We start from the raw sequence: 55,824 nt of genomic DNA on the forward strand, positions 1-55,824 counted from the left end.
TCTTGCCAAAACCAACCCATTACCTGAAATGACTGGTCGTGTTTGTCCAGCTCCTTGTGAAAAAGGCTGTACCGAAGCATTGAATGGCTCAGGTGTCACGATCCACGACAATGAACGCTTTATTATCGATACTGCTTTTGAAAATGATTGGGTCAAAGCCTCGGGATTGCCTCAAGAAGCGACTGGGTTCAAAGTTGCCATCGTCGGCAGCGGACCAGCTGGTTTATCCGCTGCATGGCGCTTGAATCAACTAGGGCATCAAGTGACGGTCTATGAACGCAGTGATCGCTTTGGCGGTTTACTGATGTACGGTATTCCAAATATGAAATTAGATAAAGACGTCGTTCAGCGACGGATTGACTTGATGGCAGAGCTAGGCGTGACCTTTGTCGCTAATACGGAGATCGGTCGTGACTTGTCAGCAGAAGAATTGGCCGCTCAGTATGATCGGGTCATCTTGGCAACAGGAGCTAGTGTTCCTCGTGACTTGAAGATTCCAGGTCGTGAATTGACTGGGGTGCAATTTGCAGTCGATTATCTGACGGAAGCAACCAAAGATGTGTTAAAGCATGGCAAAGCGGCAACAAGTAAAAAACTTGCTGGCAAACATGTTATCGTGATTGGTGGCGGCGACACTGGAAATGACTGTATTGGTTCAGCGATTCGGCAAGGAGCCGCTTCTGTGCGTCAATTGGAGATCACGCCCCAACTGCCATTGACACGGAACAACAGCAATCCTTGGCCAGAATACCCAATGACAGCTCGCACAGGATATGGGCAAGAAGAAGCGGCTGAAGTGCTACAAACACAAGTGACGTATCATGGAGTGTCCACAACGGCCTTTATCGGCGCCGAACGCGGCCAGTTGATCGCCATCGAAACGGTCTCAGTAGATCAACAGTTTCAGCCGATCCCTGGCACAGAGCAAGTGATCAAGGCGGATTTGGTCTTGCTGGCAATGGGCTTTGTTGGTGCAGAGACCCAACTCTTCGATGCCTTTGGTGTGCGAGAAGTGTACGATGATTACACGACGAACAATGAACGAGTGTTAGTCGCAGGAGATGCCAAACGAGGACCGAGTTTAGTCATCTGGGCGATTCGTGAAGGACGCTTAGCGGCAGAAAAAGTCGATCAAGCGTTACGATCGTTGGTGTATCAATAAGCAATCAATAAAAAACAACCTGAGCAGCTATTCCTCCTTCTGAATTAGAAGGGGAGCAGCGAAATGCTCAGGTTGTTTGCCTGTTAAGCGGTTGGTTCAGATGGATGGGGCTTTGACAGCTGTTCATTTTTTTCCATTGCTGCCTTCGGTAGGCGAATCGAAAAGACGATGGTTTCATCACGGCTTTCCGCCCAAATCTTTCCACCTAATGCTTCAACGATTTCTTTGGCGATCGGCAAACCAAGACCCGTCCCACCCGTCGCTGTTGCTCGGGAAGCATCCATGCGGTAGAAAGGCTCAAAAATCAAGCCGATCTTTTCAGCTGGGATCGTTTTTCCTTGATTGGTCAAACGAATCAGGATATCATCAGACTCGCTGATGGCTAATCGCAAAGGGGAGTTAGGATAGCTATAATTGATGGCATTGCGGATCAAGTTATCAAAAACGCGTTCCATTTTCTCCGTATCAACGGTCGCAAAGACTTTTTTCTGTAGCTGAAGTTGCCAATGGAGGTTTTTTTCTTCTAACAGCGGCAAAAATTCAAACGTCAATTGTTCCAGCATCAAGCTCAGATCCGTGGTTTCAGTTTGCAGGGCGATCGTTGTAAGATTAAAGCGGGTGATTTCGAAAAATTCGCTGATCAATAGTTCCAGCCGTTGGGCTTTTTGCAAGGCGATCTTCGTATAGCGTGCGCGTAGTTCGGTAGAAAGCTGCGGTTCCTCTTCTAAAAGCGTCAAATAGCCGATCACACTGGTCAAAGGCGTTCGTAAATCATGTGCGAGATAGACGATCAAATCATTTTTTCGTTGTTCCGCTTCTTTGGCGGCTCGTTGATCCTGTAAGTTTTTCTCCCGCAACTGGTTCATTTCTTCTTGCACATCAATCATATTGCTGGAAAGAACGATTCGCTTCGTGGGTTCGGCAATCAGTTGGTTTGTGGCTTGGATCGTTTCATTCAAACAACTGATAGCTTTACTCATATAATAAATCGTTGTGCTCACCCAAATCAGTAAGGCCCCGATGGCTAAGCAAAGAAGCCAATAGTCAGCAAAAAGACGTAAAATTTGATAAATGGGTTCATAGCCATACCAGACCCTCATTCCAGCAACGAAGCGTACTGCGAAAGGAATGATGATCAAGATCGCCATCAAGATGCCCGTGGTGATAAAGTATTGGGTCAAGAGCTTGCGGATCAATGGACTTCTATTTTTCAATGATATAGCCGACCCCCCATACGGTTTTGATTAATTTCGGTTTGCGGGGTTGTTCGTTCAGTTTTTCCCGCAAACGGGCGATATGTGCCATCACTGTGTTATTGTTGTCTAAATACTTTTCTTTCCAAACTGCTTCAAAAAGGGTTTCCGAGGCAACGACCGATCCTTGGTGTTCAAATAAGTAAAGCAAGATTTTAAATTCGATGGGGGTCAAGAAAACCTCTTTGCCATAAAGAAAACATTGGTGGCTGTTGATTTTCAACAGTAAGCCTTCCTTTTCGTATTCTTCAATCTTCTGGGGATTCGCTGACTGGTTGTAACGCTGGTATCGCCGCAGCTGCGTTTTGACCCGAGCAACGACTTCTAAAGGATTGAAGGGCTTGGTCACATAATCATCTGCCCCAAGGCTTAGACCGGTGATTTTATCCAAGTCTTCCCCTTTTGCCGTGAGCATCAGTACTGGGAAAAAGTGGGTCTTACGAATTTGCTGCAACAGCTGGAAGCCGTCGATATCCGGCAGCATCACATCTAAAACCGCCACGTCGACCGTTTCTTTTTCAAGATAGGCCAAAGCGCTCGTTCCATCATAAAAAGGTTCTACTTGGAAGCCTTCATTCCTTAGAAACGTCGTGACTAACTCCGCGATTTCTTTTTCATCATCAACAACAATTATTTTTTCTGCCATCCTTGATTCACTCCAACTATCTACGATCATTTTTCATTTACACTACCATTTACTCTACACCCATCATACCGTAATCGGTAAGCGAATGCATTCGTTTTCTACTTTGAACTAGAGGTGATGCGGGAACCTAGGCGGCTGATCAATTCATTGGTAATGGTTTGTGCTTGATCAGCGGTAGTCGTCCAATCGCTGATTACTTCGAGCGAACTTTCGACCGCCAGTTCTGGATAGTCCGTTAAATCGATCAAGAGCATATCCATACAAACCAACCCAATCTGCGGGAGTAAAGCACCTTGATAAGAAAGTTGGAACCCTTGGTTTGATAGGGCACGTGGAACCCCGTCGCAGTAGCCGATGCTAACGATCCCGATCGTGGCTGGTCGATCAAAAACAGTGCCTAATCCATAGCCGATCGCTTCACCAGCGGCAACTGTTTTTTTGTCTACCAGTAAGGCTTTGAGTGTCAAAATTGGCTGTACGTTTATCTTCTGCTTCGTTGGTTCGTTCGGGACGCTCAATGAACCAGTTAGAAGAATACCTGGACGTACATAATCATAGTGTTTCTCTGGGTAATTTAATATTCCGTAGCTGCTTTGCAGATGTGTCAGTCCATAGGCGATATTTCTAGCGGATAAGCCAGCCAACAGATCATCAAAACAAGTGATTTGGGCTTGTGTCCGCAAGATACTTGCCGTATCCAGCTGATCTGAAGAGCCTAGATGGGAAAAAATGCCCGTGATCTCGAGAGATGGCAAGGCGTAAAGTCCAGTAACTGTCTCAAGATCAGGTGCAACGCCTAAGCGGTGCATACCAGTATCTACCGCTAAATGGCATTCGATCGGAATGCTTGTTTGGGCTAAAGCATGCCCATGGGCCTCACTAACGATGGTTTGAATCAAGGAATAATGTTTCAGCTCTTTGGCACGTTGGGCAGAAGTGTACCCTAAAATCAGTAAGCGACTTTTGATGCCAGCTCGCCGTAATTCAATGGCTTCTTCAAGGGTAGCAACGGCAAAGAAATCAACGCCGGCTCTTTCTAGGGTACCGGCGACCGTCTTCGCATCACAACCATAAGCATCCGCTTTAACCACCGCCATCACTTTTGTTGTTGCTGGGATCAATCGCTTGATTTCCTGCAGGTTGTGCAACAAAGCGGGGGCGGAAAATTCTTTGGCTGCTCGCTGCAATTTGGGCGGCGTTTTTTTCGAAAACGGGAACAGCTTCTGCAAAACAAAGAGACCTTGCACCACCCCAATGGTCAGTCCTAAGACCACGAAGAAATTGATCAGATTGTTTTGCAGCAAGGGCAGCTTTTGACTAAGAAAATGGGTCACTGCAATGGTATAAGGATGGAGCAAATAGAGCCAAAGGGACAGTCGACCCGCTTGTTTCCAGATTATGGGTGCTTGCCATTGCTGGATGATCGGAAATAAAAACAACAGGACGAAGGGCAAAAAAACATACATGCTGTCATGTTTCGGCGTGGTAAAGTGATGCAAAAGGTAACTTTCCAAAAGCAAGCAAATCAGAGTGATCAGCAGATAACTATAGCGATGGGAAGAAGCTGGTTTCTTGGAAAATCTTCTGGCTAGTACCCCTAAGATCAAAAACAAAGGAGCAAAGAAAATGCCGTTGCGAGTTCCATCCAATAGTTGAAAAATCAGTGAATAGAGTGGCGTAATGGGTGTTTGTGCAGCCAGGCCAGACCAACTGTCCCCACCTAAACCAACCACATACAAACCGACAGCAATGAAAAACACCTGCTTGAAAGAAAGCCGTGTCAAGAGGCCCATCACTAGTAGACTGCCGGTAATGATCGCAGGAAAATACCAAAGATGGTAAAGAATGCCAGTGACCAACAATGTTTGGATAAGGGTGCCCAGCGGCATGTTCAACCCAAGCATGCCGCTGTACCAAGCAAGCGGTAAAAAGAGCAGTGTGGCTATGAGGTAGACTTGCAGCTGCTTTTTAATAAACTGCCAGACACGCTGTCTGGCAGGATAGCTGTTTTGGGTGGCAAAGTCGCTGAACACGTAATATCCGCTGATCATAAAAAAGAAGGGAACGGCAATTCTGAAGAGCGTCAACGTGATCAGGATATCACCGTCAGGCCATAAGTGATGAAGAGGCAGACAGTGGATCGCCACCACCATCATCGCCAAAATCACCCGGAATTGCTCGATTCCTTGATTCTTCTTCATGCGAACTGCCTCGCAGTTTGTTCAAGGTATTGATGGTATTCTTCCAAGGTCCACTGTTGACTGGCGATGATTTGACTATGAGGCAGACCGACATAACGAAAATGCCATGGTTCATAGCCAATCCCTGTAATCTCCTGTTTGTCTGCGGGATAGCGTAAAATAAACCCATAGTTCATCATTTCCTGGGTAAATAAATCGGCGGCTGCGCTGTCACGAAATCGTGGGCAGATCAAATCATCCTGGCTGCCCTTTAAACCAACATCGATCGCTAAGCCTAACTGATGTTCACTGCAACCGGGCAACGCCACAAATTGTTTCGTATAGGCTAGCCCATTTTCTTTCAAGGAATATTCCCATAAATACCGTTGCTGCTTTTCGGTTCGGTAGCCATCTAATAAGCAGATCTCGTCTTCAAGCTTTAAAGCTTTGACGAGCCGTTCCCATTGTTTGGCTGCTTCTGGCTGCAAGTAAACCTCGTCTTCGCTGAAGGCAGCAAGGACTAAATGAGGGGGTTCTTGGTTTTTTTCTAACGGAAATTCTTTGCTAACTAACTGTAGATAGGGATTCATTTGACTTCCTCCTTTGCTAAGACAAGCAGTTTTTGTAGTAGTTCTTGATAGGATAAGCCGACCGCTGCCATCATGGCAGGATAGCGGGAGTGACTCGTAAAGCCCGGCATAGTATTGATTTCATTCAAGTATAGTTCTCCTTGATCCGTGACAAAAAAGTCGATGCGAGCAAGACCTTTAAGACCAAGACTACGATAGAGCAGCTGAGCTTGTTCTTTGACCTTGGTTTCAATCGTTTCAGGCAATGGCGCAGGGACGGTGATTTTGGCGCTGATCAGCTGGTACTTTTCTTCAAAATCGAAAAAGCCGTCTACTAATGAAATGGCGTCACAAGCACCGACAGTCAAAGAGTCGTTGCCCAAAATACCGCAACCGATCTCAACACCGGCAATATTTTTTTGTAGGAGCACTGCGGAACAATAAGTAAAGGCTTCTTTTAAGGCAGAAGCGATTTCTTCAACGCAGGTGACTTTAGTGATCCCTTTTGAGGAGCCCGCTTCATTAGGCTTAAAGAAAACTGGAAAGCCATGGGTCTGGATAAAAGCTTCGATTTGTTCTTGCTGGTTGGCTTGATTTGTCAAGAGAATCGTAGGAGCACTTTGTACGCCAATGGCTGCTGCAGCTTGATGCAGCAGCCATTTGTTCATACATAAGGCAGAGGCTGCCACCCCGCAACCTACATAAGGCAGCTTCATCAATTCAAACAATCCTTGGATACTGCCATCTTCCCCATATTTGCCATGCATAATGGGAAATAAAACATCAGGTACCAACGTTTGCTGCTCTTCACTTAGCCAAAAGCCGTTTCCTTCAAATAGCGGCTGTATTTTCTGTTTCTGTTTCGTATCCAACAACCACGTGTCTTGTCGGATGTTTTCCAGTTCTCCTGTATACAAGTACCAATCCATAGCATCTGGGGCGATCCCGATCAAAGAGAGGTCGTAGTCATAGGGAGATGATTGGAGTGCTTCGATTGCGCTAGTTGCTGAAGCTAAAGAAACGGTGTATTCCGGTGAATTGCCTCCAAAAATAATGGCGATTTTTTTCATGTTTTTCTTCCTTCCGCTTTTCGATTCTTACTACATTCAGTCTATCAAGGAAAGAAAAAAGAAATTTGCGGGCTTACTGGTATCTTTCTTTTCTTTTTGTGATGAAATTCTGACGAATTTATGACAAAAGGAAAGCGACAGCTGCCGCTCCTTTTACACCAGAAAGAAACTTGCCTTTGAAGTAGAAAAAGCTGCCATAAGATGGAGTGGAAAAAATAGTGAAAAAAGAGCACTCTGAAGGAAAGGGGGAGGCAATAGCAGGAACGTTGACACAAAAAAAGCACGCCAAAGCATGCTTTTTCTTTTTGATGAGGGCTTTTCGATTATTATACGATTCGCTTATTGTGCGTAATGCGCACGAGGACCACCAATATATTTGGGCCGTGATCCCAGAGCTGTGACATGGGCAGCGCCGAGGGACTTGATAGAGGGACGGATCGGGATTTGAACATGTTTGACATGCATGCCGATTGCTGTGTCGCCAATATCGATGCCAGCTTTTGCTACTATGTGCTCCACTTCAATAGGCTCATCGAACAGCTGGAAAGCGGCAACTGAGCAAGCACCGCCTGCATGCAACTGGGGCACTACTGCGACTTCTTCTAATTGATATAGTCGAGCCGTTTCACGCTCAACAGCTAAAGCCCGATTGAGATGTTCACAGCCTTGAACGGCTAAATGAATATTTTTGGGACGCAAGATCGCTCGTAGTGTTTCAACGATAACCATGCCTACTTCTTGACTGGAATTTTTGCCAATCAAGCCGCCCACGACTTCACTTGTTGAACAACCAAGGACAAAAAGATCATTTTCACCAACATTCGCTGTCGTAATGACTTCTTCAACGATCGTAGTTAAATCCGTTTTTAATTGATTGATATCTGTCATAAGAATCACCTTTCATTTAAAGAAAACTTTTTCGTGCGGCGCAAGGCATGCGTCAGGGGTAAAGCAACGATGCTGCCAAAGACCGTTTGGATCAAATTACTTGGGATCGAGGCGATCCCAGCGCCTAAACCGAATAGCAAAACCGTTGCTGCTGCATAGCCGGCGATCATGATTAAACTGCCGACAATGACGGCTGCTAGTGGCCGATGGCTCATTCTACCTACGATCCAGCCTTGCACACCATGGATCACGATGGAAAAGAAGGCCCATTCAGGGTAACCTGATAGAAAATCAATGATGCCGCCGCTCATTCCACCGACGAAGGCACCGGCGCTAGGTCCGAACAAAAGGGCCGAGATATAGATCCCTGCTTCACATAAGGTCACAAAGCCCTTCGTTTGCGGAACAGGAATGATAAAGGTCAAAGAAAGTGCGCACGTGAGTGCCGTCAGCATAGCGATCGTCGTTAGGTTTCTTACTTTCATAGGTGTTCCTCCTTTTTAAAATAGACGAGCTGATTGACGTTGCCAGAGGTACCTAAAGGCAGACCGTCTTCAATCCCTGCCCAAACAAATGCTTTTGCGGTTTGGATAGCTGCTTCCAACGAAGTGCCTTTAGCAAGCATTGCGGCAGTCGCTGATGAGAGGGTACAGCCAGCACCGTTGGTTGTGGTTCGCGTACTTTTTTCTGCCTCAAAAACGGTAAATTGTCCTTCTTGATACAAAACATCATAGGCTGTTTCCCCAGTTAGTCGACTGCCACCTTTGATCAGAACATTTGGGGCACCAAGCGCATGGATTTTTTTTGCCGCCGTTTTCATCTCTGTTAAAGAGGTAATGCTTTGTCCAGATAAGTGTTGTGCTTCGAGCAGATTAGGTGTCACTAATGCTGTGTAAGGAAACAATGAGATCAATCCTGCTTGATAGGAGTGGTTAAAGGCAGTATCTCCTTCTTTGAAGGCGAGAACGGGATCGAGCACGATCGGTCCGGTAAATGTTTGTAAAAAATCTCGCAGCAATTCAATGATGGCCGTTTGATGAAGCAGCCCGATTTTGATTGCATCTAATACGACCGAACGCAGTGAATCCAGCTGTGCTTGGATCACGGGCTCAGGGAGATCATGGAACATAAGATCATCCTTGATGGCGACCACACATGTTAATAGGGCATGGCCAAACACCCCGAATTCCTCAAATGTTTTCAAATCAGCCGTCATGCCGCCACCTGCCAAACTGTCGAGACCGGCGATCGATAAGACTTGTTTCATGTCTGCTGCTCCTTTCATTTCTCATTTCTTTCTATTATAAACAGTCGGTAAAAAAGAAAAACGGCCAATTGGATGTTTTTTCCTCATCCAATTGACCATTTGCTTATTTCTCATTTAGTAAATCTCGCTCACGATACCATTCATCGGGACGCCAGATCCATTCAAAGCCATCGGCAGCTAAGAGATCATAGGCTGCTTGGGGGCCCATCGTTCCTGCGGCATAGTTTGGAAAATCAGGTGTTTCTTGGTCCCAAGCGTGACGGATCACATCAACGATGCGCCAAGATTGGGCAACTTCATCCCAGTGGGTAAAATTAGTGCCATCACCGTTCAAGGCATCTAGAATCAGTTTTTCGTAAGCTTCAGGGGTGTTTTCGACGATTTCAGTACTATTTCGGTAATCGAGCTTCACTGGCAATGTCTCAAACCCTTGACCAATTTCTTTTCCGTTCAAGGAAAGAGAGAAGCCTTCCGTCGGTTGAATGTAAATCGTCAGCACATTCGGTGCCAAACTCTCGATTTGCTTTTGTTCATTCAGGTCTTGCTTAAAGACATTGACTGGGACTTGTTTAAAGACAATGTTGATGCGAGTGCCTTTTTCCGTCAACCGTTTCCCAGTGCGCACATAAAATGGTACGCCGGACCAGCGGAAGTTATCGATCAAAAATTTCCCAGCAACGAAGGTTTCCGTTGCCGATTCTTCATCCACATTGGCTTCTTCACGGTAGCCAACAAATTTCTTGTCTTCTAATTGTCCTTTATCGTATTGCCCACGAACGAAGTGTTGTTTCACTTCTTCTTCGGAGTAGATACGGATCGCATTTAAGGCTTTGATTTTTTCTGTCCGTAATTCTTTTTCAGAAAAAGCCACTGGCGGTTCCATGGCTAATAAGGAAAGAATCTGCAGAATATGATTTTGGACCATATCCTTCAAGGCACCGCTCTTATCATAATAGCCGCCGCGTTCTTCTACGCCTAAGTTTTCTGCGATATTGATCTGAACATTGTCAATGTAACGATTGTTCCACATTGACTCAAAAATGTTATTGGCAAAACGAATCGCAGAAATATTTTGGATCATTTCTTTTCCTAAATAGTGATCGATTCGGTAGATTTCTTGTTCCGTAAAGACTTGATTGATCTCTTCATTCAATTCTTTTGCTGAATTATAGTCGCTTCCAAACGGTTTCTCGATGATCACCCGATGGTAGCCGTCAGTATCCAGCATTCCTTGGGATTTCAAGTGAGAAACGATCGTCCCAAAGAAATTAGGGGACATTGCTAAGTAAAAAATCTGATTGCCTTCTAAATGGTATTTCTGATCTAAGGTTTCCGCCAAATCCTTTAATGAATCATAATGGCTCGTATCTGTTACATCATGTGATTGGTAGTAGAAATGAGAAGCGAATGTCTCTGCTTGTTCTTGTGAGTCACTCAACTCTTTGATTGTACCTATCACCACTTCACGATAGTGTTCATCCGACCAAGGACGGCGTGCAGTACCAATGACTGCAAAATCTTCTTTCAAATCGCCTTTTTTGTACAACCGAAACAAAGAAGGATATAGTTTGCGTTGGGCAAGGTCGCCCGTACCGCCAAAAATCGTAAAAAGGACCTTTTTTTCCATCATCTTCACTCCTTACAGTTTATCGACAAAAATCGTGCTGGCGGCTTTGTAGCTGACAGCAATTTCTTTTGTGTCATTTTTGATCGTAATCGGACCCTCGTATGCTGCCGCATCGATGATCTCGTATTCTTCATGAATATTCAATTTGATCGAAACGAGATAATCCAGCAGTTCTCGTTCGTCAAGGACACGGGCGATACGAATCTTGGTTCCTACCGGATAAGAACTCATGGTGTTTTTTTCGCCTTCGTGAATGAGTTCTCCTTGTTCAGGAATCATTCCCCCATGTGGGCAATACCGAGGATGATCAAGGTAGGCTTCTAAGCGGCTCGCCAACGTTTCTGAGGTGACATGTTCTAAAACTTCTGCGTCATCATGAACTTCATTCCATGAATAATGCAGGTGCTCCACAAGAAAGACTTCCCATAAACGATGCTTACGAATGAGGGCACTTGCAGAAGCTAAACCAGTTTCAGTCAACTGTACCCCTTGATAAGGTGAATGTTCCACTAAGCCTTCTTTTAATAATTTTGAAATCATTTCACTTACTGAAGCTGCTGAGACGTCCAGACCTGACACGATTTGTTTGTTATTGATCTTCTTTTGGTCACCACCAAGCTCTAAGATGAGCTTTAAATAATCTTCACGATTTGGTGTCATCGGATCCATCCTCTCTTATCAAAGACTATCAAAGTAGATTTTATCAAAAAAGCCAGCTGATTACTATGAAAAAAGCCGCCGGTTCTCAATATTCTATGTAAAAAGAAGACCGAGGGGAGCTACTCCACCTCAGCCTTTTTTTATTAAGCCCAATCACCATTGCGGAAGACAGGAACTGTGGTGCCATCTTCTTTGATGCCATCGATGGACATTTGGTCAGAGCCGACCATGAAGTCTACGTGGGTTTGGCTGCGGTTTAAACCAGCCGCTGCCAGTTCTTCTTCACTCATCTCAGTGCCGCCTTGTAAGCTGAAGGCATAAGCAGAGCCTAAAGCCAAGTGGTTTGAGGCATTTTCATCAAACAACGTATTGAAGAAGATGATGCCAGATTGTGAGATAGGGGAAGGGTCAGGGACTAAAGCGACTTCACCTAAAGATTTCGCTCCTTCATCGATCGCTAGCAATTTGCCTAACACTTCTTCGCCTTGTTCTGCAGAAAAGTCCACGACTTTACCGTCTTTGAAGGTGAATTTCATGCCAGAAATAATCGTTCCTGCGTAGCTCAATGGTTTCGTACTTGAAATATAGCCATCGATGCGACGATTATCTGGGGCAGTAAAGACTTCTTCTGTCGGCATGTTCGCCATGAATTTTTCATTGCGGGTGTTGTAGCTGCCAGCACCTTCCCACAAGTGATTTTTTGGTAAGCCGATGATCAAATCGGTACCCGGTGCTGTATAGTGTAATGCGCTGAATTGTTCTTTGTTCAATTCTTCTGCCTTGACTTGCAGTGTTTCATCATGTTTTTTCCAAGCAGCAACAGGATCTTCTTCGTAGATACGCGTCGTTTTGAAAATTTGATCCCATAGCTTGTCTTGTGCTTCTTCTGGGGAAGCATCAGGGAACACTTTTTGTGCCCAATCTTGACCTGCAGCAGCAACAACGGTCCAGCTGACTTTGTTGGCTTGTGTTGCTTGACGCAGTTTCATCATCGCCTTACCAGAAGCTGCTTGGAAAGCGGCGACCCGATCTGAGTCAACGCCCGCTAACGCATCGGGATTGGCAGAAACGACACTGATGCGGCTCGCACCTTTTTCGACCCAATCTTCTGTTTGATCAATTTTGTGTTGAGGGATCGTAGACAAACGATCCTCAGCTGCATGCGCAAGAAATTCTTTTTGAACCACATCGTCGGTCCATTGAACGATTACTTCATCAGCGCCTAGCTCATACGCTTTTTTTGTCAATAGTCGAGCTAACGGTGCTTGGTCCACGGCGATTTGGATGACGATGGTGTGCCCTTTTTGGACATTCACACCAACTTCTGTGATCAGTTGGGCATATTTTTCAAGGTTCTGATTAAAGTTTGGTAAAACCATTAAAATTCCTCCATTTATTCTAAAATTATAACTGTCTTCATGATAGCACTAAGTATTTTTGAAAACAAACGAAAAAGAGAGCAAAAAAACAGAGGTCTTCAAATTGAAAAACTGGAAACACTAGGGGCAATAATTTTAAAAGTTTTTTTGCAAACTTAAAAAAACATGATACAATAAGTAAAAGGTATTTCTGAAAGCGATGTATAGCAGAATTAAGGAGATTAAAAAATTATGGCAAGAAAGAAAACTATTACTAGAGACCAGATTTTAAAAGCTGCCTATGAAGTTGTCGCAACCGAAGGATTTACACGTTTTACCGCACGCAATATCGCAGCGAAGATGAAATGTTCAACGCAACCGATCTACTTAGAATTTAAAAATATGGATGACTTAAAAAATGCATTGATCAATCAGATTTACGACTACTTAGCGACAGAAGTTTTTCCAGTTGAAAGACGGGGAGATGTCATCGTTGACTTAACGTTAAATTATATTGGCTTTGCAAATAAAGAAAAACGATTATACCGAGCGCTATACTTAGAAGAGCATGGTGGTGGGGATTCCATGCAGCAGTTTTCATTTGACCTTTTTGTGAAATCAGTAAAAAAAGAACCAAAGTATCAAGATCTATCGGACGTGAAATTACAGTCCTTGCATACTGGTGTCTGGATCGTCGCTACTGGCTTAGCGGCATTGATGTCTTCGGGGATCATTCATCCCACAGAAGATCAGATTGCTAAGCTGATGACGGAAACCACCGATAATATTTTAGCAAGAGAAACACCCATCGATATCAGTTATCATTAAGCAAACAAGAAAACCTCCGACAGAATCAAGTGATTTTGTCAGAGGTTTTCTTGTTTTATTCTGCAAATGCTTCCGCTAGCTTTTTGGCAAAGGCTTCTAAGTTTTGAATATCGTCTTCTTCCGCAGCCAAGTCGACCTTGACGCTATCTGCCCCTTTTGTTGCACCAGTCTTACTAAAGACGGCTTCAAAGTCATCGACGGACTTACAAAAGTCATCATAAAACGTATCGCCAGAGCCGCAGACCCCAAAGATTTTGCCACTTAAATCAAGTTCTTGCAAATCTTCGTAAAAATCGACGATCTCATCAGGCAATTCACCGTCACCGTATGTATAGGTTGCGACGATACAGATATCGGCGTCTTCAAACTCATCGGCATCCACTTGGGTACACTCATTCATTTCAACTTCCATGTCAAGATTTTCAAGGGCTTCAGAAACGATATCTGCAATTTCTTCCGTATTCCCCGTCATACTCGCATAGACGATTTTTGCTAAAGCCATGGGCTTTTTCCTCCAATCTCATTCCTATTCTCAAGGAAAACTCTCTTACAGATTATAGCAAATGCACGAAAGATTGAAAACAAAACTTGAAAAACTCTTTACAATGTCTGTGAATTTTGTAAAATAAGGGATTTCTATGGTAAAATAAGAGGAATTTAATTAAGGGAGACGAGAACATGATTACATTAAAATCTGCCAGAGAAATAGACCGCATGGCCGAATCCGGCGCGCTGTTAGCAGATGTCCACAAACAATTACGCAGCTTCATCAAACCTGGTATCACCAGTTGGGATATCGAAGTGTTTGTCAGAGATTATATTGAAAGCCATGGCGGAATTGCCGCCCAAATTGGTTTTGAAGATTACAAATATGCCACTTGCTGCAGTATCAACGATGAGATTTGTCACGGGTTCCCCCGAAAAAAACCATTGAAAGATGGCGATCTGATCAAAGTTGATATGTGTATTGATTTAAAAGGCGCCATTTCTGATTCTTGCTGGAGTTATGTGGTAGGAAACTCGACGCCTGAGATCGATCGTTTAATGGAAGTAACCAAAAAAGCGTTGTATCTAGGAATCGAACAAGCCCAAGTTGGCAACCGAATCGGTGACATCGGTCATGCCATTCAAACCTATGCGGAAAAAGAAGGCTACGGTGTCGTGCGCGATTTCGTAGGACACGGCATTGGCCCAACGATCCATGAAAGTCCGATGATTCCTCACTACGGAGAAGCCGGCAAAGGGTTGCGTTTAAAAGAAGGAATGGTTATTACCATCGAACCTATGATCAATACAGGGACGTGGAAAATGAAAATGGATCCTAACGGCTGGACCGCCTATACTCTAGATGGTGGCTTAAGTTGCCAATACGAACATAGTTTGGCGATCACCAAAGAAGGGCCACGCATTTTGACTTCTCAAGGAGAAGAAGGAACCTACTAAATTTTGGCGGTAGGAGACTTCTGATTGTTACGTATGACAAAGAAAAAAAGGCAGATGATTCGCTGGCGGAGGAAGAAACATGAAAATCGTTGATAAAGTAAAAAGCAATCAAAAGCTGATGCGTTTCATTGAAACAACGCAAAATAGAATAACCGATTCAGAGATGGGGACCACATCGGTCGTCGTCGCCTACTATTTATTGCTTTCACTTTTCCCGTTAATGATTGCGCTGGGAAATCTGTTGCCTTATTTATCGATTGATCCGAACACGGTTTTATCTTATGTACAAGAATTGATCCCTAGTCAAATCTATGACTTTATCGGACCAGCGATCGAAAACCTCCTCACCACAAGCTCTGGCGGGTTGTTATCGATCTCCGCCTTGGCTGCGTTGTGGTCTGCGAGTCAAAGTATCAATGCCTTGCAAATTGCGATGAACAAAGCCTTCGGTGTGGACCAACGTTCCAATTTTATCGTGGTGCGCGCAGTATCATTTGTGATCATCCTGCTCTTTATGATTGCGATCGTTGGTGTTACGATGGTATTTGGGCTTGGAAAAATCATTCTTGATTTTTTGCAGCCGATTTTTAAGTTTCAAGACAATCTGATCGATACGTTCCAAACAGTCAAATGGCCAGTCACGATCGTTGCTTTGCTGTTTATCATGATGCTGATCTATTGGTTAGTGCCGAATGCAAAGGTCAAGTTGCGTTCGACTTTGCCAGGGGCGATCTTTGCAACGATTGGCTGGATGTTGCTGTCACAAGTGTTTGGCTTATACGCCCGTTACTTTGCTGCGAAAATCATTGGCTATCAAATTATTGGAAGTTTTATTGTTTTAATGATCTGGTTGAATCTTGCTGCGACGATTATTATCTTGGGTGGAATCATCAACGCAGTGGTAGAAGAGTATGTGTCGGGACAAGAGATCAAAGAACGAACAGATCCTGTTCAGCGGATTTCTTCGAAAATAGAAGATACATTTACCAATAAAGAGAAATAACGGAAAGCGAGAATAAACGATGGATTTTGCATTCAAATTTGTAATGCGCTTATTTATAACAATGATCGTGTCTTTAATCCTAACACCGATCATTAAATTGATCTCTTTTAAGATCGGCGCAGTCGATCGACCAGGAGATCGCCGAATCAACACCAAGACAATGCCGACCGCAGGGGGACTGAGTATTTTTCTTTCGTTCTCTTTTGCATTGCTTTGGGAATTCCGTGCAATGATTCCTTTTGACTATGTCTGGCCGATGCTTTTAGGTGCAGCCATCGTCGTAGTTACTGGATTATTGGATGATATCTTTGAGTTGACGCCCCTGCAAAAAACACTGGGTTTGACGTTAGCGGCTTTGGAGATCTATTTTGTTGCTGGTATCAAAATCAGCACGGTTTCGATCCCTTATCTCGGGGTTTTTGACTTGGGCTGGTTAGGCTTACCTATGACGATCCTATGGATTTTGGCGATCACGAATGCGGTCAACTTGATTGACGGTTTAGATGGTCTAGCGAGTGGGGTCTCCATTATCAGTCTGACAACGATTGGGATCATTAGTTACTTCTTTTTACCAAACTCCGTTGAAGTACCGATGGTGATTTTTACATTGATTGCCGCGATCGTAGGCTTCTTTCCTTACAATTTTTATCCAGCCACGATTTTTTTAGGCGATACTGGGGCACTTTTTCTAGGTTTCATGATTTCCGTCCTATCGTTGCAAGGCTTAAAAAATGCGACCTTCATTACAGTGATCACCCCAATGTTGATTTTAGGGGTACCCATTACCGATACCGTCTATGCGATGATTCGTAGAAAATTCAATAAACAAAAGATCTCTTCAGCAGATAAGATGCACTTGCATCATCGCTTACTTTCATTAGGGTTTACCCACCGTGGCACGGTCTTGACGATCTATGCCTTGGCGATGGTTTTTTCATTTATTGCATTATTGATGAATTATGCCAGTAACACCGCAATCATCTTGCTGATCATTAGTACAGGTTTTGGCATCGAATTGTTTATCGAGTTGATTGGTTTGGTGGGAGAAAATCGTCAACCACTCATGTGCGCGCTGAAGTTTCTTGGAAACCGTCGATTCAGGCAAAAAGTCTTGAAGGCGCGAGCGGAAAAGAGAAAAGACAAGCAAGAAGAGGAAAGCGAAGATTTAGCTGCTAGCGCTTCTCAAATCAAGGAAAAGCGACGAAAGAGAAAACATTACCAAGCAAAACACAAAAAATAAACGATACAGTTGCGGCAAAGGTGTCCAACAGGTGAGATGAATACGAGTGATCGTTGAAGGTCAGGAGGAGTCAGTGCTTCTTCTAGCGCGTTCTCTTACGATCAGCTGTCGATGATTCGATCAATCCGTTGGCGATGCTTGCCGCTTTTTGTTTGTTTGAAAATGGTCAGACAAACAGTATTTCCTGTCGAATTCTTCCGTCTTGAATTGACGGATCTAGCCCTAAACGTCTATACTTAAAAAGAGCAGCAGACTAATCAAAGAAAGAAGGATATGAACGAATGCCAAATGTGAAACAACTGACGTCAGAAAGAATGGGAACAATTTATGAGCTTTCCAATGATAGCGGTACCATCGTAAGGCTAAGTCCTGAAGGCGCACGCTTATTGGATTGGGTCGTTCCAGTAGAAGAAGGTCGCGACATTGTGGTCGGTTATGACACGATCGAAGGACATCGCCAAGCACGTTATTATGGCGCAACGATCGGCCCTGTGGCGGGAAGGATCGCAGGTACTCGCTTTGAGATCGACGGACAAGAATACCAAACGGAAGACAATGATGGCGGCAATACGCTTCATGGCGGTTCAAAGGGGCTGGATACTGATACATGGATCACTGAAACCTTTGAAGAAGCAGACAAAGCTGGGGTGATTTTTACTACCACACGGCAAGATGGCGATGGCGGGTTTCCTGGGAATGTTCGTTATCAAGTCACCTATACGTTGACGAATGACAATGAACTATTGCTTGCTTATGATGCCAACACTGACAAAGCGACTTTATTTAACCCAACGAACCACGGTTATTTCAATTTGATAGGTGATACCCAACAGCCGATCGATGACCACTTGGTTCAAATCAATGCCGAACATGTGGCTGAAACGAATGACGATGTGACGACGACCGGTGAAAAAACGCCTGTCTCAGGCACAAAATTTGATTTTAGACAAGAACGCCCGATGGGAACGACGATGTTGGATGATCCGTTCTTATTAGACCATACGCAAGAGTGGGATCTAAAAGTAACCAGTCCCGATCAAAAAGTGCAGCTGACTGTAACTACTGACCGTCCTGCCGTTGTTATTTACACAACGGGTGAGGGAGAAGCTGGTGCATCAATGAAGACTGGTCCTTTTGCCAATCATGGCGGGATGGCGATCGAAACACAAGGTGTTCCTGGCTCTGAGAAATTTACCCACTTTGGTGAGATCGTGTTGCGTCCAGAAGAACCCTTCCACTCTGTGACGACGTATCAGGTCCACTTTTAAGCATAGGAACCAAATCATTTTTAATGAAATAGAAAAAAGCATTGTCAAAACGCAGAAAGTTTGGCGATGCTTTTTTTTTGACAAAATCCGATTACAGATGTAAACTTAAAAATGTGAATCACTTATGAAAGGAAGTGAACAAATGCAATCTGTGGTCGAACCAATCAAAATCAGCGATTCTGAATGGGAAGTCATGCGTGTGATCTGGACATTAGGACAATCCGACGCGAAAGAGATCACCGCTTTATTGAGCGAAAATAAAAATTGGAAAGCAGCAACTGTCAAGACGCTTTTAGGACGACTCGTCAAAAAAGGCGTATTGAAAACAGAAAGCCAAGGGAAAAAATTTGTTTATTCGCCGCTTGTTTCCGAAGAAGCAACCGTTCGCAGCGCAGCTGAGAATCTTTTTTCTCATATTTGTGCCAAAAAAGTTGGGCAGACATTAGCAGAAATGATCCAAGAAGCAGCATTGACGGCAGAAGATTTGGCGATGCTCCAAGCAGCAGTCGACCAAAAAGTGCCAGTAGCAGCGATCTCATGTAATTGTATTCCTGGTCAGTGCCAATGCAAAACCCATGCAACAAAATAAGTAGCCAACGAACTGTTAAAAGAAATGAGGAATCGTAATGAAAAAAAACATGCAAATCAGCGGAATGAATTGTGCCCATTGTGCCGCAAAAGTTGAAAAAGCGCTTAGTGAAGTATCGGGTGTGAAAAAAGCCAAAGTGGACTTGAAAAAAGCTCGCGGAACAGTCAAGTTTGACGAGTCGCAAGTGACAGAAACAGCCTTAGTCAATGCGGTCACCGAAGCGGGTTATCAAGGGGTATTTGAGTAAGCAATGGAATTGCTAAAGTGAAAATGAAAAATCAAAACAAATGAAAAGTGTCCAGCCGCTTGAAGCTTTTGTATGAAGGAGCAAGACTGTACGCACATTCAGTGAAATAGGAAGGGGAATACTAGGATGAATCAGAAAAAAACGTCTTCCGCAAGTAGTAGTCAGACGTCAAGCCATCATAGGCATGAACCTGCTTTGAATGAGCGGGATAATGGTACACAGGGAAAAGAGCAACATGCGCAATCACAAGTGACAGAAGTCCCTGAGCCTAGCCATGAGATGAATGGGATGGATCATCACAAGGCGACATCAAAACAGCAGGAGCATGAAAGCTCCGATAGTAACCATGGTCCTATGGATCATGAAGTGTCCAGCATGGACTATAGCCATAAGGGCCATGAGATATCTGGCATGGATCACGGCCACAAGGACCACGAGATGTCTGGCATGAACCATAGTCACATGAATCATGAGATGTCTGGCATGGAACATAGTCACACGGATCATGAGATGTCTGGCATGGATCACGGCCATAAGGACCATGAGATGTCTGGTATGAATCATAGTCACATGAATCATGAGATGTCTGGTATGGATCATAGTCATATGGATCATGGAATGGGTGGCATGGATCATAGTATGCATATGGGAAATTTTAAGCAAAAGTTTTGGCTATCCTTGGTTTTGGCGATTCCAATCGTCATTTTATCACCAATGATGGGCATCGAATTGCCCTTTCAGTTCACGTTTCCTGGCTCAGATTGGGTCGTATTGCTTTTAGGAACGATCCTGTTTTTCTATGGAGGGCAGCCGTTTTTAAGTGGTGCGAAAATGGAATTGAAACAAAAAAGCCCAGCCATGATGACGTTGATTGCTATGGGGATCACGGTTTCTTATTTTTATAGTCTTTACGCATTTATCGCCAATCATTTTCTTGCTGTTCCTCATGTAATGGATTTCTTCTGGGAACTAGCGACTTTGATCGTGATCATGTTGTTGGGCCATTGGATCGAGATGAATGCCGTTTCTAATGCTGGCAATGCATTACAGAAATTAGCAGAACTATTGCCAAAAGAAGTGATTCGGAAAAATGCGGATGGATCAGAAGAACAGATTCCATTAGAAGAAGTGACCAACAAAACACAGTTGATCGTTCGCTCAGGAGATAAGATTCCTACCGACGGAACGATCCTTGAAGGAGAAACAACAATCGATGAGTCGGCAGTGACTGGTGAATCCAGACGGGTACCTAAAACCGTCGGCAGTACTGTCATTGGAGGATCTGTCAACGGCAATGGTACCATCACGATGGAAGTCACAGGAACTGGGGAAGACAGCTACTTAGCGAAAGTCATGGAAATGGTGCGAAAAGCCCAAGCAGATAAATCCCGCTTAGAAGCACTTTCGGACAAAGTGGCAAAATGGCTGTTTTATATTGCGTTAGTTGCTGGTGTCTTGGCATTTGCTGTATGGCTGTTTGTTGCTGACCTACCGACTGCTCTTGATCGAATGGTCACGGTATTCGTCATTGCCTGTCCCCATGCGTTAGGGCTAGCGATTCCCCTCGTGGTTGCTCGCTCGACATCGATCGCTGCCAAAAATGGCTTGCTCTTAAAAAATCGCAACGCACTGGAGAATGCGCATCATGTTGATTATCTGATCCTCGATAAGACCGGTACGTTAACAGAAGGAACGTTTACCGTAACTGGCATCGAGGCGACAGGCAGTCTTTCTGCATCAGAAGTACTAGCTTACCTAGCAGGTCTTGAGAAAACCGCCAATCATCCGATCGCAGAAGGTATTTTAGCCCAAGCTGAAAAGGAAAACATCACAGCCAAAAAGGCGACTGATGTTCAAACAAGGACAGGGATTGGTCTGGAAGGCGTGATCGATGGACAGAAGTGGTTGATCGTCAATCAAAAAGGATTGGAGCAATTAGCCATTCAGTATCAAGGGAACTCCTTGGAAAATTATCAAGAACAGGGCAATACCATCAGCTATTTGGTTCATGACGGCAAAGTGGAAGGAATCGTCGCATTAGGGGATAAGGTGAAACCAGAAGCGAGTCAATTTATTCAAAAAGTGAAAGACTTAGGCATCACACCAGTTATGGCTACTGGAGACAACCAAGAAGCGGCGCAAGCCGTAGCCGATTACCTAGGAATCGAAGCCTTCCATGCGGCAATGTTGCCAGACGATAAAGAACGTCTAGTCAGTGACTATGTCAAAGAGGGCAAGCGCGTCGTAATGGTAGGCGATGGGATCAATGACGCCCCAAGTCTTGCAAGAGCGACGATCGGGATTGCGATCGGAGCGGGTACCGATGTAGCGATCGATTCAGCCGATGTCGTTTTGACGAATAGCGAACCTCAAGACATCTTGCACTTCTTGACTTTGGCGAAAAAAACAAGACGCAAGATGATTCAAAATCTCTGGTGGGGCGCAGGATACAATATTTTTGCCATTCCTTTGGCAGCTGGCGTCCTCGCACCGATCGGGATCATTTTGAACCCAGCAGTCGGAGCTGTCTTGATGTCTATGAGCACGATCATCGTTGCCATCAATGCAATGACCTTATCAATCGAAAAAAGCGGCGATTAGCCGCTTTTTTGTTTCTTTTCCTAGGAGCAGTGAAATACCTCTATAATCTGCTTCTGGATTTATGCTATAATGTGTTCGTTGAGACAAGGAGGACGTTGATTATGGAACTGAAGAAATTGGATGTTCCCACTACTTCAATTACTGAAGTAAAAAAATCTCCGATGGATGTATTTAATCAAGCGCGAGAAGCAGGAACAGCAGTATATGTATTCAATCGTGAAAAAGTGGCGGGGGTCATGTTGACACAAGAGCAGTATGAAACGTTATTGCAGGAATTAGATTATTTGCGTCAGCGACCGATGATGGAAGAAGAACCCGAACAGCCGCCAGTGGCAGGGCTAGAGGAATTCTTACAAATCATGCGGCAAGCGTTGATCACCGGTGCGAGCATCTCGGCAAAAAATTTAGATGAGCGAATGGTGGCGTTAGGGTTCATCACTCGTAAAACTGGTTTTGGCGGTGTCGTTGACATGGTGAACGAATTGAAAGAAACAGGCAAGATCGTTTACCAGCTACGTAAAAAACAAGATGGTAAATCGGTGACCGCTGAAGTCATTGGAGAACAAGACAATCAAACGCAATTATTTGATAAATTGATCATCAAAAAAATCTTTCTAAAAGAAAAATAAACGCTGGAACTTGTCCCAGCGTTTCAGACGGTAGACAAAGTACGGATGTGTTCGTACTTTGTCTTTTTTTGTTGTAAAAAAGCGAAACTTGTTAACTTTTTTTAAACTGTGAAAGATACTGCTCATCCAACCAACAAAAGTTCCAGCCAGTTACAGACTAGGTTTTAAGTCAGCCAGTAAGTTTTCCCGTCTTTCGTCCGTTGCATAAATCCGTATTCGATCAAATAACGTCGGACAGTGACGTAATCGGTGATCGCTTGTTTTAATACATCGTTGACAGCAGCTTCTGAATAATTTTTCTTCGGATCAAATTTTTGTGCCAGTACACTCAAGACAACAATCTTGCGCTTTTCTTTGCTGGGAAACTGTTTGATAAACCCCGTTTCATCAAAATAAGTGGCAATGATCTTTTCTCTTTCACTAGCCGTAATGGCATAGCGATCATCAAGCATCGTCGCCCCTTTATGAGGCGGCAGCAACGGGGTATCTTGCAACAAGGACATGATACTTAGAAAAACAGTCGCTTGTCGCTGCTTTTCTTTTAGTTTAAAGCGATGATTCCTGACAGTCGAAGAAGAGATACCTAAGCGCTGGGCAATCACAGTATCGCTAACATCTTGGGCAAACAGTTGTAAAATCTCCTGCTGGCTTTCTGATAGGCCTGTTTGTTCTTTGGGTAAAGCCAACAATGCGGACAAAACGGTTCCGTGATGGTCAGTAATATGTTGCATCATTCGTTTTTTTGATGTAAAAAAGGCGCCATCAACGGGATAGATTTCTTCTTTGTCGAAGGTCTCCTGACAAAAGACGCAACAATAATCCGTTGGTGTTGCGACATATCCTTGCTGATAATCAGAAATGGTAAACTCTTGATAAGGTTTCATTTTGGGTTCTCCTTTTATTGTTTAGATATATACTAACATAAGTTGAATTTGTTTGTAAATAAACAAACGGATTTATCGTTATTAGATTAATTTCATCCGTTGCTTAAAATTGTCGCCTTTTTGTGTTAGGATTAACAACAATAGCGAATGAATTTGCTTAATTCAAAGGAGTGATACTATGGCAGACGTAAGCCAACGCTTCAATCACGAAGTGTACAATATAGCTGTTTCATTGATTCGTAAATTTGATGAACGGGTTTCTTCAATTCCTGATATTTTAAAGTTAACGTTAGGCGAGCCGGATTTTAACACACCAGAGCACGTGAAAAAATCGGGTGTCCAAGCAATCGAACAAAATTTTAGCCACTATTCTGGAATGGCCGGCTTAGCAGATGTTCGGCAAGCAGCCAGCCTCTTTTTGAAAAATAAATATCAGCTTGATTACGACTTTCAATCAGAAGTATTAGTGACGATCGGTGCAACGGAAGCAATCTCAGCTTCTTTATTAGCCACGTTGGAACCTGGCGATAAAGTTCTCCTACCGGCACCAATTTATCCAGGCTATGAACCAGTCATCCATTTAGCCCATGCCCAACCGATCTATCTTGATACGACGGACAATGACTTTGTTTTAGCGCCAGAAGTTTTGGAAGCAGCCTTAAAAGAGCATGGGGAGCAAGTCAAGGCAGTCATTTTGAATTATCCTAGCAATCCAACAGGGGTCGTTTATACCCGAGAACAAGTCAAAGCATTGGCGGAGGTTTTAGAAAAATACCCCGTTTTTGTTATTAGCGATGAAATTTATAGTGAGTTGACTTATGATGAAACCCATGTGTCCATTGCTGAATACTTGCGGGATCAAACGATCGTGATCAATGGCTTGTCGAAATCTCACGCGATGACTGGGTGGCGCGTCGGCTTCATTTTTGCACCAGAAGCGTTGACTGCTCAGATCATTAAGGTCCACCAATACTTAGTGACTGCGGCATCAACGATTTCTCAAAAAGCCGCAGTGCGGGCATTGATCGAAGGCATCAATGATGCAGAAGTCATGAAAGCCGATTACCGTGAACGCCGAGATTACTTGTTTGAAAAGATGACTGCCCTTGGTTTTGACATGGCGAAGCCATCAGGTGCATTCTATATTTTTGCCAAAATACCAGCTGGTTTCAACCAAGATTCCATGGCTTTTTGTGTCGACTTAGCCGAAAAGAATCAATTAGCAATCATCCCGGGTATCGCCTTTGGTCCCGAAGCAGAAGGCTATGTTCGTTTAAGCTATGCGGCAAGTATGGAAAACTTGGTGGAAGCGATGGATCGCTTGACACGCTATATGCAAAGCAATTGATTCTACAAACGTTTCTTTCGTTTTTAGATAAAGTAAGCCCCCTCTGATGGATTCAGTGGGGGCTTTTATAGGCAATCGACGAACTTTACAAAAGATTTACATCGCTTTATCGATTCTTTACATGAAATCCATCAAGGGTTTACACCGCCTTGCTAAACTAAGCATATAACGAAAGGAGATTTACTAAATGAAAAAATTGGGACTTTTATTTTTTGCAACTGGTTTATTATTAGCTGGCTGTGGGAGCGGTGGCGCAAGCACTGAGAGCAGTCAAGCATCAGGCGGATCTTCATCAGGTGCCGCATCAAATGAAAATGTAGAAATTTTAGCGGTAGGCTCAACTGCATTGCAACCCTTGGTTGAAGCAGCAGGTGAAAGCTTCTCAGCAGACAATCCCAATTATACAATTACGGTTCAAGGTGGCGGTAGCGGAACTGGCTTAAGTCAAGTAGAAGCAGGCGCGGTGACGATCGGCAATTCCGATGTGTTTGCGGATGAAAAAGATGGTGTGGATGCTAGCAAATTAGTTGACCATAAAGTAGCCGTAGTTGGTATGGCACCAGTGGTAAATAAAGACGCAGGCGTTACGGACCTTAGCCAACAAGAATTGATCGATATTTTTACAGGCAAAGTGAAGAATTGGTCTGAACTAGGCGGAGCAGATCAAGAAATCTCTGTAATCAACCGCGCATCAGGCAGCGGTACGAGAGCGACCTTTGAAAAATGGGGCTTAGATGGTGCAGAGACGATCCAAACACAAGAGCAAGATTCTTCTGGAACAGTCCGTAAAATCGTTGCTGAAACACCAGGAGCAATCAGCTACCTTGCTTTATCCTATTTGGACGATTCGATCCAAGCGCTATCTCTTGATGGGGTAGAAGCGACTCCTGAAAATATTGCAGATAACAAATGGCCAATCTGGTCTTACGAGCATATGTACACGAACGGCGAACCAGATACAAACGTCAAAGCCTTTCTTGATTACATCATGACAGACGATGTCCAACAAGGAATCGTTATTGAATTAGGTTACTTGCCAATCACTGATATGAAAGTAGAACGCAGTGTAGACGGCGAAGTAACGAATGTTGAATAGTGAAATGACCGAAGAAGGAGAATGCTCCTTCTTTTTTTGTGTTTAAAGCATCAAGAAGATGCTATTGGCTGGTGCTTCATTTGGTAATGAAAAACAACTACAAAAACAGCCGATAACAATTATTCACCTGTTATCGGCTGTTTTTTATCAATAATCATCTTTTTCATGAAGCGGCAAAGTCACCGTAAAGGTAGAACCAATTTTGGGGAAACTGTCAACCTTGATGCTGCCGCCTAATAATTTGGTATAGTCTTTAACGATAGCCAGCCCAAGTCCAGTGCCGCCAGAATTGCGGGCGCGGGCTTTGTCCACCCGATAAAACCGCTCAAAAATCCGTTCCTGATCTTCTTCATCGATGCCGATGCCTTGATCCTGCACTTGAAATAACAGCTGGTCGTCTTGCTCTGAATAGGATAATGTGATGACACCACCAGGTTTTGAATAGGTGACAGCATTTTCTACCAGATTTTTTACGATGGGCTGCAGCAGCTCTTTTTTGGTAGATAAAATGAAGGGTTCGGGTCCTTCAAATTGAAAGGTCAATTGCTTCTTAGCAGCTGCGGGACCATAGGTTTGAACGACTTGTTGCAGCAGCTCAGAAAAGTTGATCGGTTGGTCGACATACTGGAAAGAATCACTGTCTTGAGACAGTTGGATGATATCTTGTATTAGATTTTTCAAGCGATAAGCATCTTTTTGAATGATCTCTAAAAAGGTCTGCAATGTTTCTGGGTCTTCTTTGGCGCCGTCCAGCAGTGTTTCGGTAAACCCAATCAAGGAAGTTACCGGCGTTTTTAATTCATGGGAAACATTGCCGACAAAATCTTTTTGCATTTTTTCTAATTGTCGGATGCGCGTCAAGTCATAAGAAATACCAATCAACTGGTTTTCTTGAAAGCTTCGCAAGGTAACATCCAAGACTTTTGAACGTTCTCCGCTAAGGGTGGTTTCCGCATGGAAAATAGGGGTCTCGTCGTTAAATTGATAGATCAATTGGATCAGTTGTGTGTCATGAATCACTTCAGTGAAGGGCTGCGGCAAGGTTGGCGCATTTTCCATCCCCAACTGTTCTTGCATCGTCGGATTCAACAGCAGCAGTTGATTTTCTTCATTAATGATAAAGACACCGATCATCAGTTCACTGAGCAAGCCGTACAGCTGTTGTTCAGATGCCGCATAGGCACGATAGGTCTGGCTCATTTGTTCGCTCAGCTGATTGATCAGTTGATACAACTCATCATGTTCAGGGGTTTCTTGCATAATGATTGCTTGTTGATCGGGCGAGGTGATCATTTTTTTTACGACGGGCAGAATCGTTTGGATTGGACGATTCCGCTGACGCAGCGTGTGAAAAATCAGCAGGCTGATCAAGAAACAAAAGACAAGATAGACAATCAAGATCGATTGCTTGATTCCTTGGTTTTTCGCAAAAAAAGCAGCAGTCGGTTCTGCGATCCGCAAGATTTGAGTTAAGTTTCCATCTTCTTTGACAGGAATCGCCACGTAAAGCAATTCTTCATGCAAGGTGTCGCTTTCCCGCAACGATTGACCAACGGCGCTTCCGCGCAAAACGGCTTGAACTTCTGGACGATCGGAGCGGTTTTCATGCAGTGTATGATCATAAGTATCGAAAATGATTTGGCCTTGATCATCTAACAAAGTGATGCGGCTATTGCTATCTTGAACATAGGCATCGGCAAATTGTTCGAGCGCTGCGGTTTGGTTATCTGAGAGATTCAAAAACACAGCGGCTTTCTCTTGCAGAAAATCCACTTGCTGGGCGATGACTTGCTGACGGTAAAAACTGCTTAGAACTTGCCAACACAGGAAAAAAATCAGCAATAGACCGATTGACCATAAACCATAGCCATAGCGTTTTTTCATTGGGTCGGCTCCTGAAATTTATACCCAAATCCTCGAACGGTCACCAAGTATTCTGGACGCTTGGGATCAGCTTCCAATTTTTCTCTTAAATGACTGATGTGAACATCCACGATGCGACTTTGTCCATCAAAGTCGAAATTCCAAATACGATTGAGTAAGGTATCGCGATCGATCACGCGGCCTTTACGTTTCATAAAGTAAACCAGCAGCTCGAACTCTTTCGGGGTCAGGAAGATTTTCTCCCCATCCACACTGACCTGGAAATTGGTCAGATCGGCTTGAATTCCGCCGATTTGCAAGATTTCTGCAGGTTGATCTTCTTCTCGTGCTTGTTGACGAGGTTCTAAGCGACGGAAGATGGCCTTCATTCGAGCCAATACTTCTCGAGGGCTGAAGGGTTTCGTCAAGTAGTCGTCAGCCCCGATCTCTAAACCCAAAATCCGGTCGATCGGATCATCTTTTGCGGTCAAGACGAGGATCGGTGTCTCGATTTTTTCTTGCCGTAATTTCTTTGTGATTTCGATGCCGTCCAAATTCGGCAGCATGACATCCAAGATGATAAAGTCAAAAGGTTTTGACAACGCCAAGTCGAAGGCTTTTTGACCATCTGAGGCGGAAACGACTTGGTAGCCCTCTTTTTCTAAATTAAAGGTTAAAAGTGTGACGATTGAAGGTTCATCATCGACAACGAGTATTTTTTTCATGATAGACTCCTTTCGTTTCTTTTTTTCAAGAAACGATTAAATTTCAACGAACAAGTCCTATTTTAGCATGAATAGACAATTGGTACTATTGCAACCACTAAATAAATGCTATAATAAAGGACGATTTCATAGGAAAGCTGAGGGTGCTAAATGATTGGAATCAGTGCGTGTCTAGGCGGTGCCCTTTGCCGCTACGATGGAAAACATCAAGCAGTACCACAATTGATCGAACTTGTTCGTGCGGGTCAAGCAATGATGGTCTGTCCAGAAGTTCTTGGCGGCTTGCCGATTCCACGCGAACCGGCCGAAATCGTCGGTGGCGATGGGGTGGATGTTTGGGCGCAACGAGCGAAGGTCGTCACCATTTCAGGAGAAGACGTGACGGAACAATTTACTAAAGGCGCGAAAATTGCTTATCAAAAATTACAAGAGCAAGGCATCACCCAACTGATCTTAAAAGAGAAAAGTCCCTCTTGTGGCAGTCAGACGATTTATGATGGCAATTTTTCTGGAATCAAAAAAACAGGGGTCGGTGTCGCTTGTGCCTATTTTCGACAACAAGGCATGACTGTTTTGTCCGATGTCGAATGGCTTGCAAAACAGGAGGAAGCAAATGGAAATTGAAAAGACCAATCGCATGAATGCGTTGTTTGAGTTTTATTCCACGTTATTGACGGAAAAACAGATGAATTACATGGAATTGTATTACGCAGATGATTTTTCTCTAGGAGAAATCGCTGAAGAGTATCAAGTTAGCCGTCAAGCAGTCTATGACAACATCAAACGCACCGAACGTATTTTAGAAGACTATGAAAAAAAACTACATATGTTTTCGGATTATATCATGCGGGAAGACTTGATGGATCAGCTAAGCGAGTATACGAAAACCCACTATCCAAAAGACGAAACCTTACAGGGGTTTATTCAACAGCTCCAAGAAATTGAAGAATAAAGGAATGAAAAAAAATGGCATTTGAAAGTTTAACTGAACGCCTCCAGCAGGCAATGAGCAAACTGCGCAGAAAAGGAAAAGTATCTGAAGCAGATGTAAAAGAAATGATGCGTGAGATTCGTCTAGCTTTATTAGAAGCCGACGTCAATCTGCAAGTTGTAAAAGAGTTTACCAAAAATGTCCGTGAACGGGCAGTGGGGGTAGAAGTATTAGAAAGCCTATCTCCAGCGCAACAAATCGTTAAGATCGTTGATGAAGAATTAACCAAAACATTAGGATCAGAAACAGTTGGGATCGAAAAATCACCGAAGATCCCAACGATCATCATGATGGCTGGTTTGCAAGGGGCAGGGAAAACCACCTTTGCTGGGAAATTAGCCAACCATTTGATCAAAACCGAAAACGCACGTCCATTAATGATCGCTGGTGACGTGTACCGACCAGCTGCGATCGACCAGTTGAAAGTATTAGGGCAGCAATTGGATGTACCTGTTTTTGATATGGGAACTGATGTCAGCCCAGTTGAAATCGTCCGCCAAGGATTGGCTTTGGCTCGGGAAAAGAAAAATGACTACGTTTTGATCGATACGGCGGGTCGTTTGCATATCGACGAAAACTTGATGGAAGAGCTAAAACAAATCAAGGACTTGGCACAGCCAAATGAAATTTTACTGGTAGTAGATGCGATGACAGGACAAGATGCTGTCAACGTGGCGGAAAGCTTCAATCAACAACTGGGGATCACAGGGGTAGTCATCACCAAGCTAGATGGCGATACTCGTGGCGGGGCGGCATTGTCGATTCGTCAAGTTACGGGCGCTCCAATCAAGTTCACTGGTACCGGTGAAAAATTGACCGACCTTGAAGTATTCCATCCAGATCGGATGTCTAGTCGGATTCTCGGTATGGGTGATATGCTGACTTTGATCGAAAAAGCACAGCAAGATTACGACGAGAAAAAAGCAGAAGAACTTGCTCAAAAAATGAAGGAAAACTCCTTCGACTTCAATGACTTTGTCGAACAGATCGATCAAGTTATGGGCATGGGCCCAATTGAAGATCTCTTAAAAATGATTCCGGGAATGAGTCAAATGCCTGGTATCGAAAATGTCAAAGTTGATCCGAAACAAATTGCTCGACAAAAAGCCATGGTTTATTCTATGACACCAGCTGAACGGGAAAATCCTGATTTGTTGAATCCAAGCCGTCGCCGCCGTATTGCTGCTGGTTCTGGAAACAGTGTCGTCGAAGTCAACCGTATGATCAAACAATTCAAAGAATCTCGCAAAATGATGCAGCAAATGAGTAAAGGGAATATGAACATTCCTGGCATGGATCAAATGTTTGGCGGCGGTGTCAAAGGGAAACTTGGAAAAATGGCCATGAACCGCATGGTCAAGAAACAAAAGAAGAAAAAGAAAAAACGTAAATAATCGTTTAACACTGATAGGAACTGAGAACTGAACCTTATCTTCGTGTAATTAAAAAAACATGATCTGAAAAGGCACCAAATCGAGAAGCTGTACCTGCTAATTCTAGCAACTGCAGCGCCTCAGATTGCCTTCTTCAGGTCATGGTTTTTTATGCTCACAGCGTCCTCTTTAAATGAACTCCTTCAAAGAACATCAAATAGAACATCTAAAGAACATCTAAAGAACATCCTTTTTTTATAGAGAAATCCAGCTTTCTACCGAATATCTCAAATCGTCCAAGAGTCAAAAATAGCGATCAACTATCGTTGCGGACAACTCTAAGAATAGGATAGAAGCAGAACATTCGTGCTTTCTGTTAAATGGTGCTACTATTAATTTATAGCAAGTATGAAAGGAGTTTTTTACGATGACAAACAAAGATCGCATTGAAGGAAAAGTAACCGAAACAAAAGGGAAACTTACAGGAGATGACTCCGAAGAATTAAAAGGCAAAACCCAAAATAAATATGGGAAAGCCAAAGATAAGGTTGAAGATTTTGCGGATGATGTTTCTCGTAAAGTAAATGACTTCTTTGACAAAAAAGACGACGACAAACCTAGACATTAAACTTAAAAGCATCCCTGCAACAAGAACATGTTGCAGGGATGCTTTTTTATATTCCACTGATTTGTTTGTTTTTTCGTTTGTACCACCAATTCATCAGCGCTTTAGGATAGACAAGCAGCAAACTGATGAATAAGCAGGCAACCAGTAATAAACCGAGCCGAAGGGCGATGTTCCAAAGACTGACATCATACCCCTCATAGAGATTACGGTAAAAAATTTCTAGTGGGTAATAAGAAATCATGGATAAATAGAACCAAGTTCCCAAAGAAAGCAGCCAATAAACTGGTGCGCGCAATTTAGGGATCGTTATATAATCACCGTCATTTTCTAAAGAGATTTTCGAGAACACTTTTTCGGCAGCCAGAATCAGCAAGCCGCTCAAGCCGAGGTAAAGGAGCAGCAGCCACCAAGGGTAGACATATCCTTGCGGCCAATCGATCCAGGTTTGAAAAGGAATCAGAAAATCCCCATGACCAAGAAACACAAAACTAAAAAACTCGCGGGTACATTGGAAAAAGCTATACCCCATTGATCCTAGCGAAATAGTGAAGAAGACCGAGAGCACGCCAGTAAACAGATTCCCCAGCAAAACGCCTAACAAGAGACCTGCAGCAAATACTAGCAGATTCGTTGCCAAGGTACTAAGGGCAGAAAGCAGCACGTCTTGAAGCGGCACAGCGAGATAGCGAGCTGGGATCATCGTGTATTCGATCAGGATATGACCTAACAGACCCAACACTAAACAAGCGGTCAAGGGTAAGCCGATAAAAAGCAGTTTCTTGTGAAAGACGTGCTTTCTGCTAAAGGGTAAGGCAAATAAAAAGCGATTGAAATTGTTGCGGCCATCGACAAAAAAGGATAAGAAGCCCCAAATAAACAGGAAGACAATCACAAATTGATTCATGGTGGTCATATAAGGGCGATTGTAATAAATCTCATCAGGGGACTCATTGCTGATCGTCAATACCGCATCGCGGTATTCTGTTGCCGAATCAAAGTAAACCGGGGTTTCACCCTTGTAGCTTTTGACATAGTACTCTCGATTTTCGTTGAAATCTTTGATAAATTCTTCAGATGTCAAATAGCGTTCTTGCTGATGCCAGGCTTTTTGTGATTGCCAGCCATCACCAAGATACATTAAGAGTAAGACAAAACAAAAGCCGATCAGCAGCTTGCCGTAGCGTTCTTTAAATATATTGCTTAACATCGTTTTCCACCTCTATCCTTCCACTAATGCCTCTTGTCGTAAATTTGCTTCAAACAGATCTTCCAAGGTCAATGGCAATTCTTCGAAAACCAAAGGGTCAAGCTGCTGGATCTCAGCCGCCAGCTCTTTTGTGTAATTGTCAAACAAAGCGGTCAAGACTCGACCTTGTTTTTGAATCAGCTTGGAGCGCTGCTTGATAAGGGGAGGAATCTGCTTGCTGCGAAAGACGAGTTGAAGTTTGCGAGATTGTTCGCGAATCGTTTCCAAACGGTAGTCTCCTTCAATCGTTTTCCCTTTGATCAACAAGGCACGATCAATAATATGCTCTAATTCATTTAGATTATGAGAAGCGATCAATGCGGTACGATTCGACTCACTGAGGCTTTCCAGCAATAGTCCGATCACTTTTTTACGGACGATCACATCAAGACCATCAAAAGGTTCGTCTAACAGTAAGAACGTCGCATTTGAAGCGATCGCTAGAATCATCTTATAAAGACCTTGCATTCCTTTTGACATTCGCCGGTAAGAAAGCGTTAGCGGCAGACCATGGCTTTGCATCAATTCTAAATAAAGATTTTGATCAAAATTCGGATAAGCAAGCCGATAAAATTGATTGATTTTTTTTAACGAGTAGGCAGCCAGAAAGTTTTCTTTTTCATCGATATAAAAAAGCTGTTCTTTTAATTCCGGGTGCTGATCCAGGCGTTGGTTATCGATTGAAATCTCGCCATCATCTAGTAAATAATGTCCAGCGACCGTCCGAAACAGCGTGGTTTTCCCAGAACCATTGCGGCCGATCAATCCTACGAGTTCTCCTTTTTCCAAAGAGAAGTTCACGTTTTCTAAGATAATTGTTTGTTCCATTTTCTTGGTCACATGTTCGATCTTCACTGTGGATCGCCTCCTAACTCTTGTTCAAAGCCATTCATCCAATCGCTCAGCTCACGCATGCTGATCTGTAGATGGCGTGCTTCGATCACCAATTCTTTCAAACGTTCTTTCACTTGTAAGATCCGAATCTCATCGCGTGGCAGATCCTCAGTAACTTTCACAAAGGTGCCTTTTCCTTTGATGGTGACAAGCACTTGCTCATTTTCCAATACTTTGTAGGCTTTGCTGACGGTATTTGGATTCATCAACAGGTGCTTGGCCATTTCACGAACCGAAGGCACTTGGTCTCCAGCGGTTAGAACACCGTTCAGAATATCTTCTTTGATACTTAAAACCAATTGCTCATAGTAAGGTTTGCTGCTGGCTTTGTTAATGCGAACCACAAAATCAGCTCCTTTCATTTATGTGTACTAGTATACGTAGTACACTAGTGGAAGTAAAGTCTTTTATGATAAAATAAACAAAAAGGAGCTGATGAGGACAATGGAACGATGTGAGTGGGCCAACAGTACACCAGCGATGCAGGAGTATCATGATACAATCTGGGGGAAACCTGAATATGAGGATCAGCAGTTGTTTCGAAAATTGGTGTTAGATATGAATCAAGCAGGGTTGAGCTGGCAAACGATTTTAAATAAAATGGCGAATTTTGATGCGGCGTATGATCAGTTTGAAATCAACAAAGTAGCGAACTATACGGAAGAAAAAGTGGAAGAACTGATGATGAATCCAGGAATCATCCGCAATCGGCGAAAGATTGAAGCGGCGATCAGCAATGCCCAAGAAGTTTTAAAAATCCAGCAAGAATATGGTAGTTTCTCCGCATTCTTGTGGCGATATGTCGATCATCAGCCGATCATTAATGAATTTGAGCAGCAATCCGATGTACCGACCCATTCGGAAATCTCTGATCAGCTAGCGAAAGATTTGAAAAAGCGAGGGTTTAAATTTGTCGGAACGACCATTATTTACGCCTTTATGGAAGCTGTCGGCATGGTCAACGACCATTTAGTCACTTGTGTTTGTCGAACATCAGCAGCAAACAAAGAATAAAGGAGCGAGCATAATGGGAAAAGTGATATTCTATGGTGCGATCAGCCTCGATGGCTATTTAGCAGGTCTGAAGGATCAACTGGACTGGCTGTTTCAAACTGATACCGGTGTCGCCACGACTTATGAAGCATTTTTTGCAACCATCGATGCGATAGTGATGGGGAGAAAGACCTATCAAGAAGCAAAAAAACTTATGGATGGTGGACTGTTGTATCCCGAAACGACAAATTATGTTTTTTCCCGTACACAAAAAGAACCGTTGCCAGATGCAACGCTAGTGTCAACGGATCCAGTGGCATTTGTTTCAGCATTAAAACAAGAGGAAAACGTATGGGTAGTAGGGGGAGGTTCCTTATTAAAACCATTGCTGGAAGCTGATTTGATCGATGAATGGTTTATTCAAATCGCGCCGGTGTTTTTAGGAGAAGGCAAGCGACTGTTTGAACCGGGGGATTACTCGAGACGCTTGACGTTTGTTGAAACAAAACAGATGGGGGAACTGACAGAACTCCATTTTGTCCGAAAGTCTGTGTCAGGCAGCGAGTAAAAAGCGTAAACGATTATTCTTGACAGTAAAAAAGACCAAGAAACTCAGTGCCGAGTTTCTTGGTCTTTTTGTATGGAATCTTCATTAGTTGAATCGTTGAAAGAATTCAATATATTTTGCAAGGATCGTTTCGAAGAAGCTTACTGTATCTGGATTGATTTCATTGTTTTCATCGATCAAGTTTGTGATACCGCCAATGTAGGCTTCTGGTTGTTGCAGAGTAGGCATATCCAAAAAGACTAATGATTGACGCAAATGATGGTTCGCACCAAATCCAGCGATCGCTCCTGGAGAAACGCTGACGACTAAGGCTGGTTTGCCACCCCAACTGCTCGCACCGTAAGGACGAGAACCAACATCTAAAGCATTTTTCAAGGCTGCAGGAACAGAGCGGTTGTATTCTGGTGTAAAGAAGAAGACACCATCAACGGCGCTTAATGCTTCACGAAATGCTGTCCATTCAGCAGGAACTTTTCCTTCAACTTCCAAATCTTCATTGTAAAAAGGCAAGTTGCCGATCTCGATGAAAGATGCTTCAAAACCTTCTGGTAATAGTGATGCGAATTTTTTCGCTACGAGTTTATTGTAAGAACCTTCCCGCAAGCTGCCGACGATAAAACCGATTTTTTTTGTCATGTAAAATTCCTCCTTGTTGTTTTCTACTCATTTAGCTTACCAAAAGTAAGTGGATGGTGCAAATAAAACGATTTGACCTTAAAAAGGTTTCTCTAGTATTCATGATACGCGTCCAGATTCATTCTGGCAAAAGATAACCATGCCGAAAAAACAGGAATGAAAAACTTTTTTCAGCTGTAAAGAAAAAACTCTTTACACCATCAGAAAAACCTGTTAAACTAGCTCTTGTGATTAAATCAATGGAGGTGTAAATAATGGCAGTAAAAATTCGTTTAAAACGCATGGGTTCTAAAAAGAAACCTTTTTACCGTATCGTCGTAGCAGATTCACGTTCTCCTCGTGACGGACGTTTCATCGAAACAGTTGGTACTTACAATCCTTTACTAGACCCAGCTGAAGTAACAATCAAAGAAGATCTAGTTCTTGATTGGTTATCTAAAGGTGCGCAACCTTCAGATACAGTTCGTAACATCCTTTCTAAAGAAGGCGTTATGAAAAAACACCACGAAGCAAAATTCACTAAGAAATAAGGTGACTTTGGATGAAAGATTTGCAAGAATTAGTCTTAACGATCGTTTCACCACTTGTTACCAAACCTGAGGATATCAAGCTTGAGCTGGTAGAGTCAGATGATTTCTTGGAATATAATCTTACTGTGGCACCAGAAGATATTGGTCGTATCATCGGTAAACAAGGTCGGGTTGCCAAAGCAATTCGAACGATCGTTTACAGTGTACGGACAAATGGACCGAAAAAAGTTCGTTTGAATATCATTGATGGTAAATAAGCAAGAGTGTAAAGCATTTCTCTTTGAGAAATGCTTTTTTTGTAAAATTCATGCTTAAGATGGAGGACAAAAAAGGATGGTTTTGAGATAATCAAAAATGAGGAGGTGCTTGTATGTCTCAACTAATCGCATGGATCGTCGTTCTTTTGATTCTCGTCTTTATTTATAAAATTGGTTCTTTTCTTTGGCGAACGCTAGGGGTCTTGCTACTACTTTTTTTGATTTGGGTCTATCGTGAGGAAATCATGACCCAACTGAACCAATGGACACAAAACTTTCGTTGGGGCGACCTATCGACGATCGCCAATCAAGTTTGGCAATGGATCAAGGACGGCTTCCAATCACTGCAAAATTGGGTCACTAATCTTTAAAAAATCGACAAAAAAATGACAGACAATCTGACTTGTTTGTCATTTTTTTTATTGAGGGGTATCCTTTGTATAAGGAGGGGAACATCATGAAAAAAGAACTAGGATTATTTGTTACGCTGCTAACGATCGGAACCTTGGCTGGCTGTAATAATCAAAAAGACCAAGAAACCAGTCAAGCCAGTACAGCTGAAACAACAGCAACGACTATGGTGGAAAGTACCCAAAAACAAAAAAGTAGTCAATCAGAAACCAGTCAATCAACTGCATCGACTAGTCAGGGGGGTTCTGAGGATTCTTCAAATACGAGTAGCACCACAGACATCTATAGCCAAATACAAGCGGTATTCCCTGATCTTGTCTTGCCAAAGGACGTTCCGCTTGCTTCGGGTAAAGTGTTGAATGCTGCCACAGCTGGCAGTCAATCCGATGCCTCGATTCTTTATTATGGACTTGATCAGCAATTGTCTCTCAATGACAAGGCTTTGAACGAGGAAACACCGCTTGCTGCTTTTCAATCAAAAGAGTATCAATCAGCGGATGAAGCGGCTGCAGCGGTCAATGTAACAGCGGATGATGGCGGACAAGCCGTTGATCTCGGATATGGGATTACTGGGCATATGCAAGGAGCTGCTGGCTCCAGTTATTTAAGTTGGCAAGAAGGGAATTGGACGTTGACTGTTCGAGCGGTCAACCAAGAAGAACAAGATCCTGTGCCGGTTGCCAAAGAAGTGGTGGCGTATCTGGAAGATGCCATGCTCCCAGCGCCTGAGGTCGGTCAAATCACCATCGATATGGGAAAAAATGACCATACAGCAACTACCGTGGTCTGGCAACAAGAAAAGATGCTTCGAACGGTGCAACATCAAGATGCACGTTCAGCTTTGGAAATGGCCGTTTCAATGAATCAATAAGTTTCAGATTAGGACATTGCCCCTTTGATCAAGCGTCGAAGGGGTGTTTTTCGCGCGATGATTTTGAGGAAAACAGGGGGCGCTAGGAAACGGCTAGAATTCGCTACTTTGCTATGCTAAAATAGAACAGAAGTTAGAAGAAATGGGGAACGAACGTGACAGAATATTTAAACGTAGGGAAAATCGTCAATACACATGGGATCCGTGGAGAAGTACGAGTGATATCACAAACGGATTTTCCAGAAGAACGCTACCGTAAAGGGGCTGAATTGACACTTTTTCGTGAAAATAAAGAGCCATTACCATTGATTGTTTCAGGTCATCGCAAACATAAAAATTTTGATTTGTTAACGTTTGAGGGCTATCCTAACATCAACGACGTTGAACCGTTTCGTAACGGCATTTTAAAAGTTACCAAGGATGATTTGGTGGATCTAGCAGAAAATGAGTTTTACTACCATGAAATTATTGGTCTGGAAGTCGTCGAAGAAGATGGCACAGTCATTGGTAAAGTCAAAGAGATCCTTTCACCAGGCGCCAATGATGTTTGGGTGGTACAGCGAAAAGGGAAGAAGGATGCCTTGATTCCTTATATCGAATCTGTTGTTCATACCATCGATCTTGAAAATGGTCAGGTCATCGTTGAGATCCCAGAAGGATTGTTAGACGATGAGAATTGATGTGCTGACACTATTTCCACGAATGTTTGAAGGGCCTCTTGGAGAATCGATCATCGGTAAAGCACGGGAAAAGGGATTGTTAGAAATCAATGTCTCTAATTTCCGTGATTATTCTGACAACAAACATCAAACAGTGGATGACTATCCTTATGGTGGCGGAGCAGGAATGTTATTAAAAGTCCAACCTGTCTATGACAATATCAAAGCGATCGAAGAAGCGACACCAGAAACGAAAAAGCGGGTAATCCTATTAGACCCAGCGGGAAAACCCTTTGATCAAAAGATGGCGGAAGAATTCTCTACCGAAGAGCACCTTGTTTTTATTTGCGGTCACTATGAAGGCTATGATGAACGAATCCGTTCATTGGTCACTGATGAAGTGTCACTGGGCGATTACGTCTTGACTGGCGGAGAATTGGGGGCAATGGTCATGATCGATGCGACGGTCAGGCTATTACCAGAAGTTTTGGGCAATCAAACCTCCGCACAAACTGATTCTCATTCCACTGGTTTATTAGAGCATCCGCAATATACACGCCCGGCAGAGTTCAAAGGCATGAAAGTGCCGGAAGTTTTGATGAATGGCAATCATAAACTGATCGAGCAGTGGCAATTAAAAGAATCATTGCGCCGAACGTATCAGCGACGCCCAGATATGCTGGAAACTTATCCGCTGACCGCTGAAATGCAGAAGCTTTTAAAAGAAATTGAAGACGAAGCGAAGACTGGCAAGTAAAATAGTGCCAGTTTTTTTGATATTCTGTGCCATGACAAGAAAATTCTCTTTACAGCCTATGGTCGACTGTGGTAAGATATTTCAGTGAGTGTAAACTCAACTATTACGATGTTCCGCTGGAGCTTTCATGCTTTAAGAATGTTTGGGAATAAGGAGAATGATAAACATGAATCCATTGATTCAAGAACTAACTCAAGAACAATTACGTACTGACATCCCAGCTTTCCGTCCTGGGGACACTGTTCGCGTTCACGCGAAAGTTGTCGAAGGAACTCGCGAACGTATCCAGTTATTTGAAGGTGTTGTCATCAAACGCCGCGGTGCTGGTATCAGCGAAACTTATACAGTTCGTAAAGTATCAAACGGTGTAGGTGTTGAACGTACCTTCCCATTGCACACACCACGTGTTGCACAAATCGAAGTTGTTCGTTACGGTAAAGTACGTCGTGCAAAATTGTACTACTTGCGTGCATTACACGGAAAAGCAGCTCGTATCAAAGAAATTCGTCGTTAATCATTTATTATCAGATGAAGCAAAAGCCCTTGATTTCAAGGGCTTTTTTCTTTTGTTTGGCGTTATGTTCTATCATTTTAAAGTTCTAGAATTGATTAATTGTGGAAAAAGGGGAGGCTGTTACAGTGTTTTCTTTCTTCATAGATAAAAAGACAAAGTACTGGTTATAGTACTTTGTCTATCGAGAGGCTGTCCATTGTTCGGACGAGCGTTTTTTAATTAGCTTTGTCTATTCATCCCTTGAAACAACAACCATAGATTTGATCGTTTTTCGTTCCTGCATATCGGCATAGGCTTGGTTGATATCATCTAAATCATAGGTTTGGGTGAAAACGCGGCCTGGATTGATAGTACCATCAAGCACCGCTTTTAACAGGATTTCCTTATCATATGTTGTGACCGATGCAGATCCTCCTGCAATGGAAATGTTTTGAGCAAAAGTGGAACCGATTGGTCGATCATCATAGTGAGGGACGCCGACATAACCTACACGACCACCATTATGCAATACACCAAGGGCTTGTGTAATGGCAGCTTCTGTACCAACACATTCAAGAGCGGCTTCCGCGCCTCCGCCAAGGATCTCGCGTACCTTCGCGATTCCCTCTTCACCACGCTCAGCCACAACAGCTGTAGCACCTGATTGAAGAGCCATTTCTTGTCGATCTTTATGACGGCTCATTAAAATAATTTGGGAAGCCCCACGCATTTTTGCCGCGATGACAGCACATTGTCCTACGGCACCATCGCCAATCACGACGACTTTATCCCCTTTTTCTACATGTGCACAACGTGCCGCATGATATCCTGTGGGCATAACATCTGCCAAAGTTAAAAGAGACTTGATCATACCTTCCGTATAATCAGCTGGCTGACCTGGAACTTTTACAAGGGCCCAGTTGCCGTAATGGAAGTTGATATACTCAGATTGGAAACCGTTAGACCAATTCGTTGTACCTTGATGACGGTCGCATGTGCCATCAAAGCCGGCACGGCAAGCATCACATTCACCACAACCATGGGTGAAGGGGACGATGACAAAATCTCCAGGTTTCACAGTCGTAATGTCTGGACCGATTTCTTCAACGATGCCTAATGCCTCATGACCATCATTAACTGAATGAGGTTCTTTACTATCGCCATGGGCATACGACCAAAGATCAGAACCGCAAACACATGCTCGGACAACTTTAATAATAACATCATCGGCTGCTTGCAAAGTTGGCTTTTTTACTTCCTCCACTTTAACTAATCCTGCTTTTTCAAAAATTGCTGCTCTCATATAAATCCTTCTTTCTTAAGTTAGTATTGTTAGTATAAATGCTGAAGTTAACTTTAGGTCAAGAAAAAGACACATCAAGAAATGACGTTCTCTAAAAATTTATATCAACAAATTCGTTACATCCTGATTTATGGCAGAGGTTAAGAAAGAATTTCTTCTTTTTTGTCGTTACTTCAATTGAACCATCAGTGAATCAGCATGGATAACTCTAAAGGGCACTTGAACCATGAAATTTGAACAAAAAAAAGGAGGACTCGAAAATGATAAACGATTTTCGAGTCCTTCTTTTTTCTTGAGAGGAGAACCTAGCTTTTTATAGCTCAGATTCTTAGGTGATTTATTTAGTTCTTTTTTGAAAATTTTTATGACTATAAAAGTAATTATGGTCGATTCGGTCAATTCTACGGATGAAAAGAACGAATGACTGAATAAAGAAAGGATAGCAAATAGACAGGAAGAAAAAGGAAAATGAGACGTCTATTATTATGTCATTTGATAATGGTGTTGACATATGACAAAAGAGATGGCAAAATACAGATGTAATAGCAAATGACAAACATCTTGTCGTTTGACAAAAAGGAGGAAGAAGCAATGACGCTTTATACAAAGTTGTTACATCGTGAAAAAGAAGGAAACCCAATCAAGGTAGGTGTGATTGGGGCAGGACAAATGGGCTTTGGTATGATTTCACAAATTTCAACGATTCCTGGAATGATCGTCAGTGGGATAAGCGATATCAATTTAGAAGCTGCCAATCGTGCAGCTGCTGCTTACAATGCGACAGCCCATGAGAAGATCGACATTTTGATCAGCCAAGATTTTAAAGATATTATTCATTCCGATAAAGTAGAGATAATCGTTGACGCAACCGGTGTCCCCGAGGCAGGTGCACAAATTTCTCTTGAATCACTAATGGCGAAAAAGCATCTTGTACTTTTGAATGTTGAAATCGATATTACGATCGGACCGCTGATGAATAAGCTATATGGAGCAACCGACTTGATTTATACTGGATCAGATGGTGATGAGCCAGCGGCTACGATGCAGATGTATGAATTTGCTAAAAGTATGGGGATGGAAGTGTTAGTCGCTGGTAAAGGAAAAAATAATCAATTGATGGTCCATGCCAATCCAGATACGGCAGCTGCAAAAGCCAAAGCCCAAAAAATGAGCCCGAAAATTCTAGCGTCATTTCAAGATGGAACAAAGACGATGGGGGAAATGAACTTGCTCTCTAATGCAATGGGGTTTGTCCCTGATGTTGTTGGCATGCATGGCATCAGTGCTGATTTAGATGGTACGCTCGAACAACTGACGACCAAAGAAAACGGTGGGATATTAAATAAATTTGGTGTGGTGGAATATGTTGACGGAATTGCCCCGGGTATCTTTTGTATAGTGAAAGGGCAAAACGAAGGCGTTAGTCATGAATTAGATTACCTGATGAAAAAAGGCGAGCGTGATCATCATCTTCTCTATCGGCCGTTTCATCTATGCTCATTAGAAACACCAATTACGATTGCAAGAGCTGTACTAGAGCAAGATACAGCAATCGTACCTATGGGAGCACCTGTTTCAGAAACTGTTTGTGTGACGAAAAAAGCCATCCAAGCGGGTGAGCGAATCGATGGAATCGGCGGCTTTTGCGTAAGAGGTGTCCTTGAGACCCATGAAGACATGAAAAGAAATAGTCACATTCCGATTGGTTTGATTGCTGGCGCAGTTGCCAAGCGTCCGATCAAAGATGGCGCCTTTTTAACGGTGGATGATGTTGAATTAGATGAATCAACGACTGTATATAAATTACGCAAATTACAAGACGAAACATTTGATTAAACAGTAGTTAGCTTCTCCTTTAACCACTGATCCAGATAAGGTAAGTAGGAATAAAATAACCGTTAGCTTGTATCGAACATAGGAATCAATTACACTAAAAAGATATCAATATCACATACTTACAAAAATCGTGGTAGTTAAAGGAGAGGTTATTTATGCAAGGAATTGTGGTGCTAGGAACACTTATCGTCGTTTTACAAGGAATATTTAGTTTGTTTCAAATTCGGTATTATCAGCGCTTTGTGAAACAATTAATCCAACGCTATAAAAATAAAAGTGGGTATCAATTAAATACAGAAGTGGCCAAAAATTGGTATTCATCGGTGGTATTAGTCGTAGTAACAAATACACAGGGAAGGATCATTGAGGCGTATACGTATTCTGGCTTGACGATTTTTTCTCGTTTTACATCTTGTGAGGCATTAGTTGGTGAACAACCCTCTCAAGAGTTATTGAAGGAATGGCAAGCGAAAAAATCGTGTTTGCACCAAAAAGTGATTTTGTCCTTTTTAGACAAAAAAATGAAACCGATTACTTGATTTTAGGAGGAATGAATAATGAAATATATTGAATGGTTTGGTAAAAACTTTATTGGTTTGTTTGAAGCCGGTGGAGAACAATTTATGAGTTTTATGACTGGTATTATACCGCTATTGATCGTTTTACTAACATTTACCTATTCTTTGATCGCTATTATTGGAGAGAAGCGAGTCAATAAAGCAATTCGTGCCAGTGCGAAACATCTTGTATTAAGGTACACAGTCATGCCGATTTTATCGGTCCTTTTATTAACGAATCCAATGGCATATACGTTTGGTAAATTCGTTGAAGAAGAAGAAAAACCGGCATTTTATGATGCTGTAGTTTCATTTTTACATCCTGTAACAGGTTTATTTCCTTATGCGAATGCCGGCGAACTTTTTGTATACTTGGGGATCGCTAACGGGGTCATGAAGGCAGGGTATGATCAAGGAAGTTTAGCCGTTCGTTATTTCTTATGTGGGATTGTCGTGGTTTTCGTTAGAGGTGTGATTACGGAGAAAATCACAAAATTTTTAATGAAGCGAGAATCTGCCACAAAAACTGAAACGATTTAAAGTGTGTTGAATCGAGTATATGGGAGGAAAAGCGATGTACAGAAAGATTTTTGTAAAAAAAGGCAGCAACGGCTGGGGAAAAGGATTAGAAATTCAGTCTGAAGGGAAAAAAATCAAGATTATCTCTGTGACTGGAGGAGGAATTCATCCTGTTGCGAAAAAGATGGGCGAACTGAGTGGGGCTGAAGTCGTCGACGGTTTCTCAAATGCGATCCCAGAAGAAGAAATCATGGCAGCAGTCATCGATTGTGGTGGAACAGCACGTATCGGGGTTTATCCAATGAAGAAAATCCCAACAGTTGATGTTTTGCCATCTTCGCCTTCTGGCCCTTTAGCTAAGTTCATTACAGAAGATGTTTTCGTTTCTGGTGTCACGCCAGAGGATATCGAGCTATGTGAAAATAAAGGGGCAGTGCTTGTAGAAGAAAAAACGCTAGAGAAACAGGCGGATACTGAAACTACAGATGCCCCAGAGTCATTTGAAGAAAAGTATGCCCAAGCAAAAGCACAGCACCAAGCACAAAATGCCAAAAAAGAGAGCATTCTCGTGAAGTTCTCTCGAGGGATAGGCAAAGTGATGGGCATTTTTTACCAAGCAGGACGCGATGCAGTTGATATGCTATTGAAAAACATTATTCCTTTCATGGCCTTTATCAGCATGCTGATCGGATTTATCAATTATACAGGAGTAGGTGATCTCCTAGCACAAGCTTTAGCACCATTTTCTGCTTCGATCATTGGTATGCTTTTGATTGCTTTTATTTGTAGTATGCCTTTTCTATCGCCCATTTTAGGACCTGGTGGTGTGATTGCGCAAGTCGTTGGTGTATTGATCGGAACACAAATTGGCTTAGGCACCATTCCAGTTGCTTATGCGTTACCGGCGCTTTTTGCTATCAATGCTCAAGCAGGTTGTGATTTCATTCCGGTTGGTCTATCCCTTGGCGAAGCAAAACCTGAAACCGTGCAAGTCGGAGTCCCAGCGATCTTGTATAGCCGGGTCATTACAGGTGTGCTTGCAGTATTGATTGCTTGGGTCTTTAGCATCGGGATGTACTAATGAGAAAAAAGCAGAGGAAATCATACTTTTCTAAATGAAAAAAAATTCTACTCATTTGCAACAGAAGCAAAACGTTTGTGGAAGAGCATTGCCTAGTTCTTCCAAGAAATCGTGGGAGAAAACAACATCCATCCGCAGACATCGGCCAACATATTTCTAGAAAATCGCGAATTGGCTGTGTCATTTGACAATAGGTGTGGTATATTTTAATAAAAGGGTTTAGGGAGAGATGCGTGATGGATCGCACAGATGAAAAAGAGCTAGTTAAAATTGCATCGATGTACTATGAAGAAGGAAAAACCCAAGCGGAGATTGCGAAAATCATTGGTGTTTCTCGTTCTTTGGTTTCTAAAAATTTAATTGATGCGAAGGAAGCTGGCTTAGTAGAGATTTTTATTAATAGCAAAAGTGTTTATTCAGCAACACTAGAGCGAAAATTGGAACAAAAATACCAGTTGAAAAGTGCAGTTGTCGTGGATACGATGGATCTGGCAAATCATGAAGTGGACAAAATGGTCGGACGACAAGGTGCTTTGTATCTACAAAAGGTATCAAAAAAAGCTGCTAAAATCGGGATGTCTTGGGGGAAATCCCTCCGCAATTTAGTTGATAACTATCCTTTTGCCAATCAATCTGAGATCACCGTATACCCCTTGATTGGTGGGATGGGGGATGATCATGTAGATATCCACTCCAACCAATTATCGTATGATCTGGCAAGAAAAATGCGAGGACGAGCGAAGTATTTGTATGCTCCAGCGTTAGTTTCAAACCCACAAATTAAAAAGGACTTGACCGAAAACTCAACCATTCGTAGTGTCATAGCAGAAGCACGTGAAGTCGACATTGCTTTAGTCGGGGTAGCAAGTCCTTTCGAGGAAAGTACAATGGCAGAAATCGGTTATATTGATGATTCCGATATGAAAAGCCTTAAAGAAAAAGGAATCAAGGGAGACATAAATTCTCGATTTTTCGATGAAACAGGGAATGAAGTTGATTGTCAGTTGAATAAGAGTGTGATCGGTGTGAACTTAAAAGATATTAAAAAAATACCCACGGTCATCGGGATTGCTTATGGAGCAAAAAAAGTTTTACCGATAAAAATTGCACTAGAGCATCAGCTGATCAATGTCCTTGTTACAACAGATGAAGTTGCAAATGAATTGTTGCATGAAGCGTAAGTGTAAGTTATTAGGGCTCACAAAGCGTTGCAACGATCAGAACCAATAAACAAAATAGAAGCAGGTAGTCTTTCAAGAGCACTGTTTCTTACAGTCCAATTGTAAGCGTTATTTATTTAATTGAAAAGAATTCTAGGAGGATGTTCGATGTACAAAACGACAGTCACAGAAATCGGAGAATTAGTGGAAGCATTTAAAGAAGAAAGTTTATTGATCCTTTTTGGACCAAAAGCAACACCAGAATTGAGAGCGATTTCGGTCATCCATACGCATGAGGATCCAACAGAAGATGTGATTCAAGTTGGTGGGAAATTTCGTATTGGAGAAAAAGAATATGAGATCCAAGAAGTTGGATCGGCAGCAAATGCGAATTTCACTGAATTGGGGCATATCTCCATCTATTTCCGTGAGGGAGAAAATGAAGTTCTTCCAGGAGCGATTATCGTCTCGCCAAATGAGTGGCCTGATTTACACGTTGGACAAGCAATCACTTTCTAAATATTGCTTCCTCAAGGATCGGAGATTTAGTTGGAATGAATCAGCCATAGCCACAATGACCTATATTAGGAGTGATTGCTATCGATCTTAGTAAAGGTTTTTTCACAAAAATGATTTGAAAAGAATAAATCAGTCATTTATTCGCTAGAAGCCAATTGTTTCTCTTATTCAATCGACCAATGCTATAATGAGAACGGATTCAGCAGTGCAGCTTACCAAAGAAAGGGAGCAAGAAAATGGCGAACAAAATGGTGTTTATTAACTTGCCTGTCACTGATATCAAACGTGCAACATCCTTTTATGAAGCGCTGGGGTTTGTAAAAAATGAAGAGTTCTCAAACGAGACCAGCAGTGGAATGGTTTGGAGTGAATCGATTTGGTTAATGCTGTTAGAACATGCGTTTTACCAACAATTTCTAAATGGTAGAAGTATTGCAGATACAAAGAAGACGAGTGGCGCATTGATCGCGTTTAGTTTTGACACACCAGAAGAAGCAAAAAATTTTGCAAAAACTGCTGAAGAAAATGGTGGACAGTCGTTCCAAGTTGATATGGGGATTCCAGAGGACATGATGGTCGGTTATGAAATCGTTGATCCTGACGGCAATCAGATTGAGTCTGCTTGGATGAAGGGCTATTAGCAAAGTGCTCGTTTAAATAAAAAGGAAAAAAATGGTTCAGTAGGCAGTTCCCTCAAGAAGTTAGGCTTTTGTGCTAACTTTTTGAGGGCTGCTTTTTCTTGATGGGATCCTCGAGTTTTGTAAGATTGGTCAGTACCCTTTGTCTAAATCTGAAAAAAGAGGTATGATACAAGAAAAAGGAGTGGAGACGAAGTGAAATATTCAACGAAATACAGCGACGCCATTCACATCCTCGCTTACATCCACCTCTTTAAAGGAACTGATCTATCAAGTGATCGGATCGCCCAGAGTGTTGAAACGAATCCTGCTTATGTTCGCCGGATTATGAGTGATCTGCGTATTGCCGGATTGATCGAAAGCCAAAGAGGAAAACCAAACCCTAAACTAACGAAGGAACCAAATGAGATTTCTTTGTTGGACATCTATGCGAGTGTTGAAAAAGATCAGCATCTTTTACATGCGGACAAAAAGACCAATCCCAATTGCTTGATTGGGGGGAATATCCAAACGGTATTAGAGGAAACTTACGATGTGCTGCAAAAGAAAATTGAGCAGGAAATGAGTGCTATCTCGCTACAATCCATCATTGACGGCATTCAAGTAGAAGCCAATCATTAAAAGTGTCACATAATAGGCTGTAAAAAAAGAACTTTCACCTGCTAGGCAAATTCTTGACAGGGAAGAAAGTTTCTTTTATACTCTAGTTGTAACTTAATTAGTAACAACTGATTTTGAAAAAAACAAAAGTAGGAAGGATGATCATTATGAAAATCGGTATTATTGGCGCAACAGGGAATGCAGGTTCAGCAATTTATCAAGAAGCAGTACAGAGAGGACACGAAGTGACTGCTATCGTGAGAAATGAAGCGAAGGCCAAAGAACAACTTGGTGAGACGGTCAAAACACTTACAAAGGATGCTTTTTCCCTCACAGAAGAAGAGCTCAGTGACTTTGATGTGCTTGTTGACGCGTTTGCGACAAGTCCTGACAAAGCTTACTTGCATGTGGATCTGGCAGCAAAATTAGTGCACCTGTTTCGAGAAAAAAACACTCGTTTGTTCTTCATCTTAGGAGCCGGCAGTTTATTCAATGAAGCGGGGGAACGCAATCTCTCTGAGTTGAAAAAAGCACCAGGAAGCGAAAGTTGGATTGCGATTCCAGAAAATCAGCTAGACGAATATCTCTTTTTAGAAACAGTCAAAAATGTCCCTTGGGTGGGGATTTCTCCTGGGAATGTCTTTCAAGAAGGACCAGCTAAACCAGCGATTTTAGGGAAAGATCACTTACTATTCAACGAACAAAAGCAATCGGTGACATCTAGCGGTACGTTAGCTAAGGCAATTATCGATGAGATCGAAATAGTACAACATGAAAACACTCGCTTTACTGTGATTGATGCCTAGTAAGTTTTCAAAGACGACTGAGAAGGAAATGCTATGAGTAGCGTTGACTATTGGTACGAGTGGATGGATAGGCTTTTTTAGGCAACAGTTCTTTTTTCACATTATTGTTTCCCATACTCAGTAATTTAGACAAGACAAATCCTCTGTCTTTGCTTATAATCAAGGACAGAGGTGAGAAAATGAATAAAAAAATCGAAGCGTATGAATTGATGCTTCTGCAATTAAAAGGATTATTAGAAGCAGAGAGTAATTGGATCGCTAATCTAGCAAACTCTTCTGCTTTATTAAATGAAACATTGGAAGATACGGTGTTTGCCGGCTACTATTTGTTTGAAGAAGGCGAACTGATCTTAGGCCCGTTCCAAGGAAGAGTATCTTGCACCAGAATCACTATGGGCAAAGGGGTTTGTGGAGAGTCAGCGGCAAAACAAACGACATTGATCGTCCCGAATGTCAAAGAACATGAGAACTATATCTCTTGTGACTCGGCAGCTATGTCTGAAATCGTTGTTCCTATGATAGCTGATGATCAATTGATTGGTGTGTTGGATATCGATAGTGGCAAAACGAACAGCTATGATGAGATCGATCAGAAATATCTTGAAGAATTTGCGGCGATCCTAGTAGCGAGTCGTAAATAAATCGTCATTTCTTAATAATTAGCAAAAAACAATATAACGTTTACAAAGCAAGTGTTCATTGAATAATGGGCACTTTTTTCATTTTTTTTTTAAATAGACATGCATATCGCTTTATTTTATTAGAATTAGATGATAAGATGATAATACAATTAGAGAAACGAGTAGTAAGGAGCGCATTATGGAAGCAGAAACAATTGTATTAGGTAAAGCATATGAATGTAAACCAGTTGGCTTAGAAAGCCGCGTTATCGGAGAAGTGGTCAGAAAAATGGAACGTTGTGCCGTTTTGCATGTGATCTGTTATGAAGAGACCGATCATGACGAGCTTGAAGAACGTTGTGGACGAGTTGTGGCAAAATACAACGAGATCTATCAACCAGCATTGGTTGAATGCTTTTCTAGCTAAGGGTTAATCCCAATCAAGCGAAGCCATGCACGTAAACCAATTCCCTTAACAAAGGGGCTGTTTCTTGGAAGCAGCCTCTTTTTTTGATTCTTGGACACCGCTGCGTAGTAAAATACATGCTATAATGGGCGAGAAACTAGCAGAAAGCAGGGAGCGAAATGGAATTAGAAAAAACGGTCATTGATGACAAACAGATGCTTTTTGAATTGCCAAAGGAAGCAGGGCAACTGCAAATTGTTAAAGGAAAACTTATTGAAACAAAAGACAATACCGTCCTCTTAGCCATAAAAGAAGGCCAATTACTATCAGTAGCAGATGAGAATACATTTGATGACAAGCAAGAATATGATCGCTTAATGATCCTTACACCACCTTGGGAGATCATGGCGCCATACTTAGCAGCCTATTATCAAGAGAAATATCATTTGTCCAATGCTTCCAACGCACCTATCGTGATTCCACAGGAACTGCAACAAGGGGTCGCTGTTTGTGCGGAACCATTTGATTGCTTGATCGATTTTCTGGGGTATGTATCCACCAGCAAAAAGGAAACGAAAGCGGTGAAAAAAGGGGGCAAGCCTCGTCATAAATGGTCAAAAGAATTACAAGATGAACCCTTTATGGTGGATTATCAAGGAAGTACAGCAACGGTCTATTGGCAGAAACGCAACGAGGTTCGAATTGAAAAAGGCGCTACCTTGCGTCAAGAGGTTCCTTTGAACAAAGACGGCTCGGTGGGCTTTTCAGCTCGATTAGCAGAAAAGATACGGCAAGAGAATCAATCAGCGATCAAAGAGGGACGAACGATTGAAGACGTCGTATTAAAAAGTGTCAATGAGGTCGGCATGTTTCTTTACTATGGGGGGACCAATGGCTGGCTTCAATTAAAAGATCAGCAAGGAAGAACCCTGAACGAGCGAACGGTGGAATAGAAAAGAGAGATACTGAACAAGAAAGCGATCCACCAAAGCGAACGGAATCAGCTTTGGTGGATCGCTCGTATCGTTTAACTAGGAGTAGGCTCTTCATCGATCAAGACAAATTCTTGACCTGTTTTGGACAAAACAAGGCTCGGTTTTGCAGTTCCTTCCTTTTCTGCTCGATACGTCTCTCGGTGCTTTTGCAGATGTTCGGGGCGTTTTAACCAAGCTTGAAATGCTTTTTTCTCAGTCCATTTTGACACCAGCTGGAAAATGAGGTGGTCTTTTGATTCTGAAAACCAAGCTTCAGCAGAGTGACAGCCAGCGAATGTTTTCATTGAGGCGGTATCTTTTTTCATTTTAGCTAGAAATCGTTCTTTACCTTCAGGAATTACTTCAAATGCGACGGTACGGATATACATGAAATTCCTCCTTGCTGTGAGTGATTTCATTTAGTATAGCGCTAATTGAGAATCATTGTCAATTAGCGTAAGGGATTTGTACGTTTTTATCGATTTTCACTTTTTGATTAAATCTTTCAAAAGCCTTGAACAAATGAAAAAAGTACGTATAATTAATATACGTACTGAAGACTCCGAAGAGTATTGGAGAAAATGGATACTTGGGGAAGTCTTTCTTTTCTCACGTGCAATACTCTTCGTTTGTTTAGTGTACCACTCCCATTTTAAAATAGATACGTTTTTTTTACTTTCTGAGGAGATTTCTTTTATTCCTTGAGTTGAAAGGCAAAAAAGTGGGAAGGTTCTGAGAAAGCGCTATGAAGACGAAATTTATGTCTTCTTTTTTTGTGTGAAGGGAAGGAAAATTAAGAAAGTTTTTTTATCCATTTTACCTGCGAAATGATGTATAAGAAAGTATCATAAGTTCTGATCCCTAGAAGATCAGGACTTTTTTGTATGCTTTCTTGGCACGACTCCTTTCAACGATATTCAGCATAAAGCCGCTCTTTTCTACTTTTTACATTCAGAAGAGCGTTTCTGACACAACCATGTAACCTCTTACATTTTTTGGTCGTGTTAAATTGACAGGCTGCATAAACATGCGGTAAACTCGGTACAACAAACAGAATTTTTTGAATTATCTGAATGTTAGAAGGGGATGAGTAAAAATGGGGAAACGTAGCAAATATGCAGTATCGCTTGTGTTACTAGGCAGCTTTTTTTTAGCAGCTTGTCAAAATGGCACTCAAGAAAACGAGACGGATTCATCAGCCGCTTCTTCTGCAGAGCAAGTGATCAATGTGCAATTTTCGGCAGAGATGGGCAGTGCAGATATTTCTTTAGCAACCGACTCTTACAGCTTTATCACGTTAAACAACGCCTATGAAGGTCTTTATCGCTTAGATGAAAACAATGTTCCTGTGATCGCTGGTGCAAGCGAAGACGCTGAAGTTAGTGAAGATGGGCTTTCTTACACCATTTCACTGCGGGAAGAGGCAAAATGGTCCAATGGCGATCCAGTTACTGCAGCTGATTATGTTTTTAGCTGGCAACGCACCGTTGATCCAGCCACTGCTTCCAATTATGCTTATATGCTGGCACCCGTTAAAAACGCTGCCGCTATTTCAGATGGTACGCTAGATAAAAGCGAGTTAGGGATCGAAGCAGTCAATGATCATGAATTGAAAATCACGTTAGAAAAACCGACGCCTTACTTTTTATCTTTACTGGCTTTTCCAACTTTCTTCCCGCAAAACGAGCGTGTCGTAGAAGAGTTCGGTGACCAATATGCCTTAACCAGTGAAAACGCGGCGTACAATGGACCATTCCTATTGACCAATTATGCTGGACCAGGCACCGACATCCAATGGACATTGGCGAAAAATCCCGATTATTGGGATGCTGATTCGGTCAAACTTGAAACAATTAACTTTGATGTCGTGAAAGACTCATCGACCGCTTATAACTTGTACGAAAGCGGACAAGCCGATGACATTATTTTAAGCGGTGAATTGGCGATGCAGAATGTGAATCATCCTGATTACATTGTTCAGCCTAGTGCAACCACTCAGTATTTAGAAATGAATCAAGCACCAGAAGATTCGCCTTTTCGAAATGCAAATCTGCGCCAAGCCATTTCGTATAGTATGAATCGACAACAAATCGTTGACAATATTTTAGGCAACGGCTCCTTACCGGCGGTCGGTTTTGTTCCTTCTGACCTAGCGTTTAATCCAGAGACAAAGGCTGATTTTGTCGAGGATGCGGCAACCACGTTAGCCTTTGACGAAGAAAAAGCCCAAGAATATTGGGAAAAGGCAAAAGCTGAACTGGGTATCGATACATTGTCTTTTGAACTGTTGACATCAGATACCGATCAATCGAAAAAAATGGCAGAATACATTCAAGGTACCTTGCAGCAAACACTGGATGGGCTGACTGTCGAAGTCACAAACGTTCCATTTTCTGTGCGCTTGGATCGTTCAAATAGCGGCGATTTTGAGATGGTCATGAACAACTGGATCGGGGATTATGCAGATCCAATCAACTTTTTGGAATTGTTCAAAAAAGACAGTTCCTATAATCGTGGAAAATGGCTAAATGATGACTACAATCAATTGATCGAACAAGCCTCCAATGAAAATACTAACGATCCAGAAGCCCGTTGGGAAAATATGGTAGCAGCAGAAAAAATCTTAACCGACGACTTAGGCGTTATTCCACTCTTCCAAAGTGCTGAAGCACATCTACGGTCGCCAAAAATCAAAAGCCTCATCGTTCATAGTGTTGGCGCGGCCTATGATTATAAAAATGTCTTTGTCGAAGAATAAGGAGAAAAAAGCTCCTTTTGTCTATTCATTGTCTGACTTCGCCAAAGAGGGCAGCAGACGAGAAAAACGTTACTAGAATGTTTAGCAACTTGATAACAAGGAATAAAGCAGTTCTTTTTCTAGCAGCGAACAATGACGTATTCATTTTAGCTAGATAAGAACTGCTTTTCTTTTTGGGAGGAACACCAATGAAAATCACAGCAGTTGAAACCAAACGAATTCCGATCCAGCTGAATGCACCCTTTAAAACGGCGCTCAGAGAAGTGCACGCCGTCGAAGTGATTCGAGTGCTGCTTTTTTTTGATAATGAGATCGTTGGCATCGGAGAAGCAGCACCTACCGAAGTGATCACCGGTGATACAAAAGAAAGTATTTTAAAAGATATCGAAACGGTCTTTGCCCCGTTCCTGTTAGGCAGAAAGGTAGATGCCCAATTGCTAGTAATGGATGAGCTTCATGCGCTGATCCAGCATCATACGAGCCCTAAAGCGGCGATTGATATCGCGTTGCATGATGCACTGGCAAAAGCGGCCAACTTGCCTCTTTACCGCTATTTAGGTGGTTCTGCCAATACACTGACAACCGATTATACGATCAGTGTTGGCTCACAGGAGCAGATGCTGCATGATGCCCAAGCGAAAGTCCAGGCGGGATTTCGCTCCTTGAAAATCAAACTAGGGGCAGGAACGATCGAAGAGGAAGTTGCGAAAATTCGCCGCATCAATGAACGCTTGGCAGGAAAGATTCCCTTTCGAATTGATGCGAATCAAGGCTGGACCAAAGAAGAAGCGGTGCAGATTTTAGACCAATGGCAAGACATTCCGATCGAGTTTGTTGAACAGCCAGTAAAAGCCCATGATTTTGCTGGACTCAGCTATGTGACTGCTCGTACGACGATTCCAATCATGGCCGATGAAAGTCTTTTTTCCTATGAGGATGCCAAGCGTTTGATTACTGAAAACTGCTGCAATTATTTGAACATTAAATTGATGAAAAGCGGCGGGATCAAAGAGGGACAAAAAATTTATCACTTGGCAAAAGAGCATCAAATGCCAGTGATGGTCGGTTCGATGATTGAAGGGTATGGGGGAATGGCGGCAGCCGCCCATTTTGCCTTGGGGATGGCCGACGTCCAATTTTATGATCTGGACGTTCCTTTTATGTGGGAGACCCAAACGACTTCCCCTGAAATGCAAGGGATTCTTCAGCGTCCAGGAAGCTTGAGTGTCACCGAACGCATCGGTCTAGGAATCAACGAATAAATAGTTATGAGAGGAGCAAAGATGAAACAAATTGTTCAGGCTGGCTCTTCCTTCTTATGGAAGGAACCCAAAGAAAACAAAGTACTAGCAAAAATCAAAGCATTTCCTTTAGAAGCGCTGCACACTTTTTTGACTGATGAAGATACGATGCGGCTTTATCAGGAAAGCTTAGTGGACTCCGAAGTATTATATGGGACGATAGTAGAAGTCATCACCCAAACGGATGGTTGGTCCCATGTGATCGTCTTGGATCAAAAAAGCAATAAACACCCACTCGGGTATCCCGGTTATCTGCCGAACGAGGTATTGAAGCCATTGCCACCAGATTATGCACCAGCTAAAAGAAGGATTGGGGTGATTGCAAAAGAAGCCGTGCTTGTTTTTGACTCGACCACACGACTTGTTTCTTTTGGAACAGTTTTACCACTTGTTGGGGAAACCGCAGATTCCTATCAAGTGGCTACGCCTAATGGACCAGCAACGATCGCTAAAGCTTTTGCTCACGTCCTATTGGACACATGGGCAAAGCTCCCAGAAAAAATAATAGCCTTGGCAGAACAATTTATAAACCAGCCCTATGTCTGGGCAGGCATTAGCGGCAGTGGCTTTGATTGTTCTGGATTCATGTATTCGCTGCATCGACTTCATGGTATTTTAATCCCCCGAGATACGATCGAGCAAGCACAACAAGCAAACATCGTACCTTACAGTCAGGCACAACCAGGGGATCTGCTGTTGTTTGCTTATGAAGAAGGAAAAGGCGAAGTCCATCATGTCGGTCTATATTTGGGGGATGACGAAATGATTCATTCAAGAACACCTGGGTCACGGGTCATGAAAACCAAAATCACTGGCTCTAATTATGAACCAGAACTCGCAGTTGTGGCGCGTTATTGGCAAAACCAGCCGAATGCATCACAGGAATGCTCATGAACATTCTTTTCATGATCGTAAGGAAAGGGGCATTTGATGGGAAAAGATGACTTGCGTGTAGCAATTAAGCCTATTCTAGAAAACTATCAGACAACCTTGGA

At 42.7% G+C, this 55,824-nt stretch carries 62 protein-coding genes (2 of these 62 running past the window's edge); 41 read left to right on the top strand and 21 right to left on the bottom strand.

From position 1 onward, the window contains the following. Positions 1-1,162: the 3' portion of a glutamate synthase subunit beta gene (locus tag IGJ05_RS13575; RefSeq protein ID WP_081116380.1), read on the top strand. Its footprint begins 278 nt before the window's first position; the window shows 1,162 of its 1,440 coding nt (coding positions 279-1,440); the start codon falls outside the window, past its left edge; the stop codon is at positions 1,160-1,162. 83 nt (positions 1,163-1,245) lie between these two features. Here IGJ05_RS13575 and vanS read toward each other — a convergent pair whose 3' ends face one another. The 11 genes from vanS to IGJ05_RS13630 all read right to left on the bottom strand — a co-directional run bounded on the left by vanS (position 1,246) and on the right by IGJ05_RS13630 (position 12,701). Next, on the bottom strand, positions 1,246-2,376 hold the full coding sequence (vanS, locus tag IGJ05_RS13580; protein WP_438725285.1) for a vancomycin resistance histidine kinase VanS: 1,131 nt from the start codon (positions 2,374-2,376) through the stop codon (positions 1,246-1,248). Then, complete coding sequence (gene vanR-C, locus IGJ05_RS13585; protein WP_005228837.1) at positions 2,366-3,061, bottom strand: vancomycin resistance response regulator transcription factor VanR-C; 696 nt, start codon at positions 3,059-3,061, stop codon at positions 2,366-2,368. Before vanR-C ends, vanS begins: the two co-directional genes overlap by 11 nt. A gap of 98 nt (positions 3,062-3,159) precedes the next feature. After that, entirely contained in the window at positions 3,160-5,262 is a 2,103-nt protein-coding gene (gene vanT, locus IGJ05_RS13590) for a membrane-bound serine racemase VanT (RefSeq protein WP_438725286.1), read from the bottom strand. Continuing rightward, positions 5,259-5,831, bottom strand: coding sequence for a D,D-carboxypeptidase/D,D-dipeptidase VanXY (vanXY, locus tag IGJ05_RS13595; RefSeq protein WP_061053864.1), 573 nt, complete (start codon positions 5,829-5,831; stop codon positions 5,259-5,261). Before vanXY ends, vanT begins: the two co-directional genes overlap by 4 nt. Continuing rightward, complete coding sequence (gene vanC, locus IGJ05_RS13600) at positions 5,828-6,880, bottom strand: D-alanine--D-serine ligase VanC (RefSeq protein WP_275854116.1); 1,053 nt, start codon at positions 6,878-6,880, stop codon at positions 5,828-5,830. Before vanC ends, vanXY begins: the two co-directional genes overlap by 4 nt. A 339-nt stretch (positions 6,881-7,219) precedes the next feature. After that, positions 7,220-7,768 carry a TIGR01440 family protein gene (locus IGJ05_RS13605; RefSeq protein WP_015510154.1) on the bottom strand — a complete coding sequence of 183 codons (549 nt, stop codon included), beginning with the start codon at positions 7,766-7,768 and terminating at the stop codon, positions 7,220-7,222. Positions 7,769-7,773: 5 nt separating this feature from the next. Further along, a complete protein-coding gene (locus IGJ05_RS13610) occupies positions 7,774-8,253 on the bottom strand; it encodes an ECF transporter S component (protein ID WP_015510153.1) in 480 nt (159 codons plus the stop codon). Next, on the bottom strand, positions 8,250-9,035 hold the full coding sequence (locus IGJ05_RS13615) for a bifunctional hydroxymethylpyrimidine kinase/phosphomethylpyrimidine kinase (RefSeq protein ID WP_438725287.1): 786 nt from the start codon (positions 9,033-9,035) through the stop codon (positions 8,250-8,252). Before IGJ05_RS13615 ends, IGJ05_RS13610 begins: the two co-directional genes overlap by 4 nt. A gap of 103 nt (positions 9,036-9,138) precedes the next feature. Continuing rightward, entirely contained in the window at positions 9,139-10,665 is a 1,527-nt protein-coding gene (gene zwf / locus IGJ05_RS13620; RefSeq protein ID WP_015510151.1) for a glucose-6-phosphate dehydrogenase, read from the bottom strand. A gap of 9 nt (positions 10,666-10,674) precedes the next feature. Next, the gene (locus tag IGJ05_RS13625; protein WP_015510150.1) at positions 10,675-11,322 is read right to left on the bottom strand and encodes a metal-dependent transcriptional regulator; all 648 of its coding nucleotides are present in this window, start codon (positions 11,320-11,322) and stop codon (positions 10,675-10,677) included. 143 nt (positions 11,323-11,465) lie between these two features. After that, positions 11,466-12,701, bottom strand: coding sequence for an aminopeptidase (locus IGJ05_RS13630; RefSeq protein ID WP_015510149.1), 1,236 nt, complete (start codon positions 12,699-12,701; stop codon positions 11,466-11,468). Positions 12,702-12,932: 231 nt separating this feature from the next. Here IGJ05_RS13630 and IGJ05_RS13635 point away from each other — a divergent pair, with 231 nt between their 5' ends. Further along, positions 12,933-13,508, top strand: a complete 576-nt coding sequence (locus IGJ05_RS13635) for a TetR/AcrR family transcriptional regulator (RefSeq protein WP_005228861.1) — start codon at positions 12,933-12,935, stop codon at positions 13,506-13,508. 55 nt (positions 13,509-13,563) lie between these two features. On the opposite strand, the gene IGJ05_RS13640 is transcribed toward IGJ05_RS13635, so the two are convergent. Further along, the gene (locus IGJ05_RS13640; RefSeq protein WP_015510148.1) at positions 13,564-14,010 is read right to left on the bottom strand and encodes a flavodoxin; all 447 of its coding nucleotides are present in this window, start codon (positions 14,008-14,010) and stop codon (positions 13,564-13,566) included. Positions 14,011-14,186: 176 nt separating this feature from the next. On the opposite strand from IGJ05_RS13640, the gene map reads away from it, so the two are divergent. From map to IGJ05_RS13680, 8 genes are all read left to right on the top strand, one after another. Beyond that, complete coding sequence (gene map, locus IGJ05_RS13645) at positions 14,187-14,951, top strand: type I methionyl aminopeptidase (protein WP_005228863.1); 765 nt, start codon at positions 14,187-14,189, stop codon at positions 14,949-14,951. A gap of 79 nt (positions 14,952-15,030) precedes the next feature. Beyond that, on the top strand, positions 15,031-15,954 hold the full coding sequence (locus tag IGJ05_RS13650) for a YihY/virulence factor BrkB family protein (RefSeq protein WP_005228865.1): 924 nt from the start codon (positions 15,031-15,033) through the stop codon (positions 15,952-15,954). A 19-nt stretch (positions 15,955-15,973) separates the two neighbouring features. Next, positions 15,974-17,194: a glycosyltransferase family 4 protein gene (locus IGJ05_RS13655; protein WP_015510147.1), complete on the top strand. Its 1,221-nt coding sequence runs from the start codon at positions 15,974-15,976 to the stop codon at positions 17,192-17,194. A 281-nt stretch (positions 17,195-17,475) separates the two neighbouring features. After that, positions 17,476-18,462: an aldose epimerase family protein gene (locus IGJ05_RS13660; RefSeq protein WP_438725288.1), complete on the top strand. Its 987-nt coding sequence runs from the start codon at positions 17,476-17,478 to the stop codon at positions 18,460-18,462. Positions 18,463-18,604: 142 nt separating this feature from the next. Then, positions 18,605-19,051 (top strand): CopY/TcrY family copper transport repressor, encoded by a 447-nt coding sequence (locus IGJ05_RS13665; protein WP_008377382.1) that lies wholly within the window; start codon positions 18,605-18,607, stop codon positions 19,049-19,051. 37 nt (positions 19,052-19,088) lie between these two features. Continuing rightward, on the top strand, positions 19,089-19,298 hold the full coding sequence (gene copZ / locus IGJ05_RS13670) for a copper chaperone CopZ (protein ID WP_413157871.1): 210 nt from the start codon (positions 19,089-19,091) through the stop codon (positions 19,296-19,298). A 126-nt stretch (positions 19,299-19,424) separates the two neighbouring features. Beyond that, positions 19,425-21,899, top strand: a complete 2,475-nt coding sequence (locus tag IGJ05_RS13675; protein WP_325815944.1) for a heavy metal translocating P-type ATPase — start codon at positions 19,425-19,427, stop codon at positions 21,897-21,899. A 101-nt stretch (positions 21,900-22,000) separates the two neighbouring features. Further along, on the top strand, positions 22,001-22,528 hold the full coding sequence (locus IGJ05_RS13680; protein ID WP_010749742.1) for a hypothetical protein: 528 nt from the start codon (positions 22,001-22,003) through the stop codon (positions 22,526-22,528). A gap of 164 nt (positions 22,529-22,692) precedes the next feature. Here IGJ05_RS13680 and IGJ05_RS13685 read toward each other — a convergent pair whose 3' ends face one another. Then, on the bottom strand, positions 22,693-23,412 hold the full coding sequence (locus IGJ05_RS13685) for a DUF2087 domain-containing protein (protein WP_413159450.1): 720 nt from the start codon (positions 23,410-23,412) through the stop codon (positions 22,693-22,695). 178 nt (positions 23,413-23,590) lie between these two features. Here IGJ05_RS13685 and IGJ05_RS13690 point away from each other — a divergent pair, with 178 nt between their 5' ends. Both IGJ05_RS13690 and IGJ05_RS13695 read left to right on the top strand, forming a co-directional pair. After that, positions 23,591-24,760, top strand: coding sequence for a pyridoxal phosphate-dependent aminotransferase (locus tag IGJ05_RS13690; RefSeq protein WP_005237247.1), 1,170 nt, complete (start codon positions 23,591-23,593; stop codon positions 24,758-24,760). Positions 24,761-24,947: 187 nt separating this feature from the next. Then, on the top strand, positions 24,948-25,856 hold the full coding sequence (locus IGJ05_RS13695; protein WP_413159451.1) for a phosphate ABC transporter substrate-binding protein PstS family protein: 909 nt from the start codon (positions 24,948-24,950) through the stop codon (positions 25,854-25,856). A 147-nt stretch (positions 25,857-26,003) separates the two neighbouring features. Here IGJ05_RS13695 and pnpS read toward each other — a convergent pair whose 3' ends face one another. Then, positions 26,004-27,740, bottom strand: coding sequence for a two-component system histidine kinase PnpS (pnpS, locus tag IGJ05_RS13700; protein WP_081116501.1), 1,737 nt, complete (start codon positions 27,738-27,740; stop codon positions 26,004-26,006). Then, positions 27,737-28,444: a response regulator transcription factor gene (locus tag IGJ05_RS13705; RefSeq protein WP_005228895.1), complete on the bottom strand. Its 708-nt coding sequence runs from the start codon at positions 28,442-28,444 to the stop codon at positions 27,737-27,739. Before IGJ05_RS13705 ends, pnpS begins: the two co-directional genes overlap by 4 nt. A 150-nt stretch (positions 28,445-28,594) precedes the next feature. Here IGJ05_RS13705 and IGJ05_RS13710 point away from each other — a divergent pair, with 150 nt between their 5' ends. The 4 genes from IGJ05_RS13710 to IGJ05_RS13725 all read left to right on the top strand — a co-directional run bounded on the left by IGJ05_RS13710 (position 28,595) and on the right by IGJ05_RS13725 (position 31,436). Then, positions 28,595-29,068, top strand: coding sequence for a DUF523 domain-containing protein (locus tag IGJ05_RS13710; protein ID WP_016608717.1), 474 nt, complete (start codon positions 28,595-28,597; stop codon positions 29,066-29,068). After that, entirely contained in the window at positions 29,058-29,396 is a 339-nt protein-coding gene (locus tag IGJ05_RS13715) for a putative DNA-binding protein (RefSeq protein WP_438725289.1), read from the top strand. Before IGJ05_RS13710 ends, IGJ05_RS13715 begins: the two co-directional genes overlap by 11 nt. 14 nt (positions 29,397-29,410) lie before the next feature. After that, positions 29,411-30,829, top strand: coding sequence for a signal recognition particle protein (gene ffh, locus IGJ05_RS13720; protein ID WP_005228902.1), 1,419 nt, complete (start codon positions 29,411-29,413; stop codon positions 30,827-30,829). A gap of 406 nt (positions 30,830-31,235) precedes the next feature. Next, a complete protein-coding gene (locus IGJ05_RS13725; protein ID WP_005228904.1) occupies positions 31,236-31,436 on the top strand; it encodes a CsbD family protein in 201 nt (66 codons plus the stop codon). Positions 31,437-31,482: 46 nt separating this feature from the next. Here the strand turns inward: IGJ05_RS13725 and IGJ05_RS13730 are convergent, their stop codons facing one another. The 3 genes from IGJ05_RS13730 to IGJ05_RS13740 are packed head-to-tail and all read right to left on the bottom strand — an operon-like array spanning position 31,483 to position 33,920. Further along, positions 31,483-32,643, bottom strand: coding sequence for an ABC transporter permease (locus IGJ05_RS13730; protein WP_284591025.1), 1,161 nt, complete (start codon positions 32,641-32,643; stop codon positions 31,483-31,485). Between the two features lie 12 nt (positions 32,644-32,655). After that, on the bottom strand, positions 32,656-33,537 hold the full coding sequence (locus tag IGJ05_RS13735) for an ATP-binding cassette domain-containing protein (RefSeq protein ID WP_015510136.1): 882 nt from the start codon (positions 33,535-33,537) through the stop codon (positions 32,656-32,658). Further along, the gene (locus tag IGJ05_RS13740; RefSeq protein ID WP_005228910.1) at positions 33,534-33,920 is read right to left on the bottom strand and encodes a GntR family transcriptional regulator; all 387 of its coding nucleotides are present in this window, start codon (positions 33,918-33,920) and stop codon (positions 33,534-33,536) included. Before IGJ05_RS13740 ends, IGJ05_RS13735 begins: the two co-directional genes overlap by 4 nt. Before the next feature lie 100 nt (positions 33,921-34,020). Here IGJ05_RS13740 and IGJ05_RS13745 point away from each other — a divergent pair, with 100 nt between their 5' ends. Together IGJ05_RS13745 and IGJ05_RS13750 are read left to right on the top strand one after the other, a co-directional pair. Beyond that, positions 34,021-34,590, top strand: a complete 570-nt coding sequence (locus IGJ05_RS13745; RefSeq protein WP_413159452.1) for a DNA-3-methyladenine glycosylase I — start codon at positions 34,021-34,023, stop codon at positions 34,588-34,590. Positions 34,591-34,603: 13 nt separating this feature from the next. Next, positions 34,604-35,137 carry a dihydrofolate reductase family protein gene (locus IGJ05_RS13750; protein WP_438725290.1) on the top strand — a complete coding sequence of 178 codons (534 nt, stop codon included), beginning with the start codon at positions 34,604-34,606 and terminating at the stop codon, positions 35,135-35,137. Positions 35,138-35,221: 84 nt separating this feature from the next. On the opposite strand, the gene IGJ05_RS13755 is transcribed toward IGJ05_RS13750, so the two are convergent. Beyond that, positions 35,222-35,773: an NADPH-dependent FMN reductase gene (locus IGJ05_RS13755; protein WP_005228916.1), complete on the bottom strand. Its 552-nt coding sequence runs from the start codon at positions 35,771-35,773 to the stop codon at positions 35,222-35,224. A 254-nt stretch (positions 35,774-36,027) separates the two neighbouring features. Between IGJ05_RS13755 and rpsP the strand changes: the two genes are divergently transcribed. The 7 genes from rpsP (at position 36,028) to rplS (ending at position 39,772) form a co-directional block, all read left to right on the top strand. Then, complete coding sequence (gene rpsP, locus IGJ05_RS13760) at positions 36,028-36,303, top strand: 30S ribosomal protein S16 (protein WP_005228917.1); 276 nt, start codon at positions 36,028-36,030, stop codon at positions 36,301-36,303. Positions 36,304-36,314: 11 nt separating this feature from the next. Next, on the top strand, positions 36,315-36,560 hold the full coding sequence (locus tag IGJ05_RS13765; RefSeq protein WP_005228918.1) for a KH domain-containing protein: 246 nt from the start codon (positions 36,315-36,317) through the stop codon (positions 36,558-36,560). A gap of 113 nt (positions 36,561-36,673) precedes the next feature. Then, positions 36,674-36,931 (top strand): hypothetical protein, encoded by a 258-nt coding sequence (locus IGJ05_RS13770; RefSeq protein ID WP_074933521.1) that lies wholly within the window; start codon positions 36,674-36,676, stop codon positions 36,929-36,931. 86 nt (positions 36,932-37,017) lie between these two features. Further along, positions 37,018-37,842, top strand: a complete 825-nt coding sequence (locus IGJ05_RS13775) for a hypothetical protein (RefSeq protein WP_438725291.1) — start codon at positions 37,018-37,020, stop codon at positions 37,840-37,842. 155 nt (positions 37,843-37,997) lie between these two features. Then, a complete protein-coding gene (gene rimM / locus IGJ05_RS13780; RefSeq protein WP_010749728.1) occupies positions 37,998-38,522 on the top strand; it encodes a ribosome maturation factor RimM in 525 nt (174 codons plus the stop codon). Further along, on the top strand, positions 38,512-39,258 hold the full coding sequence (trmD, locus tag IGJ05_RS13785) for a tRNA (guanosine(37)-N1)-methyltransferase TrmD (RefSeq protein WP_115232613.1): 747 nt from the start codon (positions 38,512-38,514) through the stop codon (positions 39,256-39,258). Before rimM ends, trmD begins: the two co-directional genes overlap by 11 nt. 166 nt (positions 39,259-39,424) lie before the next feature. After that, positions 39,425-39,772: a 50S ribosomal protein L19 gene (gene rplS / locus IGJ05_RS13790; RefSeq protein ID WP_002357176.1), complete on the top strand. Its 348-nt coding sequence runs from the start codon at positions 39,425-39,427 to the stop codon at positions 39,770-39,772. Positions 39,773-40,001: 229 nt separating this feature from the next. Here the strand turns inward: rplS and IGJ05_RS13795 are convergent, their stop codons facing one another. Continuing rightward, the gene (locus IGJ05_RS13795) at positions 40,002-41,054 is read right to left on the bottom strand and encodes a zinc-binding dehydrogenase (protein ID WP_438725292.1); all 1,053 of its coding nucleotides are present in this window, start codon (positions 41,052-41,054) and stop codon (positions 40,002-40,004) included. Between the two features lie 591 nt (positions 41,055-41,645). Here IGJ05_RS13795 and IGJ05_RS13800 point away from each other — a divergent pair. From IGJ05_RS13800 to IGJ05_RS13855, 12 genes are all read left to right on the top strand, one after another. Beyond that, on the top strand, positions 41,646-42,890 hold the full coding sequence (locus IGJ05_RS13800) for an NAD(P)H-dependent oxidoreductase (RefSeq protein ID WP_284591031.1): 1,245 nt from the start codon (positions 41,646-41,648) through the stop codon (positions 42,888-42,890). A gap of 155 nt (positions 42,891-43,045) precedes the next feature. Beyond that, complete coding sequence (locus IGJ05_RS13805) at positions 43,046-43,429, top strand: transcriptional regulator GutM (protein ID WP_284591032.1); 384 nt, start codon at positions 43,046-43,048, stop codon at positions 43,427-43,429. Positions 43,430-43,447: 18 nt separating this feature from the next. Next, on the top strand, positions 43,448-43,987 hold the full coding sequence (srlA, locus tag IGJ05_RS13810) for a PTS glucitol/sorbitol transporter subunit IIC (protein ID WP_005237225.1): 540 nt from the start codon (positions 43,448-43,450) through the stop codon (positions 43,985-43,987). Positions 43,988-44,021: 34 nt separating this feature from the next. Continuing rightward, positions 44,022-45,047: a PTS glucitol/sorbitol transporter subunit IIB gene (gene srlE, locus IGJ05_RS13815; protein ID WP_438725295.1), complete on the top strand. Its 1,026-nt coding sequence runs from the start codon at positions 44,022-44,024 to the stop codon at positions 45,045-45,047. A 236-nt stretch (positions 45,048-45,283) separates the two neighbouring features. Next, positions 45,284-46,228, top strand: coding sequence for a sugar-binding transcriptional regulator (locus tag IGJ05_RS13820; RefSeq protein ID WP_325845691.1), 945 nt, complete (start codon positions 45,284-45,286; stop codon positions 46,226-46,228). Positions 46,229-46,375: 147 nt separating this feature from the next. Further along, the gene (locus IGJ05_RS13825) at positions 46,376-46,726 is read left to right on the top strand and encodes a PTS glucitol/sorbitol transporter subunit IIA (protein WP_015510125.1); all 351 of its coding nucleotides are present in this window, start codon (positions 46,376-46,378) and stop codon (positions 46,724-46,726) included. A 236-nt stretch (positions 46,727-46,962) separates the two neighbouring features. After that, positions 46,963-47,367 (top strand): VOC family protein, encoded by a 405-nt coding sequence (locus tag IGJ05_RS13830; RefSeq protein WP_195960891.1) that lies wholly within the window; start codon positions 46,963-46,965, stop codon positions 47,365-47,367. Positions 47,368-47,559: 192 nt separating this feature from the next. After that, on the top strand, positions 47,560-47,985 hold the full coding sequence (locus IGJ05_RS13835; RefSeq protein WP_010749722.1) for an Rrf2 family transcriptional regulator: 426 nt from the start codon (positions 47,560-47,562) through the stop codon (positions 47,983-47,985). A 137-nt stretch (positions 47,986-48,122) separates the two neighbouring features. Beyond that, positions 48,123-48,770: an NAD(P)H-binding protein gene (locus IGJ05_RS13840; protein ID WP_438725297.1), complete on the top strand. Its 648-nt coding sequence runs from the start codon at positions 48,123-48,125 to the stop codon at positions 48,768-48,770. 179 nt (positions 48,771-48,949) lie between these two features. Next, complete coding sequence (locus tag IGJ05_RS13845; RefSeq protein ID WP_015510123.1) at positions 48,950-49,411, top strand: GAF domain-containing protein; 462 nt, start codon at positions 48,950-48,952, stop codon at positions 49,409-49,411. A 178-nt stretch (positions 49,412-49,589) separates the two neighbouring features. Beyond that, a complete protein-coding gene (locus tag IGJ05_RS13850; protein ID WP_438725298.1) occupies positions 49,590-49,817 on the top strand; it encodes a hypothetical protein in 228 nt (75 codons plus the stop codon). 158 nt (positions 49,818-49,975) lie between these two features. Further along, entirely contained in the window at positions 49,976-50,749 is a 774-nt protein-coding gene (locus IGJ05_RS13855; protein WP_438725299.1) for a hypothetical protein, read from the top strand. A 74-nt stretch (positions 50,750-50,823) separates the two neighbouring features. On the opposite strand, the gene IGJ05_RS13860 is transcribed toward IGJ05_RS13855, so the two are convergent. Next, a complete protein-coding gene (locus IGJ05_RS13860) occupies positions 50,824-51,159 on the bottom strand; it encodes an antibiotic biosynthesis monooxygenase family protein (RefSeq protein WP_438725301.1) in 336 nt (111 codons plus the stop codon). Positions 51,160-51,866: 707 nt separating this feature from the next. On the opposite strand from IGJ05_RS13860, the gene IGJ05_RS13865 reads away from it, so the two are divergent. The 4 genes from IGJ05_RS13865 to IGJ05_RS13880 all read left to right on the top strand — a co-directional run. After that, positions 51,867-53,528, top strand: a complete 1,662-nt coding sequence (locus IGJ05_RS13865; RefSeq protein WP_438725302.1) for a peptide ABC transporter substrate-binding protein — start codon at positions 51,867-51,869, stop codon at positions 53,526-53,528. Positions 53,529-53,716: 188 nt separating this feature from the next. Continuing rightward, positions 53,717-54,790 carry a dipeptide epimerase gene (locus IGJ05_RS13870; protein WP_438725304.1) on the top strand — a complete coding sequence of 358 codons (1,074 nt, stop codon included), beginning with the start codon at positions 53,717-53,719 and terminating at the stop codon, positions 54,788-54,790. Positions 54,791-54,811: 21 nt separating this feature from the next. Continuing rightward, on the top strand, positions 54,812-55,723 hold the full coding sequence (locus tag IGJ05_RS13875) for a C40 family peptidase (protein WP_438725306.1): 912 nt from the start codon (positions 54,812-54,814) through the stop codon (positions 55,721-55,723). Between the two features lie 36 nt (positions 55,724-55,759). Further along, on the top strand, positions 55,760-55,824 hold the start of the coding sequence (locus IGJ05_RS13880) for a serine hydrolase (protein ID WP_438725307.1). It continues 700 nt past the right edge of the window; the window shows 65 of its 765 coding nt (coding positions 1-65); its start codon is at positions 55,760-55,762; its stop codon lies beyond the right edge, outside the window.

It is taken from the genome of Enterococcus sp. AZ167 (assembly GCF_051714025.1).
Taxonomy (GTDB): Bacteria; Bacillota; Bacilli; order Lactobacillales; family Enterococcaceae; genus Enterococcus_D; species Enterococcus_D casseliflavus.

Excerpts from the sequence above, each read along its gene's own strand:
- IGJ05_RS13695 (WP_413159451.1), top strand. The coding sequence starts at position 24,948 with ATGAAAAAATTGGGACTTTTATTTTTTGCAACTGGTTTATTATTAGCT.
- IGJ05_RS13800 (WP_284591031.1), top strand. The coding sequence starts at position 41,646 with ATGACGCTTTATACAAAGTTGTTACATCGTGAAAAAGAAGGAAACCCA.
- IGJ05_RS13775 (WP_438725291.1), top strand. The coding sequence starts at position 37,018 with ATGAAAAAAGAACTAGGATTATTTGTTACGCTGCTAACGATCGGAACC.
- IGJ05_RS13860 (WP_438725301.1), bottom strand. The coding sequence starts at position 51,159 with ATGTATATCCGTACCGTCGCATTTGAAGTAATTCCTGAAGGTAAAGAA.
- IGJ05_RS13745 (WP_413159452.1), top strand. The coding sequence starts at position 34,021 with ATGGAACGATGTGAGTGGGCCAACAGTACACCAGCGATGCAGGAGTAT.
- IGJ05_RS13850 (WP_438725298.1), top strand. The coding sequence starts at position 49,590 with ATGGAAGCAGAAACAATTGTATTAGGTAAAGCATATGAATGTAAACCA.
- IGJ05_RS13715 (WP_438725289.1), top strand. The coding sequence starts at position 29,058 with ATGGAAATTGAAAAGACCAATCGCATGAATGCGTTGTTTGAGTTTTAT.
- IGJ05_RS13750 (WP_438725290.1), top strand. The coding sequence starts at position 34,604 with ATGGGAAAAGTGATATTCTATGGTGCGATCAGCCTCGATGGCTATTTA.
- IGJ05_RS13840 (WP_438725297.1), top strand. The coding sequence starts at position 48,123 with ATGATCATTATGAAAATCGGTATTATTGGCGCAACAGGGAATGCAGGT.
- vanR-C (WP_005228837.1), bottom strand. The coding sequence starts at position 3,061 with ATGGCAGAAAAAATAATTGTTGTTGATGATGAAAAAGAAATCGCGGAG.
- IGJ05_RS13770 (WP_074933521.1), top strand. The coding sequence starts at position 36,674 with ATGTCTCAACTAATCGCATGGATCGTCGTTCTTTTGATTCTCGTCTTT.
- IGJ05_RS13615 (WP_438725287.1), bottom strand. The coding sequence starts at position 9,035 with ATGAAACAAGTCTTATCGATCGCCGGTCTCGACAGTTTGGCAGGTGGC.
- IGJ05_RS13625 (WP_015510150.1), bottom strand. The coding sequence starts at position 11,322 with ATGACACCAAATCGTGAAGATTATTTAAAGCTCATCTTAGAGCTTGGT.
- IGJ05_RS13725 (WP_005228904.1), top strand. The coding sequence starts at position 31,236 with ATGACAAACAAAGATCGCATTGAAGGAAAAGTAACCGAAACAAAAGGG.
- IGJ05_RS13705 (WP_005228895.1), bottom strand. The coding sequence starts at position 28,444 with ATGAAAAAAATACTCGTTGTCGATGATGAACCTTCAATCGTCACACTT.
- IGJ05_RS13795 (WP_438725292.1), bottom strand. The coding sequence starts at position 41,054 with ATGAGAGCAGCAATTTTTGAAAAAGCAGGATTAGTTAAAGTGGAGGAA.
- IGJ05_RS13660 (WP_438725288.1), top strand. The coding sequence starts at position 17,476 with ATGCCAAATGTGAAACAACTGACGTCAGAAAGAATGGGAACAATTTAT.
- IGJ05_RS13830 (WP_195960891.1), top strand. The coding sequence starts at position 46,963 with ATGGCGAACAAAATGGTGTTTATTAACTTGCCTGTCACTGATATCAAA.
- trmD (WP_115232613.1), top strand. The coding sequence starts at position 38,512 with ATGAGAATTGATGTGCTGACACTATTTCCACGAATGTTTGAAGGGCCT.
- IGJ05_RS13730 (WP_284591025.1), bottom strand. The coding sequence starts at position 32,643 with ATGTTAAGCAATATATTTAAAGAACGCTACGGCAAGCTGCTGATCGGC.
- IGJ05_RS13650 (WP_005228865.1), top strand. The coding sequence starts at position 15,031 with ATGAAAATCGTTGATAAAGTAAAAAGCAATCAAAAGCTGATGCGTTTC.
- IGJ05_RS13605 (WP_015510154.1), bottom strand. The coding sequence starts at position 7,768 with ATGACAGATATCAATCAATTAAAAACGGATTTAACTACGATCGTTGAA.
- copZ (WP_413157871.1), top strand. The coding sequence starts at position 19,089 with ATGAAAAAAAACATGCAAATCAGCGGAATGAATTGTGCCCATTGTGCC.
- IGJ05_RS13870 (WP_438725304.1), top strand. The coding sequence starts at position 53,717 with ATGAAAATCACAGCAGTTGAAACCAAACGAATTCCGATCCAGCTGAAT.
- srlE (WP_438725295.1), top strand. The coding sequence starts at position 44,022 with ATGTACAGAAAGATTTTTGTAAAAAAAGGCAGCAACGGCTGGGGAAAA.
- IGJ05_RS13655 (WP_015510147.1), top strand. The coding sequence starts at position 15,974 with ATGGATTTTGCATTCAAATTTGTAATGCGCTTATTTATAACAATGATC.
- IGJ05_RS13865 (WP_438725302.1), top strand. The coding sequence starts at position 51,867 with ATGGGGAAACGTAGCAAATATGCAGTATCGCTTGTGTTACTAGGCAGC.
- pnpS (WP_081116501.1), bottom strand. The coding sequence starts at position 27,740 with ATGAAAAAACGCTATGGCTATGGTTTATGGTCAATCGGTCTATTGCTG.
- IGJ05_RS13640 (WP_015510148.1), bottom strand. The coding sequence starts at position 14,010 with ATGGCTTTAGCAAAAATCGTCTATGCGAGTATGACGGGGAATACGGAA.
- IGJ05_RS13755 (WP_005228916.1), bottom strand. The coding sequence starts at position 35,773 with ATGACAAAAAAAATCGGTTTTATCGTCGGCAGCTTGCGGGAAGGTTCT.
- IGJ05_RS13845 (WP_015510123.1), top strand. The coding sequence starts at position 48,950 with ATGAATAAAAAAATCGAAGCGTATGAATTGATGCTTCTGCAATTAAAA.
- IGJ05_RS13635 (WP_005228861.1), top strand. The coding sequence starts at position 12,933 with ATGGCAAGAAAGAAAACTATTACTAGAGACCAGATTTTAAAAGCTGCC.
- IGJ05_RS13680 (WP_010749742.1), top strand. The coding sequence starts at position 22,001 with ATGGAACTGAAGAAATTGGATGTTCCCACTACTTCAATTACTGAAGTA.
- IGJ05_RS13765 (WP_005228918.1), top strand. The coding sequence starts at position 36,315 with ATGAAAGATTTGCAAGAATTAGTCTTAACGATCGTTTCACCACTTGTT.
- IGJ05_RS13805 (WP_284591032.1), top strand. The coding sequence starts at position 43,046 with ATGCAAGGAATTGTGGTGCTAGGAACACTTATCGTCGTTTTACAAGGA.
- IGJ05_RS13675 (WP_325815944.1), top strand. The coding sequence starts at position 19,425 with ATGAATCAGAAAAAAACGTCTTCCGCAAGTAGTAGTCAGACGTCAAGC.
- IGJ05_RS13610 (WP_015510153.1), bottom strand. The coding sequence starts at position 8,253 with ATGAAAGTAAGAAACCTAACGACGATCGCTATGCTGACGGCACTCACG.
- map (WP_005228863.1), top strand. The coding sequence starts at position 14,187 with ATGATTACATTAAAATCTGCCAGAGAAATAGACCGCATGGCCGAATCC.
- rplS (WP_002357176.1), top strand. The coding sequence starts at position 39,425 with ATGAATCCATTGATTCAAGAACTAACTCAAGAACAATTACGTACTGAC.
- IGJ05_RS13825 (WP_015510125.1), top strand. The coding sequence starts at position 46,376 with ATGTACAAAACGACAGTCACAGAAATCGGAGAATTAGTGGAAGCATTT.
- IGJ05_RS13685 (WP_413159450.1), bottom strand. The coding sequence starts at position 23,412 with ATGAAACCTTATCAAGAGTTTACCATTTCTGATTATCAGCAAGGATAT.
- IGJ05_RS13630 (WP_015510149.1), bottom strand. The coding sequence starts at position 12,701 with ATGGTTTTACCAAACTTTAATCAGAACCTTGAAAAATATGCCCAACTG.
- vanT (WP_438725286.1), bottom strand. The coding sequence starts at position 5,262 with ATGAAGAAGAATCAAGGAATCGAGCAATTCCGGGTGATTTTGGCGATG.
- IGJ05_RS13665 (WP_008377382.1), top strand. The coding sequence starts at position 18,605 with ATGCAATCTGTGGTCGAACCAATCAAAATCAGCGATTCTGAATGGGAA.
- srlA (WP_005237225.1), top strand. The coding sequence starts at position 43,448 with ATGAAATATATTGAATGGTTTGGTAAAAACTTTATTGGTTTGTTTGAA.
- IGJ05_RS13855 (WP_438725299.1), top strand. The coding sequence starts at position 49,976 with ATGGAATTAGAAAAAACGGTCATTGATGACAAACAGATGCTTTTTGAA.
- vanC (WP_275854116.1), bottom strand. The coding sequence starts at position 6,880 with ATGAAAAAAATCGCCATTATTTTTGGAGGCAATTCACCGGAATACACC.
- ffh (WP_005228902.1), top strand. The coding sequence starts at position 29,411 with ATGGCATTTGAAAGTTTAACTGAACGCCTCCAGCAGGCAATGAGCAAA.
- vanXY (WP_061053864.1), bottom strand. The coding sequence starts at position 5,831 with ATGAATCCCTATCTACAGTTAGTTAGCAAAGAATTTCCGTTAGAAAAA.
- rpsP (WP_005228917.1), top strand. The coding sequence starts at position 36,028 with ATGGCAGTAAAAATTCGTTTAAAACGCATGGGTTCTAAAAAGAAACCT.
- IGJ05_RS13690 (WP_005237247.1), top strand. The coding sequence starts at position 23,591 with ATGGCAGACGTAAGCCAACGCTTCAATCACGAAGTGTACAATATAGCT.
- IGJ05_RS13875 (WP_438725306.1), top strand. The coding sequence starts at position 54,812 with ATGAAACAAATTGTTCAGGCTGGCTCTTCCTTCTTATGGAAGGAACCC.
- zwf (WP_015510151.1), bottom strand. The coding sequence starts at position 10,665 with ATGATGGAAAAAAAGGTCCTTTTTACGATTTTTGGCGGTACGGGCGAC.
- IGJ05_RS13710 (WP_016608717.1), top strand. The coding sequence starts at position 28,595 with ATGATTGGAATCAGTGCGTGTCTAGGCGGTGCCCTTTGCCGCTACGAT.
- IGJ05_RS13820 (WP_325845691.1), top strand. The coding sequence starts at position 45,284 with ATGGATCGCACAGATGAAAAAGAGCTAGTTAAAATTGCATCGATGTAC.